Genomic DNA, 57,671 nt, shown 5'->3' with positions numbered 1-57,671 from the left:
GGCGCGGCGGGCGAGTGGTTGTCTTCTCACCGTTCGATCATCACAACATGGTGAGCATTGATGCCGGCCGCTTCTTCCGCGATGAAATCTCGGTGATCGGCACCTATTCACTCTCCTCGTATGAAATGCCGGAAGCGGTCGAAATCATCCGTAAAAATCGCATCAACGTCGATGAGATGATCACCCACTGCTATCCGCTCTCCCGGCTTGGTGAAGCCATTGAATTTGCGTCGAATCCCACTAACGACGTGCTGAAGGTCATCATGAAGATGGATGAGTAACGGACGGAATACCGGGTCTTAATGCTGACGATATTCCCCGATCCGTCAGGCGGCCTTAGCGGCGAAACCGCGCGGATTTTGTGAAGCAGATCGTTTGTGAATAGCGGGAAATCAGGTTATGTTCGGGCGATACTTGTGCATAGTCGTACATAGACGATCTTAACAACAGAGGGAATATCGCATGAATACCGTTTTGAAAGACTCTGAAGTGCCACTTTACCTTCAGGTCTCAGAGTGGATACGTGGAAACATTTATAAGGGAGACCTGAGCACCGGCGACCGCGTGCCGTCTGAAAATCAGATCATGGAGATGCTGGGAGTCAGCCGCGGTACGGTGAAAAAAGCGGTCACCATGCTGGTCAATGAAGGGCTGCTGGTGCAGGTACAGGGCAAAGGGACGTTTGTGAAAAGCGAAAACATCTCTTATGCACTCGGCGAGGGGCTGCTGTCCTTTGCGGAATCACTGGAAAGCCAGCACCTGCATTTTGAAACGGAAGTGATCACCTCCCGGCTGGACACCGCCTCAAAGCTGGTGGCCTCCAAGCTTGGTATTGAGATCGGCGCGCCGATCCTTTACCTGGAACGCGTGCGTAGCGTTGAGGGCGAAAAAGTGATGCTGATTGAAAACCGCATCAATCTTGCCTACTGCCCGGGGATCGAAGCGGTCGATTTCAACAGCAATAACCTGTTTCCCACCATCGAAAGGCTGTCAGGCAAAAAAATCAGCTTTTCGGAAAGCCGCTACGCCGCAAAAATTATCGGCGCCGAGCGCGGGCATTATCTGGAAGTGCATGAAGACGCACCGGTTCTTCACCTGGAACAGCTGGTGTTCTTCCAGCAGGGCATGCCGGTTGAGTTCGGCAATGTCTGGCTGAAATCCGACAAATATTATTTAGGTACGGTTCTTCAACGAAGAGAGAGGTAAATGTTATGCCATTAGTAAACGGTAATATTCTGCTGAACAGCATTAAAGAAAAACGCGTTCTGGCCGGCGCGTTCAACACCACCAATCTGGAAACGACGATCTCAATTCTGGACGCGATTGAGCGTTCAGGGCTGCCCAACTTTATTCAGATTGCGCCGACCAACGCTAAACTTTCCGGCTACGACTATATCTATGAAATCGTGAAAAAAAGAGCAGCGACCATGGATGTGCCGGTCAGTTTGCACCTCGACCACGGTAAAGAACTCGACGACGTGAAGCAGGCGGTTCGTGCGGGCTTCACCTCGGTGATGATTGACGGTGCCGAACTCCCTTTTGAGGAGAATATTGCCTTTACTAAAGCGGCCGTTGATTTCTGTAAATCATTCGGCGTGCCGGTTGAAGCCGAGCTGGGCGCGATTCTGGGCAAAGAGGACGATCACGTCAGCGAAGCCGACTGCAAAACCGATCCTAAACAGGTTCTGCGCTTCGTGCAGGAAACCGGCTGCAGCATGCTGGCCGTTTCCGTCGGCAACGTTCACGGCCTGGAAGACATTCCCCGTATCGATATGCCGCTGCTAAAGGAAATCGCCGAGATTTGCCCGGTACCTTTGGTTATCCACGGTGGTTCCGGCATTGATGAAGATATTATTCGCAGCTTCGTTAATCACAACGTGGTGAAAGTGAATATTGCCAGTGATTTACGTAAGGCATTTATTACTTCCGTAGGTAAGGCGTGGACTGAGAATAATAATGAAGCCAACCTGGCCCGCGTGATGAACAGTGCGAAAGCCGCCGTTGAAGCCGACGTTTATAGCAAAATTCAGATGATGAATCGTGCTTTCTGAGAGTTAAAATAACCTTTACCTGCAAGATCGGAATTTGAATCATGATCAGAGAAAATATTCGTGTTGTAAACAGCACGGGCCTCCACGCGCGCCCGGCCGCCACGCTGATTAAAACCGTCAAGAAATACGATGCCTCCGTTATACTGGTGAATAACGGCAAAGAAGTGGTGCTTAAAGGATTAATGAGCGTGCTGGGTGCCGGTGTAAAGGGTAATTCTAATATTGAGATTATCTGTGACGGTGCTGATGAACAGGACGCGATGAGCGAGATTAAAGGATTATTTGCCAGCGGGTTTGGCGAAAAAGAATAAAGCACAATCCTGACTAACGTTCTAATATGAGGCCTGGCTTCAGGGGATTTTACGTCTGGAAATTGGAGGATCTTTATGTCAAATAAACTATTTCGCCGGATTTTACTCGCCAACGATGACGGGATTGATGCGCCGGGTATTCAGATTCTGGAAAGAATAGCCGCGCATTTTGCCGAGGAAGTCTGGATCGTGGCCCCCGCGACGGACAAAAGCGGCGTTTCGAACTCAATAAGCCTGCGTGAGCCGGTGAGAGTGGAAAATCGCGGCAGCAGAAAATATGCCGTACACGGAACGCCTGCCGACTGCGTGGCGGTTGCAGTGCGACATTTGATGAAGGATTCCCTTCCGGATGTCCTGCTGTCAGGCATCAACAGCGGGTCAAACATCGGCTTTGAAACCGTTCTTTCCGGTACGGTAGGGGCGGCGATGACCGGCACACTGCTGGGCATCCCTTCCGTCGCGCTGAGCCAGGATAAGCGCCAGGAGGATCAGCCTGAATGGCATACCGCCGAAGTGCATGGCGTGCCGCTGCTGCAAAAAATCTTCGCTGCCGGGCTGCCGCCTGAATGCTGCCTCAACGTCAATTTTCCCAATCTGCCGGTCGGTGAGGTGAAGGGGATTAAGGTCACGCGGCAGGGGATCGGCAAGGTGAAAGGGATGACCATTACGCCCACCGCCGACCCGCATGGCGAAGACTATTTCTGGCTGCGCGTGGAGCATGGAATCACCGATCTGCCGCAGCACAGTGAGGTGGCTGCGGTGGCGGAGGGATACATTTCGGTCACACCGCTGACCTGGGAACGCACCTCGCTTGAGGCCTGGTCAACGTTATCCTCTCAGCTTGACTCGCTATCTTAATCACTGAACGCCGTCCGCCAGGGCGGCGTTTTTTTTAAAGGCTGAACGATGAAAGCACTGAATCTTTATGGCCGGCAGGATGTGAGATATGAAGATGTCCCACCGCCGGAAATTGAACATGATGACGATGTGATTATTCAGGTGAAAACGGCGGGAGTCTGCGGCTCTGATATTTCCCGCTTCGGCAAAATCGGCTCCTATAATCCTGGGCTGACCTGGGGACATGAGTTTGCCGGCGTGGTGGCTAAAAAAGGCCATGCGGTTTCATCACTTAATATCGGCGATCGCGTAGTGGCATGCCCCTGCTTCCCGTGTTTTCACTGTGAGTACTGTCAGCGGGCACAGTATTCAAAATGCGCCGATCTGCAGGTGCTTGGCGGCCATCGTAAAGGCGCGTTCGCCGAGTACATCAGCGTACCGGCCGCTAACGTTGTGCCCATCCCCGATGAGCTGGATTTTGATGCCGCCAGCTTTGTTGAACCCTCTGCGGTGGTGGTCCACGGGCTGGATCGGGTAACCGTTAAACCGGGAATGACGGTGGCAGTGGTCGGGTGCGGAACCATCGGCCAGCTGGCCGTGCAGTGGGCGCGGATTTACGGGGCCGGGAAAGTCTATGCCTGTGATACCGCGCAGGACAAGCTGGAGGTGGCCAGCCGGGCGGGGGCCGATAAAACCTTCAACGTGACGGACGCCGAGTTTGAACGCGAGTTTTCTGCGGCGACGGCAGGCAAGGGCGTCGATCTGGTGATTGAGTCTTCCGGCAATGCCGCCGGGATCGCCAGCTGCATGAATCTGGCGGGCAAAGGCGGCACGGTGCTGCTGCTGGGGATCCCCTACGGCGACGTAGCGTTCGACCGCACCAGCTTTGAGAAAATTATCCGCAATGAGCTGACCGTGCGCGGTTCCTGGAACTCGCTTTCCGCTCCGTTCCCTGGCCGGGAATGGCAAACCTCCTTAGACTACATGCGTAAAGGAGGGCTGGATCCTGCTCTGCTGATTACCCACCGGATAACATTAGAACAGGCGCCGGATATTTTTCCTCAGCTGTATCAGCGCCAGTTCAGCTTTATTAAAGTGCTGATTGATATCAATAAGTAGGCCGGATTGAACCAGGTTGGGTCGATGGGCGTGGTCTTTTCTGCAATGTGATATTGATTAGGGAACGATTGTTTCCTATGATGCGCTATGCAAAAAAAATCCCGATCCATCGCTTCTGGCCGCCCGCGCGAGTTCAACACCGACCTCGCGCTGGAGAGCGCCATCCAACATTTCAGCGTCCATGGCTATCATGGATCCTCAATCAGCGACCTGAACGCGGCGCTGGGGCTGACCACGGGCAGTATTTATAAAGCCTGGGGCGACAAGCACGGGCTGCTGATGGCCGCTCTGGAACGCTATATAGAACTGCGCTCGGCGGCAGTGGGGCAGCTACTGAGCGTTGCGCCCAACGGCCTGGCAAAGCTTGAGGCGCTGCTTGGGCACTATGCCGTTATCAGCAGCGGCAAATCCGGCGAGGTCGGCTGCCTGGTGGTGGAAACGGCCATGGAGTTGTCGGCCAGCGATGAGCTGATTGCCGCGCGGCTGGCCCGACAGGAAACCAGCCGTCGGGCCCAGTTTACGGCGCTGCTGCTGGAGGCGGAGCGCGACGGCTCGCTGCCAAAACAGGATGATATCGCCAGCTGCGCCGATCTGCTGATTGCCATGACCCAGGGAATGCGGGTGCTGGGTAAATCCGGCAGTTCGCGTGAGAGAATGCAGGCGATTGCCGATCAGGCGATTTCGCTGCTTCAGCACTAGTCCGATCCATTAAGCCCCGATGCAAGCCTCGGGGTTTATTTTGGCTTAATTAGGAAGTGATCATTTCCATTTGGAGGAAAACATGCAGGAACAGGACAAGCCCCGCCACGTTGGCCAGGAGTTTTTTAACCGCAGCAACTTCTGGCAGACGTTCCGCCACGGCCATATTCGCGTCGGCGAAATCAAAATGCACTATGTCGAAGGCGGCGACGGCGAGCCGATACTGCTGATCCCGGGATGGCCGCAGAGCTGGTATACGTGGCGCTACGTGATGGACGATCTGGTGAAGGCAGGGCGGCGGGTAATTGCGCTGGATCCGCGTGGAATGGGGGACAGCGATGCGCCGCTGGACGGCTACGACCTGACCACGGCGGCTGCGGATATCCACGGTTTCGTGACCGCGATGAAGCTGACCGAACGGGGGCCGATCGACGTTGCCGGTCACGATGTCGGCGCGTGGATCGGCTATGCGTATGCCGCCGACTGGCCGCAGGATATCCGTAAGATCGCGCTGCTCGATGCGCTGATCCCGGGCCTGTCGGTGCCGCGCAGCGATCTTCCCTCCGAGGAGATTGCCCTGCGGAACTGGCACTTCGCCTTTAACCGCCTGAACGATCTTCCGGAGATATTGATTTCGGGCAGGGAAGAGGCGTTCCTGACGTGGTTCTTCCGCGCCAAATCGCAAAATACGTCGGCCATCGCCGCCGAAGATATCGCCTTTTACGCCCGTCAGATGGCGGTACCGGGGATACTGCGCGCCGCAGGCTGCTACTACCGCGCGGCCTTTGGTGCCGAAGGGCTGGCGGCCAATCGTCATCGCGCTGAAACCCAACTGACGATGCCGGTCAGGGTCTTTGGTGCCGAGCGCAGCGTGGGCGCCACCATGCTGGAAGCCCTGAAGCCGCTGGGTATCGATGTTACCGGTGTGGTCGTTGAGGGGGCAGGGCACTATCTGCCCGAAGAGGCGGGGCCGAGGATTGCTCGGGAATTGGGGATGTTTTTTTAGGGGTTAATGATTAGGGGGGATTAGTTATGCCATCAATCCCCTCAAATCCCCCAAAACATAAGATTAATAGCATCCTTAATCTCGTCCGCGTAGTTGCCGAGATCTGCGATAATGTCACCAATAACCTCAACTGGAACGCTCGATAATTCAGTCGTCATCAGTCTGTAATCCCTGTCATCAATACGAATCAGTGGAAACAGTGTTTTATTCACTTTCTCAGACAGGTAATGAGATTCGATTAGTGGAATGACCATGCGACGCTTCGGCGTTTCGACAATATCACTCTGCACATCAACAAACATTTTGTAGTGGCTGGCTCTTTTATATTCATAAACAATGAATTGCATGATCACCAGTTCCTGTTTTCATCCGCAAAAGAACCATGCTGTGCGATGAAGTTAGCGACTTCCTCCATTCCTTCGCGGTTTTCCTTCTTCCACTCTTCAGCCCTGATACGGCGTGCTTCTTTGCCAATGGCATCGTTTACCAGGCCAGAAATATTGACTCCGGCAGTACTCAAAATTTGGTAATTTTCTTTGTCTACGGTGACGCTGACACGATGTTTCATAGCAGATATCCTCTTTATGAATACTGGGAGTATATACTTCAGATGGTTGCTCAGTAAATGTTCAGATTGCCAAATAACACGAAAGGATTAATGGGTTTAGGATCTGGCAGGAAACAATGAATCAGGAAAAATCAGTCGGGACGGAAGGGAAGTCTGCAAACTACAGGGAAAGGCAGGGCGATAGAGCTTCAGGTTATGGCTAAAAAATCTCACCAAACCCCAAAAAGCAAAAACCCGCCGTTAGGCGGGTTCTTTGAATGTGGTGCCCGAACCCGGAATCGAACCAGGGACACGGGGATTTTCAATCCCCTGCTCTACCGACTGAGCTATTCGGGCAACGGGGCGCATTAAACCGTAACCGGCCTGTGGCGTCAATGGCTTTATGTTGGAAATCAGACTGATTGCACTCTTTTTCATCAAACCTGGCAAAATATAACCTTTCCGGCGATTTAGCACTCAGACCCTGCGTAAAGGAGTGCTGGGTCGCAGGATTACAGAATGCAGAATGGACGAAGGTTGATGGATGCAGAGTGAAGAGTGAAGGGTAGCGCGTCATCCTGATCAGGCCAGTTTTCATTCTGCTGACCGGGCGTCTATTCCCTGGTTAACGCATGGCTATTTTTCCGCCGCTGCTTTTTACCACGTAAACCGGCCATTTTTTGCGATCGCGGATGGCTATGTGTAGTGAATGTTTCCTCACTTTTTATGCATAATTAACTGTCCGGGGCGGGTTGTACCTGCCTTTAAAAGATGCCATTATTGCGCAAATTTTGCGTTAGCCGCATCCATTTCACTTTGAGGTCGCCGCCATGAGAGGTTCACTGCTGCATATCAGCACTGCTACCCGTCATCTGATGATGCCGTGCGCCTGCCGATCTCCGCTTTGTCACACCTTGTCGATAAAATCTCTCACCATGCGGTGAGGTTTTCATACGCTTTACTTTTGGCCATCAGTAAAAACAGGTGCGATCTGATTTTACTGATGTCTGGCGGTCGAAGCGGATACCCATTCTGCTGACAGCTCTTTGACACCTTTCGCCGGGAATGCCGTGCTCTGCTCGCGTTCCTATTGTGTGCCTCTGGCACCCACTCATCCTTGCCGCCTGAGGATTTGTGTTATGACACCATTAAAAATTGCAGCCAGTACTACCGTTGCCATCCACCTCCAGACCGGACGCGAAGTCGTTACGCTGGAGAAAACCGATTTTACCGATGTGGCGGCCGTGGTCGTCTCCGTTGCCGATTCGCGCAGCGGCATGCTGGCGCTGCTGCGCCATACCGGCTTTAATTTGCCGGTGTTTATCGCGCTGGATTATCCGGAGCAGGCTGAGGAACAGGAGCTGCCGGAGGTGACCGGCATTTTGAACGGTGCCGCCGACGATGTCATCCGTCTGGAAGCCGCCGCCGCGCAGTATCAGATCGGCCTGCTGCCGCCGTTCTTTAATACGCTGACCAAGTACGTGGCGATGGATAACAGCACCTTCGCCTGTCCGGGCCATCAGGGCGGCGCGTTCTTTAAAAAGCATCCGGCGGGGCGTCAGTTCTTCGACTTCTTCGGTGAGAACGTCTTTCGTGCCGATATGTGCAACGCCGATGTGAAACTTGGCGATCTGCTGATCCACGAAGGGTCGGCCAAGCACGCGCAGAAGTTTGCCGCGAAGGTGTTTAACGCCGATAAAACCTACTTTGTGCTGAACGGCACCTCCAGCGCCAACAAGGTGGTGACCAACGCGCTGCTGACGCGCGGCGATCTGGTGCTGTTTGACCGCAACAACCATAAGTCGAATCACCACGGCGCGCTGATCCAGGCCGGCGCCACGCCGGTGTATCTGGAAACGGCGCGTAACCCGTTCGGCTTTATTGGCGGCATTGATGCGCACTGCTTTGATGAGACCTATATCCGCAATCAAATCCGAGAGATCGCGCCAGACCGCGCGCAGCAGGAGCGTCCGTTCCGTCTGGCGGTGATCCAGCTGGGCACCTACGACGGCACGGTTTATAACGCCCGTAAGGTGATCGACAGCATCGGCCATCTGTGCGACTACATCCTGTTTGACTCCGCGTGGGTCGGCTACGAGCAGTTTATTCCGGTGATGGAAGCCTGTTCGCCGCTGCTGCTCGATCTGAAACCGGAAGATCCGGGGATCTTCGTCACCCAGTCGGTGCATAAGCAGCAGGCCGGGTTCTCGCAGACTTCGCAGATCCACAAAAAAGACAACCACATCCGCGGGCAGCAGCGTTTTTGCAGCCATAAGCGGCTGAATAATGCCTTTATGCTGCATGCCTCAACCAGCCCGTTTTACCCGCTGTTTGCCGCGCTGGACGTCAATGCCAAAATGCATCAGGGCGAGGCGGGTCGCCGCCTGTGGCACGAGTGCGTCACGCTGGGGATTGATACCCGCAAGGCGATCCTCTCGCGCTGCGAAATGATCCGCCCGTTTATCCCGGATGATGTTGACGGCAAGCCGTGGCAGGATGCGCCAACCGAAACCATCGCCCGCGACCCGCGCTATTTCAGCTTTGCGCCGGGTGCGGAGTGGCACGGGTTTGACGGCTATGAGAAAGATCAGTATCTGGTCGATCCGTGTAAGCTGCTGCTGACCACGCCGGGCATCGACGCCGCCAGCGGCCAGTATGCATCGTTCGGCATTCCGGCCACCATTCTCGCCAACTACCTGCGTGAAAACGGCGTGGTGCCGGAGAAGTGCGACCTGAATTCGATCCTGTTCCTGCTGACCCCGGCAGAAAGCGTGGAGAAGATGGCGCATCTGGTGGCCAAGCTGGCGCAGTTCGAACAGCACGTGAAGGAAGATGCGCTGCTCAGTGACGTGCTGCCGACCATCTACCGTAAAAACGTCAAGCGCTACGCTGGTTACACCCTGCGTCGGCTGTGCCTTGAGATGCACCAGCTGTACGTCAGCTACGGGGTGAAGGATCTGCAGAAGGCGATGTTCCGCCAGCAGAGCCTGCCAAAAGTGGTGATGAATCCGCAGGATGCCAACATCGAATTTATTCGCGGCAACGTTGAGCTGGTGCCGATTGCCCAGGCGGAGGGGCGTATTGCCGCCGAGGGCGCGCTGCCTTATCCACCGGGCGTGCTGTGCGTGGTGCCCGGAGAAGTGTGGGGCGGCGCGGTGCAGAGCTACTTCCTGGCGCTGGAAGAGGGGCTTAACCTGCTGCCGGGCTTCTCGCCTGAACTGCAGGGCGTGTATGCCGAGGCCGATGACAACGGCGTTAAGCGCCTGTACGGCTATGTGATTACCGAGTAAACCTTAATGGCAGCCAGCCGGGATAAATGATTATCCTGGCTGGCTGCTTCACACCACCCGCGCATCTTCCCGCGCCTGGCGCACAATGGCCTTGGCGATCCACTTGCTGATGTCTTCCAGCTCGTCGTTATGGCAGCCCCAGATATCCTTCATCACCAGAAAAATCTCCGAGCCGTAAACCAGCGACAGCGAGCGGATCACCCGATCCATCAGCTCCGGCGGCAGCTCATCGTTCAGCGGTTTAATCACTTGGGCGAGGATGGCTTTGCGATTCCCGCGCACCAGCTTCTCTTTAACTGGAAAGGTATCCGTCGACTGTTCCTGCGCCCACTGGGTTAGCGACAGGTGAAGTGCTGCACGCAGCGTACCTTCATGCTGCAGCATTCGGGGGAAGGCAAAGCTAAACAGTTCATCAATGCGTCCTGCAGCATCCTGCCGGGTTGGCTGCCAGTTTTTAATCGGCCCAAGCGTCTCGGAAACAATCGCGGACACCAGCGCGCTCTGGGTGGGAAAATAGCGGTAGGCGGTTGCCCGCGACAGCTGCGCCTGATGGGCGACTTCGGTAATAGAGGGAAATGCACCGCTATCAAACAAGCGCATAGCGGTTTCAATCAGTAAGCGACGCGTTCTTGCGCGTGTAGATGTTAGTCCTAACATCCCGGCGGAATCCCTTTGCTCCACAGTGACCTCGTCTTTTAGTGTGAACCTGCCTAAATACTGGACCGGGCGGCAAACCCTGCTGCACAACGGCGTAAACAGTCTGAGGAGAGTGCCAATCCCCACGATCGTTGTGGTTTATCAATACGTTATGAAAATTTTGATTTCATTCGATTGATTTAACATTATTTTAAGGTTGGACGAAAGTGCCAATCAGCTCGCCTTTACTGTTTATCGCTATTTAAATTTTTTAGTTCATACGAATCAATCCGTTATTAATCTAAATATCATCAGGTCAGATGGAAAATGAGAAAATGACGCACGGAAAGTACATCTGATTGATGAGGGATATTAACGAAACTTGGTGATTTTATGCGGATAGTTTATGAGGGCTGTAAAACGCAGAGCCGGAAGGCGGGCAGACGTGCGGAGCACAGCAATATGCGCCCCGCAGTATAAGGCTAGTAGCGGTGATAGCTCTTCTGCGCGTTATTCACTTTATACAGATATCGACGAGACTCGGCGGAAGGGTGATTGTTGGTCAGCTGCTGATAAACGTCCGACGGCGACAGGTTGTTAATCTTGCTGAAGGCGGCGTTTTTATCGCTGGAGAACACCCGCAGCACGCTGCCCGCACCGCCGTTGTAGGCGGTGATCACCGCATAGCGGCGTGAGGTCGGGTTGCTGATGCCGGCAAGGTAGTTGCCCTGCAGCAGCGACAGATATGCCGTACCGGCATCGATGTTGTTAGCTGGATCCAGCAGGTAGCTGCGGCTCGGTTTGCCCCATTTCCCCTTCATGCGGAATACGTCAACGCCCGCGGTGTGCTGTACGACCTGCATCAGCCCCAGCGCATCGGCGTGGCTGACCGCATACGGGTTGAAGCTCGATTCGATCTGCATAATGGCCAGAATCAGCGACTGGTCAACGCCGTATTTTTCAGCGGCCTGACGCACCAGCGGCAGATATTTATGCGCACGCTTGTCGAGGTGGTTCGGCACCATCGGAATGGTTACGGACCAGATAACGTGCAGCCCCGAGGTGCGGCGCTGCAGCTTGTTCTTGAGCAGGTAGTCCGCGAAGGTACCGGCGCGGCCCTGCCAGCGGATCGGCTGCCCGGTGTTATCCAGAACCTGGCCGTAAAGCAGCGGTTCGCGGCTGATCTGAATATCGTTGGCGTCGGAATAGAGGTCGACATTCCCCGGATCTTCGCCGATCAGCAGGGTGGTAATAATCGCCTGGCGCAGGCTGGCCATCGGATCGGTACCGGCAATCGTTTCAATGGTGATGCTACCGGCGTCAAAGTTGATGTGGCTGCGGGTGTAGTATTGATCGCTGTACTTCACGTAGTCTTTTGGACCGGCGATCAGCACCTCATTCATACCCCAGATTTGTTCGATGTTGTGGGCAAACTGTCCCATCAAAATATCAAAGCCGTTGGTGTCTTTCACCCATTCTTCATGGCTGGCATTCTGCTTCTTGCCGGAACAGGAGATCAGCAGAGGCGCGATAATCAGCAAACTCAGGAGTTTTTTATTCATCTTTCAGTGTATTGCCCACAATGTAGAAGGGCCTTATGGATCAAGGCCCAACGTATGCCTGCTTCGCCAGTTCGGGTGAATCACCCGTCAGTTACTCTGCTGGCGGTGTATAACCTTCGATATGCACTTCTTTACCTTCGAACAGGAACTTAATCATCTCCTGTTCCAGCTGCTTGCGGTCTTCAGGGTTCATCATGCTGAGTTTCTTTTCATTGATCAGCATGGTCTGTTTCGTCATCCATTTTGACCAGGCTTCTTTCGAAATCTCGTTATAGATGCGCTTACCCAGATCGCCCGGGTAAAGCTGGAAATCCTGCCCATCGGCGTCACGTTGCAGGAACGTGCAAAAAATAGTTCTGCTCATTACTCTTCCTCTTCTTCTGTAGCGCGAGCACTCAGCACCATTTGTTGTGGCTGGCGCAGCTGCTGTAGCAGGCGCTCTACCGGCGCGGCCAGCCCCACGGAGGGCGGCTGCGCTAAGTTATACCAGAGACCCGGACCGTCATCCATTGCCGCACGGGGCGATGGCAGATCCAGCCACATAGGCACAATATCCAGATGGAAATGGCTGAAGGTATGACGGAAGGCGATCATCTGCCGCAGATGACCCTCGTCAATGCCGCGCTGGCGCAGCGCAGCGCGCAGTTCCTCTTCGGTGGCGAACTGTGGGAAACAGTATAGCCCGCCCCACAGGCCGACCGGCGGGCGCTGCTCCAGCCAGACGTGCTGACCCTGCTGCATCAGCAGCAGCCAGCCGGTGCGCTCCGGGATGGTCTGTTTCGGTTTCTTGCCGGGGTACTTTGCCCAGCTGCCGTGCGCGGTGGCGATGCAGCCGTTCTTCAGCGGGCAGATCTCGCATTTGGGCTTAGAGCGGGTGCACACCGTCGCCCCCAGATCCATCATTGCCTGATTAAACTGGCTGACGCCGACCGCAGGGGTCACCTCGGTGCTGACCTGCCACAGGCGCTTTTCCACGTCTTTCTTGCCCGGCCAGCCGTCAACGGCGTAGCAGCGGGCCAGCACGCGCTTCACGTTGCCGTCGAGAATTGGGAAATGCTTGCCCAGCGACAGGGAGAGGATCGCCCCGGCGGTGGATCGGCCCACGCCCGGCAGATCGGCGACTTCCTCAAAGGTTTGCGGGAAGATACCGCCGTGTTTTTCCACCACCGTTTTCGCCGCCTTGTGCAGGTTGCGTGCGCGGGCGTAGTAGCCAAGGCCGGTCCACAGATGCAGAACCTCATCCAGCGGCGCGTCGGCCAGATCGCTGACGGTGGGGAAACGCGCGATAAAGCGCTCGAAGTAGGGGATCACCGTGGCCACCTGGGTCTGCTGCAGCATCACTTCAGAGAGCCAGACGGTATAGGGGGTTTTATCAAGCTGCCACGGCAGGGTTTTGCGGCCATAGAGCTGATACCAGTCCAGTACCTGCTTTGCGAAGTGCGACGCTTGCATCATGTAAACCACGATCTCTTCTTTGAGTTAAATCAGGCAGGAATTCCAGCACAGACCACAGGGTGTGTAAACCGGATAATCACTGCATTTTATTATCTGCCAGGGGCTTTCTGCCACTTTTTTGCCGTTAAGCAACAGGGTGCACCTTCGCCGGGCGATCTCCACTGGCTGAACGGCTGGCAGCAGCTATACTGGCAGCCATTCGGGCAATCGCGTTCCGTTGGCAGGGCGATCTTTAAGTTTTCACCCGCTGAAGGCATAATGCCCGCTTTCCAAAGTGCACAGCGGCAGGCAGAACGATGAAAAATGATGTTATCTCACCGGAATTCGATGAAAATGGCCGCGCAATGCGCCGTATCCGCAGCTTTGTGCGCCGCCAGGGCCGCCTGACCAAAGGTCAGCAGCAGGCGCTGGATACGCTGTGGCCGGTTATGGGCGTGGAATATCAGCCGGAGCCGATCGATTTCACCACTCTGTTTGGTCGCGAAGCGCCGGTCGTGCTGGAAATCGGTTTCGGTATGGGCGCGTCGCTGGTCAGCATGGCGGCGAGTAATCCCCATCAGAACTTCCTCGGTATTGAAGTGCATTCTCCCGGCGTGGGCGCCTGTCTGGCGACGGCGGAAGAAGCTGGCGTGACGAACCTGCGGGTGATGTGTCACGATGCGGTGGAAGTGCTGGAAAATATGATCCCGGATAACGCCCTGCGCATGGTGCAGCTGTTTTTCCCGGATCCGTGGCATAAAGCGCGCCACAACAAGCGCCGTATCGTGCAGGTGCCGTTTGCCGAACGCGTGATGCGCAAGCTGAAGCTGGGCGGCGTGTTCCATATGGCAACCGACTGGGAAGCCTACGCCGAGCATATGCTGGAAGTGATGAGCAGCATCGACGGCTATAAAAATCTGTCGGAAACGGCTAACTGGGTGGAACGCCCGGAGTCGCGTCCGCTTACAAAATTTGAGCAGCGCGGCCAGCGTCTTGGCCACGGTGTGTGGGATCTGATGTTCGAGAGGGTTAAATAATGGCTACACAACGCAGTCGTCGTCTTCGTAAGAAAATGCACATTGATGAGTTCCAGGAGTTAGGTTTCTCCGTGGGCTTCAGCTTCGCCGAAGGCACCAGCGGAGAGAGCATCGACAGCACCGTTGATGCCCTGATCGAAGAAGTGATCGAACCTAACGGCCTGGCGTTTGACGGCAGTGGCTATCTGCAGTGGGAAGGTCTGATCTGCCTGCAGAAAATCGGTAAATGCACCGATGAGCACCGCGAACTGGTTCGTAACTGGCTGGAAGCGCGTAAGCTGAATGACGTGAAAGTCACCGAACTTTTCGACGTCTGGTGGGACTAAAAGATCAGGGTTAACCAAACGACGGGCGGATAACATCGCTCATCGAATCAAGGGCGATCGCGTTTACCGGTCGCCCTTTGTCATTTAAGGAGCAAAATTCATGCGAAAAACGCTAATTGGCGGTGCACTACTGCTGCTGGCAGCCGGTCAGGCGCAGGCGGATTATCAGTGCAGCGTTAATCCTCAGGATGATGTTGTTATCTCGCCCGCGAAGGTGCAGGTGGTGGGGGCCAGCGGAAATCTGGTGATTACGCCGCAGGGCGAGGTGCAGCGCAACGGCCAGGCGGTCAGCGTGGATAATCCGACCCGACAGAAAGCCATTGATTACCAGAACGCGCTGCGCCGCGATCTGCCGTGGATTGATAACGGTGCGAAGCAGCGTCTGGAGAAAGGCCGCGTGGCGCTGGATCGGGTGATTGTGGAAAAACTCGGGCAGAACAGCAACGTGCGTCAGCGCCTGACCACGCTGGACGGCCAGCTTAAACAGCAGATGAACCGCATTATCGAGCACCGCAGCGACGGTCTGACCTTCCACCATCAGGCCATCGAACAGGTGCGCCAGGACGGCGAGCGGCTGGTACAGAGCGCGATGGGCGGCGTAGTTCAGGACAGTCTGAATGAGATGGGTCGCAAGCAGGCCAGCGGCAACGATAATCCGCTACAGGCGATTATGGGCAACCTGGGGGGCTTACAGCAGGCGATTCAGGCCGAATGGAGCAATCAGGAGCAGGATTTCCAGAACTTCGGTCACGAAGTCTGTAATCGCGTCACCACGCTGGAAACGCAGCGTAAGTCGCTGGTGGCCGCACTGAACTAACTGCTGGAGGGCCGGGTGGGTGGTAAAACGTACCCGGCCAGTATCAGCAGGGATACCCGCAGCCCGATGCGCGGGTATCCGATCTTTCCTGAATAGACTATTCCGCCAGGAACAGCTCCAGCAGCGAGTTCAGGAACAGCCTCCCTTTCTCGGTGATCTGCCAGTATTCCGCCGTTTCCGTCAGATAGCCTTTCGCCAGCGCATCATCCAGCTGCGCGCGCACGCTACTTTCCGGCAGGCCGGTATAGCGCTGATACTCCGCGCGCGGTGCGGCTTCCAGCAGGCGAAAGCGGTTCATAAAGAACTCGAACGGCTTTTCAGCATCCGCTACCTCGTGGCGCTTATCCAGATATTTCCCGGCCATAAAACCGCGCGGATGGCGGGTTTTGGTGGTGCGGATAATGGTGCCGTCCGGCTGGGTCAGCTTGCCGTGCGCGCCGCAGCCAATCCCCAGATAGTCGCCAAAGCGCCAGTAGTTGAGGTTGTGCTCGCAGCGATAGCCGGGTTTGGCGTAGGCCGAGGTTTCATACTGCTGATAACCCGCCGCGCTGAGCAACTGGTGGCCCTGCTCGAAGATATCCCACAGGTCGTCGTCGTCCGGTAGGCGCGGGGGGCGCGAGGCGAACAGCGTGTTCGGTTCGATGGTCAGCTGATACCACGACAAATGCGGCGGATTGAGCGCAATCGCCTGGCGCAGATCGTCCAGCGCCTCTTCCAGCGACTGATCCGGCAGGCCGTGCATCAGGTCGAGGTTAAAGCTGCGCAGGCCCAGATCTTCCGCCAGCTTCGCCGCGCGTTTGGCTTCGTCCGGTCCGTGAATGCGTCCCAGCCGCTCCAGCTTCTGGGAACTGAAACTCTGCACCCCGATGGAGATGCGGTTAATCCCGGCGCGCTGGTAGCCGCTGAAACGGTCGGCTTCGACGGTGCCCGGATTCGCCTCCATGGTGATTTCCGCCGTTGGCGACAGCGGCAGGCGTGCGCGTACGCCGTCCAGCAGCATCTGCATCGCTTCGCTGCTCAGCAGGCTCGGCGTGCCGCCACCGATAAAGATGGTGCCGACCTCACGCCCGGAGGTGAGCGGCAGGTCATCATCCAGATCGTTGAGCAGGTGCTGCACGTACTCTTCGTGCGGCACTTCGCCCTTTAACGCATGGGAGTTGAAATCACAGTAGGGACACTTCTGCACGCACCACGGGATGTGAATATACAGGCTCAGCGGTGGGAGATTAGCCATTCTTCATGGCGTCCAGCAGCAGGTTCAACGCTTTTCCGCGATGAGAAACCGCTCGCTTTTCGTCCTTGCTCAGTTCCGCTGCCGTTTTACCCAGCTCCGGCACATAGAAAATCGGGTCGTAGCCGAAGCCACCCTGGCCCGCTTCGCTGTGGGCGATCTCTCCCGCCCAGCTGCCGTGAAACACCAGCGGCGTCGGATCGGCTGCGTGGCGCACGTAGACCAGCACGCAGTGGAACTGCGCCTGGCGCTGCCCGTCCGGCACGTTTTCCAGCGCAGCCAGCAGCTTGTCGAGGTTTTGCTGGTCGCTGGGGTCCAGACCGGCGTAGCGCGCGGAATAGATACCCGGTGCGCCGCCGAGGGCGTCAACCGCCAGCCCGGAGTCATCGGCAATCGCCGGAAGCCCGGTGATTTCCGCCGCGTGGCGCGCCTTAAGAATGGCGTTTTCAATAAAGGTCAGGCCGGTTTCTTCGGCTGACTCCACGCCCAGTTCCGTCTGCGCCACGATATCGAGGCCAAACTCGGCCAGCAGGTGGGCCAGCTCACGAACTTTACCGGGATTGCCGGTGGCGAGTACGACTTTTTGCATATTACATCCAGAAAAAATTAATCAGAAATCGTCAAGGCGGAGGCGCTGATGCCGCCGAAAACCCGGTAGCATCAGCGTTACGGACGCAATCAGAACTGTACCCAGCCCGGGATATATTCCAGACCGATGAAATTCAACGCATAAAGGATCAGGATCACCACCATCGCCGAGAAATCGATACCAGCCATCGGTGGGATAATGCGGCGAATCGGGGCCATTAGCGGCTCTGTCAGCTGCATCAATACCAGATCAACCGGGTTACGCCCCTGGCTGAACCAGCTCATCAGCGAGCGGATAATGATCACCCAGAATACCAGCACGCCAGCAGCCTTCACCAGAATCACCAGACCCAGATACAGGAAGATCGGGTCCGGGTAGAACAGGCGCAGCGCCAGCGGCCCCAGTAGGACGCTGATGATATAGGCAACCAGCAGCGATGCGGTGTCAATTGGTCCGATGGACGGAATAATACGCCGCAGCGGTTTAATAATCGGTTGAGTGATTTTCACCACAAACTGTGAAAACGGATTATAGAAGTCACATCGTGCCCACTGCATCCAGATGCGCAGTAACAACACTTTGATGTATATGGCAATCACGGTTGTTACCAGAAAAATCAACGCTAGCATGAGGTTCCTCAGTTGTTGTGATTAGCGGCGCTGCCATAATCGCGCGCGCCGAAGATTGCGGTGCCAATACGCACCATGGTACTGCCCGCCGCAATCGCGGCGTCCATGTCGTCACTCATTCCCAGAGAGAGCGTATCTACCTCGGGGTAATCACTTTGCAGCTCTTTCAGCGCTGCCGCCATCTGCTGGCAGACCGCCAGCTGGCGATCGTATTCCGCTTCCGGCGCGGGGATAGCCATCAGGCCGCGCAGGCGCAGGCGCGGCAATTGTGCCACTGCCTGGGCCAGCGCCGGTAATTCCGCCAGCGAGATCCCCGATTTACTGTGCTCATCGCTGATATTGACCTGAATCAGCACGTTCAGCGGCTGTGCATTTTCCGGCCGCTGTTCGTTCAGCCGGGTGGCGATGCGCAGGCGATCGACCGTATGGCACCAGTCAAAATGCTCCGCCACCAGTCGGCTCTTATTGGATTGCAGCGGACCGATAAAGTGCCACACCAGATCGGGATCGGCCAGCAGTTGGATCTTATCTACCCCTTCCTGCACGTAGTTTTCACCAAAGCAGCGCTGCCCGGCAGCGGCGGCTTCCGCGACCGCGCTCGCAGGTTTGGTTTTGCTCACTGCAAGCAGCGTAATTTCCTGTGGATCGCGGCCGCACCGGCCTGCCGCCGCTAAGATCCGCTGGCGGACTTGCTGTAAGTTGTGCTCAATCGAAGTCATAGTCAGGGAAAAAATATGGATATTGAAGAAATTGTGGCCCTTAGTGTAAAGCATAATGCAGGAGATCTGCATCTCTGTAGTGGCTATTCGCCATTCTGGCGACGACATGGGCTGCTGGAGCCGCTGAGCGACCTGCCCGAAGTCAGCAATGCGTGGTTGGAAAAATTCGCTGAAACAACCTTTTCCGCCGCACAGGCGGAGGAGTTCAGGCAGCGCGGCCAGCTGGATTTTGCCCTGACGCTGGCCGGCGTTCGTCTGCGTGCCAATCTGTTTCGCCAGCGCAGCGGACTGTCGCTGGCGCTGCGGCTGATCGCCAGCGAGTGCCCGAGCGCCGCTTCGCTGCATCTGCCTGCGGTGGTCGCCTCGCTGGAGCAGCAGAGCGAGGGGCTGATCCTGATTACCGGTGCGACGGGCAGCGGTAAATCCACTACCCTGGCGGCGCTGATTGACAGCATCAATCAGCGGCAGCAGCGGCATATTCTCACGTTGGAGGATCCGATTGAGTTTTTGCATACCAGTCGCCGTTCGCTGATCCAGCAGCGCGAGCTGGGGGCGCATTTTTCCTGCTTTGCCGACGGGCTGCGCGCCGCACTGCGTGAAGATCCGGATGTCATCCTGCTCGGTGAGCTGCGCGACAGCGAAACGATACGGCTGGCGCTGACCGCGGCTGAAACCGGCCATCTGGTGCTGGCCACGCTGCACGCACGCGGCGCAGCGCAGGCTGTCGAGCGGCTGGTGGATGTTTTTCCCGGAGAAGAGAAGAACCTGATTCGCAGCCAGCTTGCCGGCAGCCTGAAGGCGGCGATCGGCCAGCGCCTGGTCGCGGCAGAACGGGGAAGGGTGGGGCTGTTTGAGGTGTTGGTGAACTGCCCGGCTGCGGCCAATCTGATTCGTGAAGGGAAAACGCATCAGCTGCCCGCGCTGTTACAGACCGGCAGTCAGCTGGGAATGCAAACCTTCGAACAGAGCCTGGCGGAACGTCGGCGGCAGGGGCTGCTGCCGGAATGATATTCAGGCGTTATGCAGGCGGGTTAATACTGGTTTTCAAACCAGCTTTCTAAAATGATCACCGCCGACAGGGAATCTACGCTGCCCTTGCTCAATGCGCGGAAGCCACCGCGTTCAAACAGTTCAGCGCGGGCTTCCACCGTGCTGAGGCGCTCATCGTGCAGATCGACCTGCACGCCGAAACGGCCATGCAGGCGGTTGGCAAACTTGCGTGCCCTGACGGTCAGCGGCTGCTCGGTGCCGTCCATATTCAGCGGCAGGCCAACGACAACGCGGTCCGGCTGCCACTCTTTCAGCAGGGCTTCAATTTTGTTCCAGTCCGGGATGCCGTCCTGCGCCTTCAGCGCGGTCAGCGGTCGGGCCGTACCGGTCAGCTGCTGTCCGATGGCCACGCCGATGCTTTTGGTACCGAAGTCAAACGCCAGTAGCGTCATTGTACTCATCAGGCGTGTCCCGCTTCGCTGGTCATCTTGTGAATATCGATGCCAATACTTTTGGCCGCTTCGCGCCAGCGTTCGGCAATCGGCGTGCGGAACAGGATATTGCTGTTTGCCGGAGCGGTCAGCCAGGCGTTTTCCAGCAGTTCGTCTTCAAGCTGGCCTTTTTCCCACGAGCAGTAGCCGAGCGCAACGAGCACCTGCTCAGGCTGGTCCGGCGTGCCGAGGGTTTCCAGCACATCGCGCGAGGTGGTGACGATGGTGTTGTCGGAAACGCGAATGCTGGAGGCGAAAGTGGTCTGCGCCGAGTGCAGAATAAAGCCGCGATCTTCCGCCAGCGGGCCGCCGGAAAAGACCGGTTTATCCAGTTTGACCTCGGGGTCGCGCGGTGTAGGCATAATCTTTAATTTTTGCAAAATGCCATCAACTGTCAGGTTTTCCATCGGTTTATTGACGATAAGCCCCATTGCGCCGTCATCGTTGTGTTCGCAGATATAGACGACGGAACGCTTAAACAGCGGGTCCTGTAAGGCGGGCATGGCAATCAAAAAGTGATGCTGTAAGTTCATACTTTATATTCTGTTATTGGATTAACCATCCGCTGCTGCCGTCGGATGGTTAATGGGTGAGCCGTGGGGCATCCTGCCCCGGCGTGGCGGTCAGGCCAGACGCTTTTCAATGGCATCCATCAGCATTCCGGTAATCGAAATCGGGAACGCTGACTCAATTTCACGAATGCAGGTTGGGCTGGTGACGTTAATTTCGGTGAGCTTGTCGCCGATGATGTCCAGACCGACAAAAATCAGGCCTTTCTGCTTGAGGATAGGCCCGACGCGGCGGGCAATTTCCCAGTCGCTTTCCGTCAGAGGGCGTGCTTCACCGCGACCACCGGCAGCCAGGTTGCCGCGGGTTTCACCGGATTTAGGAATACGCGCCAGGCAGTAAGGCACCGGCTCGCCGTCCACCACCAGAACGCGCTTGTCGCCGTCTTTAATCGCCGGCAAATAGTTCTGCGCCATGCAGTAGAAGCTACCGTGCTCGGTCAGCGTTTCGATAATGACCGACAGGTTAGGGTCTTCTTTCTTGATGCGGAAAATCGATGCGCCGCCCATGCCGTCCAGCGGCTTGAGAATGATATCACCGTGCTGCTGCCAGAATTCGCGGATCTGGCTGGCGTTGCGGGTTACCAGCGTGTCCGGCGTCAGCTCGGCAAACCACGCGGTGAACAGTTTTTCGTTACAGTCGCGCAGGCTCTGCGGTTTGTTGACGATCAGCGTGCCTTTCTCTTCCGCACGCTCAAGGATATAGGTGGCGTAGATAAACTCGGTGTCGAACGGCGGATCTTTACGCATCAGCACCACGTTCAGATCGGCCAGCGCGATATCCTGCTCGCTGCCGAACTCGAACCATTTGTCGTAGTTCTGCTCAACGCTCAGCAGGCGGGTGCGCGCCCGGCCTTCACCGCCGCGCAGATAGAGATCGTTCATCTCCATGTAGTGAATTTCGTAACCACGGCGCTGCGCTTCCAGCAGCATCGCAAAGCTGCTGTCTTTTTTAATATTGATGGAGGTGATCGGGTCCATCACGATGCCAAGCTTAATCATTCTTCTCTCCAGTGGTAGCTAACGTGCCGTGTAAAAATCTTTTGCTCGGGGCCGATGCGTATCGCAACCGGCTCGCCAGGATACCGGGTTCGATCCCGCGGCTGTTAAGCACAACGGGCTTAGCCCAGATCGCCAAATCGAACCTGTAGCGCGGTAATCGCCGTCAGGGCGGTTGTTTCGGTGCGCAGCACGCGTGGCCCTAACAGAATATCGGTAAAGCCATAGCCTGTCGTCATGCTGATTTCATCAGCAGACAGGCCGCCTTCCGGGCCGATCAGCAGGCGTACGCGTTCAACCGGCAGCGGCAGCGTATTGATGCTGTGCTCCGCACGCGGATGAAGATTCAGCTTCAGTCCGCTGTCCTGCTCCGCGCACCAGGCTTCCAGCGTCATTGCGTTGCGTACTTCAGGCACGCTGTTGCGGCCACACTGCTCGCAGGCGGCAATAACAATTTTCTGCCACTGCTGAATTTTCTTCGCCAGCCGTTCAGCATCCAGCTTTACGCCGCAGCGCTCAGAAAACAAGGGGGTAATGGTATTTACGCCCAGCTCAACGGCTTTCTGGATGGTGAATTCCATCTTCTCGCCGCGCGACATGACCTGGCCAAGATGCAGATGCAGCGGGGATTCACGGCTGTCCGCGCGGCTGTCGGTGATTTTGACGCGCACGCTCTTTTTATCTGCATGAATAATCTCAGCAGAAAAAGTCAGATTAGTGCCATCAAAAAGCTCCACGGCCTGGCCCGGCCCCATGCGCAGCACGCGGCCAACGTGGTTCGCCGCATCTTCACAGAGGGCGACTTCGCTTCCTGCCTGTAGCGGCTCGGGGTGATAAATACGCGGTACTCGCATAGCAATCAATGATCCTGTAAAAGTGGGAGCCGCGCGATCCGGCTCCTGAAGAACGGCTGTTGTGCAGTTTAGGTCAGTGATTTTACCGCTGGCAAGCCTGCTGTACATAGGGGTTGTGATTTCCCTGAACGCGGGCGATGCGGTTGTCACGCTCGCATTCCCACGCGCTGGCCGGATAAAGCTTGCTCCAGGCGGCCATCAGCTGCGTCTGCTGCCGTGACATCTGCAACTTATAGGTGTCGCGCATGTAGAACCAGGTGCGGGCAATCGCGCCACGGGCGCGGACGGGCGGTTCAGCCAGTTTGTTTTTGAAATCGACCTTCATCGCGCACTGGCCGTACTGCGGCTCGCCGCCGTTCCACTGACTGTACATAAAGTTGCCGCGATCGCCGTTAACCTCACCGATGGCGGGCTGCAGGTTATGCAGATCGGTTTCCATCCGGCGGTATTCATCATCTTTTGCGCAGTTTTTGCGTCCGCCATCCTGCCAGCATTGGCGCTGGTGGCCAAAGCTCCAGGCGGGCACCACGTGTTCCCATTCGATGCGTTCGGCGCGGTTAGCGTTTTTTCGTACCTGGTAGCCGCAGGAGGCGAGGTCGGGAACGCCTTTTTTACCCTGCCAGTTGATTTTACAACCGCAGTAGAAAGAGCCCGGCGCATCGGCGTTGATCTGCGCCGCATAGGCTTTTGCCTGGCTGAAGTTGTTTTGATGAAAGTTATCCAGGCTCAGCGCCTGTGAAGAAAAGACGGGAAGCAGCAGTGAAAAAGCCAGCGAGGCCAAAATTTTGCGAGACATATTCCAGAAATTCTGTAATCCGTTAGAAAGCCCGGAGAGTAACAGAAGTTCCAATAATAACGAATAATATGCTTATAAATTAATCTGATGCTGCCAGGTGTTTGCTGGATTTTCGCACGTTTAAGCGCTTTTAAATTCACCGGGCTGCAAAATGTCACCGCAGTGCAGGCAACGGTATTCGCTGTCGCCGCGAACCACGCGATTATGTCGCCGGATGGTGAGCTGATGCTGCTGACAGCCGCAGCGATAGGGGAAGGCCTGACTGCGTACGGAAGCGATAGCAAACTGATGCGTGCGGCGGGCCGGAACCTCCAGCACGCTTTCCATCATCCACTTCCACTCTTTGCCGTGGGGTGCTACGCGGCCAAAGTGCTTCCAGACCAGCAAATGCGCCAGCTCATGCGGGACCACTTCATCAATAAACGCCTGCTGGTTTTCCAGCAGCAGCACCGGATTCAGGCGAATTTCCCAGTCCTGCAGCCAGGCAGTCCCTGCCGCCGTGCCGCGCTGCTGATAAACCAGCCGCGGTTCGGGATAGTTGCGTTCCAGACGTTGATTAGCGAGCCGCAGTTTTTCACGCAGCGTGCGCATAACGGACTGCTGCAGGGCGATGGGAAGTCGTTGGGATTTCATAGTGCAGAGAATACGGTGGCGGCAAGAGAGAAGCAATAAGACGGCCGGATTGCTCCGGCCGTGTGGCCATCAGTCGCGAGAACCGATATCACGCAGTTTTTTACCGCTCAGCAGATTGCGCTCGATATGTTCCAGAGAAACGCCTTTGGTTTCCGGGATCAGGCACAGCGTCAGCACGATAAAGAACAGGTTAAGCGCGGCATACACCCAGAAGGTGTTGGCGTTACCCAGCGTATTCAGCATGGTCAGGAAGGTTGCCCCAACGATCATGTTGGCGATCCAGTTGGTGGTAGTGGACACCGTGATCCCGAAATCGCGGCCTTTTAGCGGCTGAATTTCAGAACACAGTACCCAGATCAGCGGACCGGCGCTCATCGCAAAACCAACGATAAACATCAGCAGCATACCGATAGCGAAGTACTGCGCCGTCGGGGAGTTGATACCGATGTGCAGCATGGTGCCGAGAATACCCATGCCCAGCGCCATCACCATAAAACCGAGGATGAGCGTTGGCTTACGGCCCCAGCGATCTACCAGACCGATAGCGATGAACGTCGCCAGCACGTTAACCAGACCGACAATAACCGTCCCCCACATCTGCTGTGTGGTGTTGGCAAAACCGGCAATTTCAAAGATTTTCGGCGCATAGTACATGATCACGTTCATACCGGTGAACTGCTGCATCACCTGCAGCAATATGCCCAGCCAGACTGCACGACGGAAGTTGCTGTTGTCTTTAAACAGCTCCCAGCCGGACTGCTTAATCTTCAGGCTTTCGCGGATTTCATCCAGCTCGCGCTTTGCCTGCTCGCTGGTGTCGCGCAGGCGATCCAGTACGCGTTGAGCATCGCGGAAGTTACCTTTCGCCGCCAGCCAGCGTGGGCTGTTTGGCAGGAAGAATACGCCAACCAGCAGCAGCAGGGCAGGAATGGTGATCACACCCAACATCCAGCGCCATTCGCCGCTGTAGCTGAAGGCGGTATCGGACAGGTAAGCGCCCAAAATACCGATGGTAATCATTAGCTGGTACAGCGAAATCATGCTGCCGCGAATTTTTTCCGGTGCAATTTCAGACAGATATAGCGGAGCGGTATAAGACGCAACGCCAACGGCCAGGCCAAGCAGAACGCGGGCAATAATCAGCATTTCGGCGTTCGGCGCAAAGGCGGACCAGAGCGAACCGATAACAAACAGAATTGCGCCGATCATCAGACTTTTTTTACGGCCCAGATAAGACGACAGCCAACCGCTGCCGATGGCACCAATGGCGGCACCAAACATCATGGAGCTAACGATCCACTCCTGTTGGTGAGCGGTGACGTTAAAATCTTTCGAGATAAAGGGCAGGGCACCGGCGATCACGCCGATATCCAGGCCAAACAGCAGGCCGGCCAGAGCAGCAAGGAAACAGACGAACAGGGTCATGGCTTTGTTCGATGTTCTGCTGTGAGTTTTTGTTCCAGGCATGATGCCTCCATTAATGACTGCTTAGTGTTGCGGTCAATGTTAGACAACCTGCTTCCATCAGACTGTGCGGTAGGTCACATCAGTGTAATCGGTTACACTGATTGTGATTGGTTAAAGCTTCGGCATGGTGCGGAAACCGGCCTTTTAATCAGTATTTAACGATGTTTTGTCGTGTTTAGTCTCGCTGTGATTAATCGTTGCCGGATGTTTCTGAAAATATAATATTTTGTACATTTTAAGCAATCGGTTGATGTCTTAAATGTCAGAAATATAGAGTCTTTATTAGTGTAACCGGTACCAATTTAATGTGCCGCGGTAACTATAGTGTAGTGGGTTGTGCGAGTGTTGTTTTTTGGTTGCTGAATAGATCGTGAGATGTTGAGCATGCTGAAGTGCTGAAGTGCTGATGTATGTCTGTTGCTATGGCGATGACGCTGGCTGACTGGTCCACCGCCCGGATGGTCCTCACGCCACGCTTTGCGTGGTGCCTTCCCTACGTTCGTCAGCCTGTCGGACCGCCAAAGACGTGCCTTCCATGGCCCGACTTTGTCTTTCGTCCGCGTCCATGCGGCCGAATCCTGGCTTCCTCTCTTCGCTCAGCGCTGCGGATTATCCGGTCGGTGGACCCGTCAGCCTGCTGTTCTGCTTCTGCAATGCATGTCAGATGTGAAAAACAGCGAGCAGGATGTTCAAGAGGGTAAATAGTTTGCTGCCCAGGTTATGCCTGAACACCAGCAATAAACGTTCCGACGGGAATAGTTGTTTTTGAAACCGCGACTCGGAAGATAAAGGGGAACAGCCTCTGCGGTGGGTACCGGGCAATCCGCAGCGCAGAGGCGTAGGCAGCGGGCCAGGAGACGCCAGCAGGGACGCTGGCGTCAGGCGAAGCCGGGCAGGACGCCCGTCTTCGCCGGTCCGGCAGGCCGGATGCTGAAGCCGAAGGCACCACGCGAAGCGTGGCGCGAGGACCGCCCGGTACCCACCGCAGAGGCTGGGCACCCGCACAAACGATACAGCGAAGGCACCAAAAACGATTTCAGGACCGCCCGGTACCCGCGGCAGAGGCTGAGCACCCCCCCACACCGAGCAGCCAGCCTAATCCACAGACCAAAAAAAACCGCCATCTAAAAGACGGCGGCTTTATCTCACTGGAGGGCTAACCCGAAAGCACCCTCAGCGTAACGAAGACATACTTATTTCAGACCGGCAGCATCGCGCAGCACGGCAGCTTTGTCGGTTTTTTCCCATGGGAAATGCTCGCGACCAAAGTGACCGTATGCCGCGGTTTCGCGGTAAATCGGATGCAGCAGATCCAGCATCTGAATCAGACCGTACGGGCGCAGATCGAAGAATTCGCGCACCAGCAGAGTCAGCTGCTCGGTAGAGACTTTCTCAGTCCCGAACGTTTCCACCATGATGGAGGTTGGTTCTGCAACGCCGATAGCGTAGGAAACCTGAATCTCACAGCGGTCGGCCAGACCGGCTGCGACGATGTTCTTGGCTACGTAGCGCGCCGCGTATGCCGCTGAACGGTCAACTTTTGAAGGATCCTTTCCGGAGAACGCACCGCCGCCGTGACGCGCCATGCCGCCGTAGGTATCCACGATGATTTTACGACCGGTCAGACCGCAGTCACCCATTGGGCCACCGATAACGAAACGGCCGGTCGGGTTGATGTGGTATTTGGTGCTGGCGTTGATCCACTCAGCGGGCAGAACCGGCTTGATGATCTCTTCCATCACCGCTTCCTGCAGGTCTTTCTGCGAGATGTCTTCAGAATGCTGAGTAGACAGGACTACCGCGTCAATGCCGACAATTTTGCCGTCATCGTACTGGAAGGTGATCTGGCTTTTCGCATCCGGACGCAGCCACGGCAGGCTGCCGCTTTTACGCACTTCAGACTGGCGCTGCACCAGACGGTGTGCGTAAGTCACCGGTGCAGGCATCAGCACGTCGGTTTCGTTAGTGGCATAGCCGAACATCAGGCCCTGGTCACCAGCACCCTGCTCAAGCGGATCGGTACGATCAACGCCCTGGTTAATGTCAGGCGACTGTTTGCCAATTGCGCTCAGTACGGCGCAGGAGTTGGCATCAAAGCCCATATCGGAATGAACATAGCCGATATCGCGCACGGTTTGACGAGTGATCTCTTCGATATCAACCCATGCACTGGTCGTAATTTCACCACCAACCAGCACCATGCCGGTTTTTACATAGGTTTCGCAGGCCACGCGTGCTTTCGGATCCTGCTCGAGAATTGCATCGAGCACGGCATCGGAAATCTGGTCGGCGATTTTATCAGGATGTCCTTCTGATACGGACTCGGAAGTAAACAGGTGTTTAGCCATTATATTCTTTACCTTACTAATACGGGTTGAAGATCGACTGCATAGCGCAAAAACTGGAAATTAGCCTGAAATTCAGGGTATATATCTGTTCTTAGCGCCCCCCTCAGGCAAAGCCATGAGCAGTGAGTATCCTTTTAAGGGATATCGCCCCCGTAGTTACGGAGGTAAATCAAAGACGCTTAGAAGTTAACCAGTATAGATGGATTAACATCTGGATGGCTATTTTAGGTTACACGTTAAGCGGATTGCCAGCATTTTTTGCCGAGTGCCGTTTTATCATTTGTAAGAAGTGGAAAATTTTCCTGACAGATATCGCATCCGGCACATTTAGATTTTGCAATTTTAGTGACGTAGCTGTATAAAACGGCGCTGCCTTTGACCGCGTTCTGAGGCACGCAACTGACCCGCCAGCAATGAAAAATACGCGCTGGCATTCACCCGCAGTTTTTGGTTTTTCCACGCGCCGGTCGGTGTGTGTGGAGGTGACAACAGTAATGAACCACGGTGTTTCACTCGTTCAGTTACGCCAGTCCGGCGTGTTCAATTTCCCCTCATGCGGTACGACTCCCTGTACAGTTCGCCGAAGTTTTGTGCGTGTTGGTAATAATCCCGACACCAGCGCCGGCTAATCTGCTTCTGACGTTGTGACCAGGTTCTCTCAGATTTACCTGAGAGTTGTCTCTATTGGTTTTTTGACCCGTTATACGGAGTCCGCGACGTGTTTTACGATGTTATACTTCAGAAACCGATTTTAGCGGCACTTCAGTCTGCCAGACTGAACATCCCGGTAATTGATGGATTATCGTCACAGACTCATTCTGCGGCGGCTTGCTGTTTTGCATTACAACAATTTGAGGTTCGCAATGTCTGACGACATAAAGAATGTAATGGGTTCGTCAGCGGGCGAACAGGGTGTTCTCCGCTCCATGCAGGAGGTGGCTATGAGCGATCACGAAGCCAGCAAAATGCTGCGTACTTACAATATTGCCTGGTGGGGTAATAACTACTACGACGTCAACGAACTGGGCCACATCAGCGTTTGCCCGGATCCGGATGTCCCTGAAGCGCGCGTTGACCTGGCGAAGCTGGTAAAAGAACGCGAAGCCAACGGCCAGCGTTTGCCGGCGCTGTTCTGCTTCCCCCAGATCCTGCAACATCGTCTGCGTTCTATTAACGCTGCCTTCAAGCGCGCGCGTGAATCCTACGGCTACCGTGGCGACTACTTCCTGGTTTATCCGATCAAGGTCAATCAGCATAAGCGCGTTATAGAATCCCTGATCAACTCCGGCGAACCGCTGGGGCTGGAAGCCGGTTCCAAAGCCGAGCTGATGGCGGTACTGGCGCACGCCGGAATGACCCGTTCAGTTATCGTCTGTAACGGCTATAAAGACCGTGAATATATCCGCCTTGCGCTGATCGGCGAAAAGATGGGCCACAAGGTCTATCTGGTGCTGGAAAAAATGACCGAAGTCCAGCTGGTGCTGGAAGAAGCGGAGCGCCTGAACGTGGTGCCGCGCCTGGGTATCCGCGCGCGTCTGGCGTCGCAGGGTTCCGGTAAGTGGCAGTCAAGCGGCGGCGAGAAATCGAAGTTTGGTCTGTCGGCCACTCAGGTACTGAAGCTGGTTGAGATCATGCGTGAAGCGGGGCGGATGGAAAGCCTGCAGCTGCTGCACTTCCATCTGGGATCGCAGATGGCCAACATTCGTGATATCGCCACGGGCGTGCGCGAATCGGCACGTTTCTACGTTGAGCTGGCGAAGCTTGGCGTGAATATTCAGTGCTTTGACGTCGGCGGCGGTCTCGGCGTTGACTATGAAGGTACGCGTTCCCAGAGCGACTGCTCGGTGAACTACGGCCTGAACGAATATGCCAACAACGTGATCTGGGCGATCGGCGATGCTTGTGAAGAGCACAACCTGCCGCACCCGACGGTGATCACTGAGTCCGGTCGTGCGGTAACCGCGCACCATACCGTGCTGGTTTCCAATATTATCGGCGTGGAGCGCAACGAATTCAGTACCCCGCAGCCGCCGACAGAGGATTCACCGCGTCCGATCGTCAGTATGTGGGATACCTGGCTGGAGATGCACGAGCTGAACAACCGCCGCTCGCTGCGCGAATGGCTGCATGACAGCCAGATGGATCTCCACGATATCCACACCGGCTATTCGCAGGGTACCTACGATCTGACCCAGCGCGCGTGGGCCGAGCAGCTGTATCTCAACATCTGTAACTATATTCAGCAGCATCTGGATCCAAGCAACCGTGCGCACCGTCCGATTATTGACGAGCTGCAGGAGCGGATGGCGGATAAGATTTACGTCAACTTCTCACTGTTCCAGTCAATGCCGGACGCGTGGGGTATCGATCAGCTGTTCCCGGTGATGCCGCTGGAAGGGCTGAACAAGGTGCCGGAGCGCCGTGCGGTGCTGCTGGATATCACCTGCGACTCGGACGGTACCATCGATCACTACGTTGACGGTGACGGGATTGCCACCACCATGCCGATGCCGCAGTACGACGTGGATAATCCACCGATGCTGGGCTTCTTTATGGTCGGCGCGTATCAGGAAATCCTCGGCAACATGCACAACCTGTTCGGTGATACCGAAGCGGTGGACGTGTTTGCCTTCTCTGACGGCAGCGTGGAAGTGCAGCTGTCTGACGAAGGGGATACCGTGGCGGATATGCTGGAGTACGTGCAGCTGAATCCTGCCGAGCTACTGACGCATTTCCGTAACCAGATCAAAGAAAGCGATCTCGATGAAGAACTGCGCGCGCAGTTCCTGGATGAGTTCGAAGCGGGTCTGTACGGCTATACTTATTTAGAAGACGAGTAATCAGATAAAGGCCGGAGAGTGACATCTCCGGTTTTACCATCTCCCGCGCGACCCTGACCGCATCAAAGCGGATGCGGAATCGATAGGGCAGGCATCATTCATCAAATCCCTTCCTCGTCGGGCCTAACGACGCGGTGGGGATTTTTTTTCATCTGTAGCGAGCCGGTTAGCGCTGGCTACACAGTTAATTAAGGAGTCGTTATGCACAACACTTTGGGTAATCAGTACGATAACTCACTGGTTTCAAACGCATTTGGTTTTATGCGTTTCCCGGTAAACTTCCAGCCGTACGACAGCGATGCCGAGTGGGTGATCACCGGCGTACCTTTTGATGCTGCAACGTCCGGCCGCCCGGGCAGCCGTCTGGGACCGGGCGCTATCCGCCAGATCTCGACCAATCTGGCGTGGGAAGGGTGCCGCTGGCCGTGGGAATTCAATCTGCGTGAGCGTCTTAACGTCATTGACTGCGGCGATCTGGTTTACGCCTTCGGTGATTCGCAGGACCTGAGCGACAAGCTGCAGGCGCACGCGGAAAAACTGCTGGCGAACGGCAAGCGTATGCTGACCTTTGGCGGCGACCACTATATCTCGCTGCCGCTGCTGCGCGCGCACGCGAAAACCTTCGGCAAGATGGCGCTGGTGCATTTCGATGCCCATACCGATACCTACGACAACGGTCCGACGTTTGACCACGGCACCATGTTCCATACCGCGCCGAAAGAAGGGCTGATCTCACCGGAGCATTCCGTGCAGATCGGTATCCGTACCGAGTTCGATAAATCTCTGGGCTTCAACGTGCTGGATGCGGCGCAGGTTAACGACCGCAGCGTGGACGATATTCTTGCCCAGGTGAAGCAGATCGTCGGCGACCTGCCAATCTATCTGACCTTCGACATCGACTGCCTCGATCCGGCGCACGCACCGGGCACCGGCACGCCGGTTATCGGCGGGCTGACCAGCGATAAAGCGACCAAGCTGATCCGTGGCCTGCAGGGAATGAATATTGTGGGGATGGATCTGGTTGAAGTGGCTCCGGGCTACGACCAGTCGGATATCACCGCCCTGGCAGCGGCAACGCTGGCGTTAGATATGCTGCACGTTCAGGCGGCTAATAAAGGTTGAGCCTGATGACGGCTGCCGTACAATCGCGTGCGGCAGCCGTCTTTTTTCCCACGCTAAGTGCTCAGATAGCGCTGTCAGAACGCGTTAAAGGGATACTCGACGAAGGCGCGGATCTCATCACCCCCCACGTTGTAATCGCTGGCGTTGCTGGAAACCCGCAGCACGGAATAGCGCAGCCTCAGCGTCAGGTCTTTCGCCGGGCCGTTTTGTACCTGGTACTGAATCTGGTTGAACCATTCGTGTTCTTTGCCGTTACTCGTTTCAGCGGTTTTGATGTTATCCCCGCGAACGTAAGCGGTGGTCCAGCTCAGCCCCGGCAATCCCATCGCGGAAAAGTCTAACCCATAGGACGCCTGCCATGAGCGTTCGTCTTCGCCGTTAAAATCAGACCAGTAGGAGTTGGCCAGCCAGATGGTGTTACCGCCGTCGCCCGTGCCGTCCGCGTTGCGATAGCCGCCGTAATGATAACCGGTGCTGCCGCTGCTTTGCTGATAAGCCAGTTTAAAGGTATGCACATCCCAGATATAACTTGCCGCCAGGCTCCAGATGGTATTACTGCGGCCGGTATCCAGCTTGCGGGCGTAATCGGGATCCAGGCGGGAATTATAGCCGTTAAAGTCGAGAACCATTTTCTGATTGCTGCCGAACGGCTGATTAACGTTCATGCCCAGATATTGCTTGTTCAGCACGTCTTTAACATCGGAAGCATAGGCGGCACCGCTGAAGCGGTCGTTGAACTGATAGCTTGCGCCACCGAATGACAGGCTTTTTAAACCGCTGTTATGGCGGTCGTCGCTTTTACGCTGCTCGTCAGTGAAATAACCGGCATTGATCTCCAACCCGGCAATCTCATTTGAGGTCAGCATAGTGCCGGTATAGCTTTCCAGCAGCAGGCGGGAGCTGTCGGCGGTGATGATCGGTAATGCCGGGCGCTGGTTACCGTAGCTCAGAACGGTATTTGAGATGCGCATTTTGGCGGTGGCACCAAATTTGGCCAGGTTGGATTTGGCCCTGCCGCCATCATTCCCCTGCTTGAAGAAATCGATGCCACCGGCACCGCTGCGGCCCCTTCCGCCGTCAAGACGAACGGCATATTGTGCAATGCCATCAATGCCAAAGCCAACCGGACCTTCGGTATAGCCGGACTGGAATGTTGCCACGGCGCCCTGGCCCCATTCGGCTTTATCCTGCATGCCGTTGTGATAATCACGGTTAATATAGGCGTTGCGGAAAAACAGGTTTAAATGGCTGTCGTCAATAAGCCCTTTACTGTCGGACTGCTGGTTGGCAACGGCAGGGATTGCTGAGAATAGACTTAAAATAATTAAAGGAAGTTCTTTTTTCACGGGAGTTTGATTCTCTGGCTAAATTATATAAATACGCATGACTGAGAGAGCAATACTTACCGCATTATTTATTGATTGCAATGATTATGTGAACATAAGTTACAGGTTGTGCGGTTCTGGAAAACCGTCGGGGATAAAAGATGTGGTATTTTTTTTGCGGTAGCGGGCTGGTGGTGGGCTCGGGAGAGGGCAGTGAAAGTTGATGCTGAGTTTTAAATAACGAATCGAATTGTCTGGTAAGAGACTTTCATGTCGGGTAATTTAATTAAATAATTAACCCGTCGTGCGGTTTAATTATCAATTTATGCTTTTTTATAATTGAATTAATAACTTTATAATAAATATTGTGCGTTAATTGCATCGCGCTTTACCGCGTTGCTGAGCGGGCGTTGCGCGATATCTTCCTCTGTTTTCGCCCACCTCCCTGTGGGCGCATGCTGGCTTTCATACCGTTCATCGCTGTGGGTGCCCCGCGCAGGAGATCGCCCACGCGAGGGAAAACGGTCAGCTTGCCCTGGCTTACTTTATTCCGTCTGCCGCCATACGCTCGCGGATATGCTGCGCACGTGCTTCTGAAGCCGGGTGATCGTCGAACATTGAGCTTTGACGACCGGCTTCCAGCTTCGCCAGCTTTTCAAAGCTGGTGGCTAAGCCTGCCGGATTGATGTTGCGCTTGCGCAGCAAATCGTAAGAATAATCATCCGCTTCCGACTCCTGGCGCTGGGAGAACTGCGAATTGACCAGCTTCTCGCCAATATCACCCAGCTGAGACTGGGAAAGTGAAGCGGCAATACCACCGGCAGAGGCCGCGGCGGTGCGTGCAGCGGTCGTCGCGTAGGCCACCTGCATGGCTTTGCGCGAGTGGCCTAAGGCGACGTGCCCCATTTCGTGGCCGAGAACCGCCTCAACTTCATTGTCGGTCATCATGTCCATCAGACCGCTGTATACGCGGATGCAGCCGTTAGCCATCGCCCATGCATTGACGTCCTTGGTGACGTAGACCTTGTAGTTCGCCGGCGTGCCGTTGATGTTATCACCCAGCGCGGCAGATATTTTGCTCAGCCGTTTCGCATAGGTGCTGCTGGCATCGGCGATCTGCGTGCTGCTGTCCATCTGCTGGCAGGATTTATCACTCAGCTCTTTCACCTGCGCATCGCTCAGCGTGGCGGCCTGAAACGCCTGCGCGCCGGACTGCATCAGTCCATTGCTGTCGAAGTTTTGACAGCCAGAAATAAGGGTTGCCAGCGCCAGAGCGGCAAAAGAAATACGTTTCTTCATTCCGGTTCATCCATTGTTAGTAACAAGGTAAATAAATCATAATGTTAGCGGGTGGAAGGGTGATGAATAACCCGCCAGATAGTTGAGTTATAGTCCCTGCAGCTGTCTTTGCCTAGTCGGGAGATTCCCAAAGTGCAACTTATGTGATTATTTTTACATCCTGCGCCATGTACATGTTACCCATATTTCATGTACATTGATGGGCGACTTTCCTTCGGCTTTGCCTGATAACTCATTAATTACAATAGGTTAAGTACGGCGAAGCGTTAAATCCGACCTGGAGTAGAAAATGTCTTCTCGTAAAGAGCTTGCCAACGCCATTCGCGCATTAAGTATGGATGCGGTGCAGAAAGCCAAATCCGGCCACCCGGGTGCCCCAATGGGTATGGCTGATATCGCTGAAGTGCTGTGGCGCGACTTCCTGAACCACAACCCGTCAAACCCACTGTGGGCCGATCGTGACCGCTTCGTGCTGTCCAACGGTCACGGCTCCATGCTGATTTACAGCCTGCTGCACCTCACAGGCTACGATCTGCCAATCGGCGAACTGGCTAACTTCCGTCAGCTGCATTCCAAAACCCCAGGTCACCCAGAGTACGGTTACACCGCAGGCGTAGAAACCACCACCGGTCCGCTGGGCCAGGGTATCGCTAACGCCGTTGGTTTTGCGATTGCCGAGCGCACGCTGGCCGCACAGTTCAACCGTCCGGGCCACGATGTTGTTGACCATAACACCTACGTGTTCATGGGCGACGGCTGCATGATGGAAGGCATCTCACACGAAGTCTGTTCACTGGCGGGTACGCTGAAGCTGGGCAAACTGGTCGCGTTCTATGATGACAACGGCATCTCTATCGATGGTCACATTGAAGGCTGGTTCACCGACGACACCGCGAAGCGCTTTGAGTCTTACGGCTGGCACGTGGTGCGCGGCATCGATGGCCACGACGCTGAAGCGATTAAAAAGGCAGTAGAAGAAGCGAAAGCGGTTTCCGACAAGCCTTCACTGCTGATGTGCAAAACCATCATCGGCTTCGGTTCACCGAACAAAGCCGGTACTCACGATTCCCACGGCGCGCCGCTGGGCGATGCTGAAATCGAACTGACCCGTAAGCAGCTGGGCTGGACCCACGCACCGTTCGAAATTCCACAGGACATTTATGCCCAGTGGGATGCGAAAGAAGCGGGCCAGGCGAAGGAATCCGCATGGGATGAGAAGTTTGCTGCCTACGCGAAAGCCTTCCCTGAGCTGGCGACCGAATTCAAACGTCGCGTAAGCAACGACCTGCCGGCTAACTGGGCAGAAGAGTCGCAGAAATTTGTTGAGCAGCTGCAGGCTAATCCGGCGAAAATCGCCAGCCGTAAAGCGTCTCAGAATGCGATCGAAGCGTTCGGTAAACTGCTGCCGGAATACCTGGGCGGCTCCGCTGACCTGGCGCCAAGCAACCTGACCATGTGGTCCGGTTCTAAGCCAATCAACGAAGATGCAGCGGGTAACTACATCCATTACGGCGTGCGCGAATTCGGTATGACCGCGATCGCTAACGGTATCACCCTGCACGGTGGTTTCCTGCCTTACACCGCGACCTTCCTGATGTTTGTGGAATACGCGCGTAACGCAGTGCGTATGGCTGCACTGATGAAAATTCGTCAGGTGCTGGTTTACACCCACGACTCTATCGGTCTGGGCGAAGATGGCCCAACTCACCAGCCGGTTGAGCAGTTGGCCAGCCTGCGCGTTACACCAAACGTCAGCGCATGGCGTCCATGTGACCAGGTTGAATCCGCAGTGGCCTGGAAGTACGGTATCGAGCGTCACGACGGTCCTACCGCACTGATCCTGTCCCGTCAGAACCTGGCACAGCAGGAGCGTACCCCTGAGCAGCTGGCTAACATCGCTCGCGGCGGTTACGTGCTGAAAGACAGCGCGGGCACCCCTGATGTGATCCTGATTGCGACCGGTTCAGAAGTTGAGCTGGCGGTTGGCGCATTCGACAAACTGACTGCGGAAGGCCACAAGGTTCGCGTTGTGTCTATGCCGTCTACCGACGCCTTCGACAAGCAGGATGCTGCCTACCGTGAGTCCGTGCTGCCGAAAGCGGTTAGCGCTCGCGTAGCGATTGAAGCGGGTATCGCGGACTACTGGTTCAAATACACCGGTCTGAACGGCGCTATCGTGGGTATGACCAGCTTCGGTGAGTCTGCACCGGCTGAGCAGTTGTTCGATCTGTTTGGCTTCACCGTGGATAACGTGGTTGCTAAAGCGAAAGGTCTGCTGTAATCCTTCGCAACCGGCCCTTTGTGGGACGGTTTACCAATAAAGCACCGCCTGGCGGTGCTTTTTTTTGTTTGTCGGTCGGCAACAATGGAGTTCGATTTCATCAAGCTCCCGTCCCGGCTCCTTTCAGCAATTCGCTACGTAAAATTCCAGCTTTATCTGAATCCCGATCCGGCATGGCAATTACCCCGCTGACGATAAGGTTATCAGGGTGTGGGATCTCAGGCTGAACGGCTAATCCGTAGGGGGGAATCCGCCAGCGTATTCGTATAAATTTCCACCACCACTGGCGACCGTCAGGTGAAACTTACGCCAGAATGTGCCATTTTTTGCGTAATTTTGTGACGCAGATCGAAAGTTAAGCCCCGCAATTGATCCCAGTCATTCCTATTATTCCTCACTTCTATTATTCTAGCTGAAGCGTTTCAGTTTGATTGTCGTCACAGATGCAGCCTCTGGCTTGCCGCCGTGGTGACGCAAGAATTTCCTGTACAAATCGCGGCGTCTGGCTCAGGCTAATCGTCCGATTTCATAGAGAATTCTGATGCAGGAGTAATATGACGGTTCGCATTGCCATTAACGGATTCGGTCGCATCGGGCGCAACGTTTTGCGTGCGCTGTACGAAACCGGACGTCGTGCTGAAATTACGGTGGTGGCCATTAACGAGCTGGCGGATGCCGCCGGGATGGCTCATCTGTTGAAATACGACACCAGCCATGGTCGCTTTGCCTGGGATGTACGTCAGGAGCGCGATCTGCTGTCGGTTGGCGATGATACGATCCGCCTGCTGCATCATGCCGATATTGGCTCGCTGCCGTGGCGCGAGCTGAATGTGGATATCGTGCTGGACTGTACCGGCGTCTATGGCAGCCGTGCCGACGGTGAAGCGCATCTGCAGTCAGGTGCGAAGAAGGTGCTGTTCTCCCATCCGGGAGGCAATGACCTGGATGCCACGGTCGTTTTCGGCGTGAATGAGCAAGAGCTGCTGCCGGAGCATCTGTTAGTGTCGAATGCTTCCTGCACCACAAACTGCATTATTCCGATTATCAAACTGCTGGATGATGCGTGGGGGATTGAGTCGGGTACGGTCACCACCATCCACTCCGCGATGCACGATCAGCAGGTGATTGATGCATACCATCCCGATCTGCGACGGACCCGCGCGGCCAGCCAGTCGATTATTCCGGTTGATACGCGCCTGGCCGCGGGCATCACCCGCATTTTTCCGAAATTTAATGACCGTTTTGAAGCGATTGCCGTGCGTGTGCCAACGATTAACGTGACGGCGATTGACCTCAGCGTCAGCGTGCGGGATGCGGTCAAGGCCAGCGAGGTCAACGCCCTGCTGCAAAGTGCGTCAGAAGGGGCTTTTAGTGGTATAGTTGACTACACGGAATTACCGTTAGTCTCTATTGATTTTAATCACGACCCGCACAGTGCCATCGTTGACGGCACGCAGACGCGGGTCAGTGGTCAGCACCTGATTAAGACCTTGGTCTGGTGTGATAACGAATGGGGCTTTGCTAACAGAATGCTGGATACCACGTTAGCGATGGCCGATATCGGTTTCAGTCCGGACGCGGATGCGTCTGTAAAACTTTGAGAATCAACGAGAGGGTTCACCATGTCTGTAATTAAGATGACCGATCTGGATCTTGCTGGTAAGCGTGTTCTGATCCGTGCCGATCTGAATGTGCCGGTAAAAGAAGGGAAAGTGACGTCAGATGCACGTATCCGTGCTTCTCTGCCGACCATCGAAGCCGCTCTGAAGCAGGGCGCGAAAGTGATGGTTACCTCGCATCTGGGTCGTCCGGTTGAAGGTGAATACAACGAAGAGTTTTCTCTGCTGCCGGTCGTTAACTACCTGAAAGACAAGCTGGGCGCAGAAAATGTTTCCCTGGCAAAAGACTACCTGGACGGCGTTGAGCTGACCGCAGGTAAGCTGGTGGTACTGGAAAACGTTCGCTTTAACAAAGGCGAGAAGAAAGACGACGAAGCCCTCTCTAAAAAATACGCTGCGCTGTGCGACATCTTCGTGATGGATGCCTTCGGTACCGCGCACCGCGCTCAGGCCTCTACCCACGGCGTAGGCAAGTTTGCACCGGTTGCCTGTGCTGGCCCGCTGCTGTCAGCCGAGCTGGAAGCATTGGGTAAAGCGCTGTCTAACCCGGCGCGCCCAATGGTTGCCGTTGTCGGTGGTTCTAAAGTTTCCACTAAATTCGACGTGCTGAACTCGCTGGTGAACATTGCCGATACCGTGATCGTTGGCGGCGGCATCGCGAACACCTTCGTGGCTATCGACAACAACGTCGGCAAATCGCTGTATGAGCCAGATTTCGTTGAAGCCGCGAAAAAACTGCGCGACGAGTTCAAAATCCCGGTTCCTACCGATTCACGCGTGGGCACCGAGTTCTCTGAAACCGCGCCTTCAACCGTGAAGAAAGTCAGCGAAGTTCAGGACAACGAAGAGATCATGGACTTCGGCGACGAAACCGCGCTGGCGATGGCTAAGCTGCTGAAAGAAGCCAAAACCATTCTGTGGAACGGCCCGGTTGGCGTGTTTGAGTTCCCGAACTTCCGTAAAGGGACTGAAATCGTGGCGAAAGCGATTGCAGACAGCGACGCATTCTCCATCGCGGGCGGCGGTGATACGCTGGCCGCTATCGACCTGTTCGGTATCGAAGATAAAATTTCCTATATCTCTACCGGCGGCGGTGCTTTCCTGGAATTCGTGGAAGGCAAAACTCTGCCAGCAGTCGCCATGCTGCAAGAACGTGCTAAGCAGTAATTAAACCTCGGAGCGGAGCCGCGTAAGGCTCCGCGTGCGAACAGAATCCTTTAATACGACCGAAGAAACAGGACAAGCTAACATGTCTAAAATTTTTGATTTCGTAAAACCAGGCGTTGTCACCGGCGATGACGTGCAGAAGATCTTCAAAGTAGCGAAAGAGAACAAATTCGCTCTGCCAGCGGTTAACTGCGTCGGTACCGACTCAATTAACGCCGTGCTGGAAGCTGCTGCAAAAGTAAAATCTCCGGTTATCGTTCAGTTCTCTAACGGCGGTGCTGCTTTTATCGCGGGTAAAGGCCTGAAATCTGACAAGCCACAGGCTGCTGCAATCCTGGGTGCGATCGCAGGTGCTCATCACGTGCATCTGATGGCAGAGCACTACGGCGTGCCGGTTATCCTGCACACCGACCACTGCGCGAAGAAACTGCTGCCGTGGATCGACGGTCTGCTGGACGCGGGTGAAGCTCACTTTGCTAAAACCGGTAAGCCACTGTTCTCTTCTCACATGATCGACCTGTCTGAAGAGTCTCTGGAAGAGAACATTGAGATCTCCAGCAAATATCTGGCGCGCATGGCGAAACTCGACATGACTCTGGAAATTGAACTGGGCTGCACCGGCGGTGAAGAAGATGGCGTGGATAACAGCCATATGGACGCATCTGCACTGTACACTCAGCCAGAAGACGTTGATTACGCGTACACTGAGCTGAGCAAAATCAGCCCGCGTTTCACCATCGCTGCCTCTTTCGGTAACGTACACGGCGTGTACAAGCCGGGCAACGTGAAGCTGACCCCAACTATCCTGCGCGACTCTCAGGATTATGTCAGCAAGAAACACAACCTGCCGCATAACTCCCTGGACTTCGTGTTCCACGGCGGTTCCGGTTCTTCAGCTGCTGAAATCGAAGAATCAATCGGCTACGGCGTGATCAAAATGAACATCGATACCGATACCCAGTGGGCAACATGGGACGGTATTCTGCAGTTCTACAAAAAGAACGAAGACTATCTGCAGGGCCAGCTGGGTAACCCAAATGGCGTAGACAGCCCGAACAAGAAATACTACGACCCGCGCGTGTGGCTGCGTTCAGCTCAGGCGTCCATGGTTGTTCGTCTGGAGCAGGCTTTCAAAGAACTGAACGCGATCGACGTTCTGTAATTTGTTCGCTGTGCAAAAAAGGCCCGAAAGGGCCTTTTTTTATGCAACTTTCCCATAAATTCCAGCTGATTACGCCAGAAACCTGGCAGATTCGCGCGTGGTTGCTTACCCTTAGTGTTCAGGCTGCCGCCGGGCGGCAGAGTTTTGAACGCCTCTTTTGGGCAAACAACAGGATGGGAAAATGGAAGATTTAAACGTGGTCGGTGGTATCAGCAATGCGGGGAACTGGCTGGTGCGCAACCAGGCCCTGCTGCTGAGCTACGCGGTAAATATTGTGGCAGCGATAGCGATCATTATTATCGGGATGCTCGTTGCGCGTATTGTTTCCAATACTATCAATCGCCTGATGCGTGCCCGTCATCTTGATGCGACGGTAGCTGATTTCCTTTCTGCGCTGGTGCGTTACGGCATTATCGCCTTCACGCTGATTGCCGCGCTGGGACGCGTGGGTGTGCAGACCGCCTCGGTGATTGCCGTACTCGGTGCCGCCGGTCTGGCAATTGGCCTGGCGCTGCAGGGCTCGCTTTCTAACCTGGCGGCCGGTGTGCTGCTGGTGACCTTCCGCCCGTTCCGCACCGGTGAATTTATTGATATCGGCGTGATGGGAACGGTGCAGAACGTGCAGATTTTCTCTACCACCTTAAAAACCGCCGACGGCAAAATCGTCGTGGTGCCGAATGGTAAAATCATTGCCGGGAATATCACTAACTTCTCCCGCGAGCCGGAGCGCCGCAATGAGTTCATTATTGGCGTAGCCTACGATGCTGACGTTGAGGAAGTGATTACTCTGCTGCGCGGCATTGTTGAGGCTGAACCGCGTGTGCTGCAGGAGCGCGGCGTGCAGATTGGCCTGAACGAAATGGCGCCTTCCTCACTGAACTTCGTCGTGCGCTGCTGGAGCAAGGCTGGAGATCTCCAGCAGGTTTACTGGGATCTGATGAAGGAGTTTAAAAACGCCCTGGATGCGAAAGAAATCGGCATCCCTTATCCGCAGATGGATGTTCACCTGCATCAGACCAAAGCGCCTGAAGTCGATCTGACTAAACCGGCGTAATTATTTTCATATCAAGCCCCCGCCAGTCGCTGGTCGGGGCTTTTTTTTGCAGCATGATAGCCGACGGCCCCTTACAACGTGATGACCGCGACGGCGACCTTTCACCTTCACGCCGTGTTGCCTCCGCCATTACTGACTATTAGCTAAAGTGATGGTGCATTAAATTATAAAATTTCCCCTAATGATGTGGCCGCTATACACTTGCCGAAAATCTGGTGTAGATGAGGTCTTTTTATTATGTTATCCGTTTATTTTCAGGGTGTTGCGATGGGCGCGGCGTTGATCCTGCCGCTGGGGCCGCAGAATGCGTTTGTGATGAACCAGGGCGTGCGCCGCCAGTATCATCTGATGACCGCCGCGCTCTGCACGCTCAGCGATATTCTGTTGATCTGCGGCGGTATTTTTGGCGGTAGCGCGCTGCTCAGCCAGTCGGTTCTGCTGCTGAATCTGGTGACCTGGGCGGGCGTCGCATTCCTGCTGTGGTACGGCTGGGGGGCGCTACGCACTGCCTTCAGCGGTGATGTACAGCTGGCTGCCGCCGGGGCGATGAAGCAGAGCCGCTGGCGGATTATTGTCACCATGATCGCCGTGACCTGGCTCAATCCCCATGTGTATATCGATACTTTTGTCCTGCTGGGGAGCCTGGGAGGGCAGCTACCGGAAGAGGCGCGTCGCTGGTTTGCGTTTGGTTCAATAACGACGTCGATTGTCTGGTTCTTCGGCCTGGCAATATTAGCCGCCTGGCTGGCGCCGGTTCTGAATACTCCGCGCGCGCAGCGCATCATCAATCTGCTGGTGGGCGGCGTGATGTGGGTGATTGCGTTGAAGCTGGCAATGCAGGCGCTGGATTTTTACTAATCTGAACTCACTTCCAGAATTCAGGTCATAGCGTGACGGGATTCGGGGCTCTACACTGTACCGTGAAGAATAGACGGAACATTACGCTGCCGCAGCACCCGGCTCCGGCAGCGCCCGAACAGATGCATATGACACCCCATGGAGGACGCAGTGAAGCTTACTAAACTGGCTCTGGCCGCAATGATTGTACTGGGTAGTTTACCGCTGGTGACACAAGCTGATGAACTGCCTGCCGGCCCGCACGTGGTCACGTCAGGTCAGTCCAGCGTGGACGCCGCGCCGGATATTGCTACCCTGGCGATTGAAGTTAACATCACCGCGAAAGATGCGGCTGAAGCAAAAAAACAGGCCGATACTCGCGTTCAGCAGTATTTTGATTTTCTGAATAAAAGCGGCATTGAGAAGAAAGATATCAACGCCGCCAATCTGCGTACCCAGCCGGAGTATGATTATCTGAAAGACGGCAAGTCGGTGCTGAAGGGCTACCGCGCCGTGCGCCAGGTACAGGTTACGCTGCGCCAGCTGGATAAGCTCAACGAACTGCTGGACGGCGCGCTGAAAAACGGCCTGAACGAAATTCGCTCCGTCGAGCTGGGCGTGGCCGATCCTGAACAGTATCGCCAGAAGGCGCGTAAAGCCGCGATTGATGACGCGATTAAGCAAGCGGGAGAGCTGGCTCAGGGCTTTGGCAGCAAGCTTGGACCGGTCTACAGCGTGCGCTATCACGTTGCCAACTACCAGCCGATGCCAATGGCGCGGATGTATAAAGCGGCAGATGCGGCACCGATGACCTCTGCGGCACAAACCTACGAACAGCAGAGCATTCACTTCGACGATCAGGTTGATGTGGTCTTTGAACTGCAGCGTAACCCTTAAGTCATAACGTACTGCGGGCGGGCCCAAATATCAGACCCGCCCGCAGTTAACTCACAACCTTTCCTTCCTAAACAGTATCCTGACGCAGAACGCGATGACCGTGCGCCAGCAGCGCATCGGTGACTTTGCGCATCAGACGGCTTTCCGGCGCAAAGCGGTGCCAGTAAAGCATACGGCGCTGCAGTAGACCCGGCGTCAGATCGATCAGCTCACCTTCCGCCAGCTCGCGCTCAATCTGTAGATGCGGGATCATACAGCAGGTGGTGCCCTGACGCGCCAACTGCACAAAGGCCTCCGACGAGTTCACGATATGGCAGGGTACGCTGCCCGGTGACAGGTCGAAGTTCTGCTGCAGGAAGGCCTGATGCATATCATCCAGATGATCAAACGCCACCGCCGGTGCTTTCAGCAGCGCGGATCGGGTGACGCCGTTCGGGAAGTAGCGCGCGGCAAACTCTTTTGAACCGACAAACAGATAGTCCAGCGCACCCAACTGATCGACCAGGCAGCTCGGCAGCGGCTGCGGCTGAATACTGATGGCGCCCACCACCTCACCGCGACGCAGGCGTTCCTGAGTTCGGGTTTCATCTTCTACCTGAATATTTAACCGCACCGGAGAGTCGGTCAGCACGGTTTTCAGTGCCGGTAACAGCCAGGTTGCCAGACTGTCGGCGTTGACCGCCAGCGACAGTAAAAGTGGCGTTGTGCCGCCGCTGTCATCACCGAGCCACTCTTCTTCCAGCAGCTCAACCTGGTGTAACAGCGCCAGCAGTTTTTGCCCCTGTTCGGTCGGGCGGGGTGGAACGGTTCGCACCAGCAGCGGCTGGCCAAACATATTTTCCAGCTGCTTGATACGCTGCGAAACAGCGGACTGGGTAATACAGAGCTTTTGTGCGGCGCGTTCAAAGCCGCGTTCACGAATCACTGCATCCAGCGCCTGAAGCGTTCGATAATCGGGACGTTTCATTAATCGTTATACTCTTCTCAGGTGTGGTTTAAGCACTATGCCACAGTTTTTATCTTTTGCGCGGGCAAACGTCACTTTGTGAATCAACCACTTTGTGGGCCAGCTTCCATTCCTGCTCATCCGTCACTCTCATGGGCGATTATTTTTGCAGTCATTGCTTTATACTACGCGCACACAGTGACTCACAGGTTTAAACATATCATGACGCAGGATGAACTGAAAAAAGCCGTTGGCTGGGCAGCGCTCGACTACGTGACTCCCGGCACCATTGTTGGCGTAGGGACCGGCTCTACCGCCGCGCATTTTATTGATGCACTGGGATCGATTAAACACCAGATTGAGGGCGCGGTTTCCAGCTCTGAAGCGTCCACCGCTAAACTCAAAGAGTTAGGCATTCACGTTTTCAATCTTAACGAAGTTGACTCGCTGGCAGTCTATGTTGATGGCGCCGACGAGATCAACGGCCAGATGCAGATGATCAAAGGCGGCGGTGCCGCGCTGACCCGCGAGAAAATCGTTGCCGCAGTGGCTGAACGTTTTATCTGTATTGCCGATGCCACCAAGCAGGTTGACGTGCTGGGTAAATTCCCACTGCCGGTTGAAGTGATCCCGATGGCGCGCTCCTACGTTGCGCGCGAGCTGGTGAAGCTGGGCGGCCTGCCAGAGTATCGTCAGGACGTGGTCACCGACAACGGCAATATCATTCTCGATGTCTACAACCTCAAAATCCTTGACCCGATCGCGCTGGAAGTGGCCATCAACGCGCTGCCTGGCGTGGTGACCGTCGGCCTGTTTGCTGCCCGGGGCGCCGACGTGGCGTTAATCGGCACCGCCGACGGCGTGAAGACTATTACCAAATGATCTGTCAGGCACCCGTGCGGTGCCTGTTATTTCGATATAAAAAACATCTTTTCTTTTACGGTCAAAATTTAGTGACTTATGTCACAGTAGCTGACTCAGCCGCGCGATCCTCCTGAAGCGATGCAGCCCATCATGATTTTCTATCGGTTTGTTCTGAAGGAAAGCACCGGCGTGCTGTGGGGCAGGCAATCGTTTGTATTGCTGCCAGCGTAAATTTTGTTATTTTGACAGAAGGCAATCTTATATCCCCGCCATCTTTCATCTCGCTGCGCGATGCCGCGGTGGCAAAATGAACGGTAAAAGGGATTCAGCCACATCTGAAGTCTGCTAATTAAAGGTCGGGAAATGGCAAAAGTATCACTGGAGAAAGACAAGATTAAGTTCTTGCTGGTGGAAGGCGTACATCAGAGTGCGGTCGATAATCTCCGCGCTGCAGGTTACACCAACATTGAATTTCACAAAGGTGCACTGGATAGCGAGGCTCTGAAAGAGTCCATTCGCGATGCACACTTTATCGGGCTGCGTTCCCGTACTCAGCTTACCGAAGAGATCTTCGCCGCCGCTGAAAAGCTGGTCGCCGTAGGCTGTTTCTGTATCGGGACCAATCAGGTTGACCTGCATGCCGCTGCAATTCGCGGTATCCCGGTGTTTAATGCACCTTTCTCCAATACCCGATCCGTAGCTGAACTGGTTATCGGCGAGCTGCTGCTGATGCTGCGCGGCGTGCCGGCGGCCAACGCCAAGGCACACCGTGGCGTGTGGCACAAACTGGCGGTGGGTTCGTTTGAAGCGCGCGGTAAAAAGCTCGGCATCATCGGCTATGGCCACATTGGTATGCAGCTGGGCGTGCTGGCCGAGAGCCTGGGTATGCACGTGTTCTTCTACGATATTGAAAGCAAGCTGCCGTTGGGCAATGCGACCCAGGTCCAGCATCTTTCAGACCTGCTGAACATGAGCGATGTGGTGAGCCTGCACGTGCCTGAAACGCAGTCCACGCAGAACATGATGGGTGCGGAAGAGCTGGCGCTGATGAAGCCGGGCTCACTGCTGATCAACGCCTCGCGCGGGACCGTCGTGGACATCCCTGCACTGTGCAAAGTGCTGGCCGATAAACACCTGGCGGGTGCGGCCATTGACGTCTTCCCGGAAGAGCCGGCGACCAACAGCGATCCGTTTAACTCACCGCTGTGCGAGTTCGACAACGTGATCCTGACCCCGCACATCGGTGGCTCGACTCAGGAAGCGCAGGAAAACATCGGTATTGAAGTGGCCGGTAAGCTGGCGAAATACTCTGACAACGGTTCAACGCTGTCTGCGGTTAACTTCCCGGAAGCCTCGCTGCCGATGCACGGCGCCAGCGTCAGCCGTCTGCTGCATATCCACGAAAACCGCCCTGGCGTGTTGACCGCCATCAACCTGATCTTTGCCGATCAGGGCATCAACATTTCAGCCCAGTATCTGCAAACGACGCCGCTGATGGGTTATGTGGTGATCGACGTTGACGCCACGCAGGAAGTGGCGGACAAAGCGCTGCAGCTGATGAAGGCGATTCCTGGTACTATCCGCGCGCGTCTGCTGTACTAATCCCGCTGGCGTGCCGCAGGGTTCGCCGTAGATTGATGCAGTAAACGACATTAAGGGCGACTTTCGGGTCGCCCTTTTTTTATCTACCACTGCCAGATTTTCGATGGCGTAATCAGCGCGGGCAGCGGGATATCCCACGCGGCCGTCGGGACTTTTTCTACCTGCTGACAGTCGTGTGCCAGCCCCACCGGTAAGAAACCATGCTGCTGCCAGTTTTGCAGCGTACGATCGTAGAATCCGCCGCCCATACCCAGGCGCTGACCCTGCGCATCAAACGCCACCAGCGGTACCAGTAGAACGTCCAGCTCGCTTAGCGGCAGCAGATGACGGATATCCAGCGGCGGCTCCGGGATGCGCAGACGGTTTTTTTTCAGTTCGGTCTGTTCGTCATAGCGGATGAACAGCAGGTTTCCGGGAGAGAAGGGGTGCAGTACGGGGAGGTAAACCCGCTGCTTGCGCTGCCACAGTTTGGCAATCAGCGGCCGGGTATTCAGTTCACCGTCAACGGAAAGGAACAGCGCAATATTTTTAGCTCGTTCCAGCGGCGCGAAGCTGAGTGCGTGTTCCGCAGCCTGTACCGCAGCCAACTGCTGCTGCTCATCACTGAGTGCCCGACGTAGATGACGTACGTGAGTGCGGATATCCTGACGATCGAGAAGATTGAGGCTCATCGCGTTGGCTTACTCCGTTAAACGATGCGGAAGATGCCGATAGCGTAGAAAAGAAACCGTACAGAATGAAGAGTAATGCAGAAAAAAGTGGGAATCTCCGAGATGCCGCCGCAGGCTGTAACCCTTGAACCCTTGGTTCAAGGTGAGTATGCCGTCGTAACCATCAGGCTTCCCGGACGAGCCGGGCATGCACACAGGTTACAGAGCGCCACACTCTGTTTGGTATGAAATATCGGCTCAGGGGACTGGCCCGCTTGCAAACATCTCAGAGAAATTTTGTACTTCACCGTCACTCTATCACAGGTAACGCCAAAGTGTTATTCGAACTTCGCACCAGTACGTTCAGTAATGCGACCTTGCTCAAGTAATGCCTGTTCAATGGTCTGCTGCAGCATGCGAATACGCTGCTCCATGTTTGACGCATAGTCGCGTGTTTTGACTTTTTCCTGCGCCAGTTCATGGCAAATATTCAGTGCCGCAATAAATACCAGCTGCTCTGTATTTGTGACTCTAGTGCGAACTTTTAAGTCTTGCAACCGCTGATTGAGGTCTTCGGCAGCCAGATTCAGCGCATCCTGCTGTTCGGGCGGACAATTTACTCGTAATGAACGGCCAAAAATTTGAAGATCTACCGGTTGTGCAGACATGCCACCTTCCTGACTGAAAACTGCGCCCGCAAACACCCTTACCACGCAATGGGCCGGGAGGGGCGACACTATAAACTACCCCTGAGAGAAGAAACAACCCCTTTAATGGAATCCTTGAGGTACCTGGTGGTAGCATAACACGAACTTATTCAGCCAACGATGACGAAAACGAATGTCACTATCTAACGTAATGCCGGGATACAACACTCTGGCTTCAGCACTGACACAGCAGGGCGTGGGGATGACCCCCGCTGAAATGCACGGTTTGATCAGCGGACTGCTCTGCGGGGGCAACCAGGACAGTAGCTGGCAGGCGCTGGTTCATGACCTGACCAATGAAGGCATGGCTTTCTCCCAGTCGCTGTCGCTGCCGCTGCAGGAGCTGCATCAGGCGATCGGTGATTCTCTTGAAGAGGACGGTTTCCTGTTCCAGCTTTACCTGCCTGACGATGAAGACATCACCGTCTTCGATCGCGCCGACGCGCTGGCGGGATGGGTGAACCATTTCCTGCTGGGCCTGGGTGTGACCCAGCCGAAGCTCGATAAAGTGAAGGGTGAAACTGGCGAAGCCATTGACGATCTGCGTACTATCGCCCAGTTGGGCTACGACGAAGATGAAGATCAGGACGAGCTGGAGCAATCGCTGGAAGAGGTTATCGAGTACGTGCGCGTTGCCGCGCTGCTGTGCCACGATACCTTCACTCGCTCGATGCCAACCAACGTGGTCGTGCAAAAGCCTACCCTGCACTAAGCATAAGCGTGTACTGAAGGCTTGCATGCGGTGGATCCGTAACTTCCGTAACTAAGGAGAGCAAATGACCCAGCAGGAATTTTTACGCCGTCGCCAGGCGCTGTTAGCGAAAATGGCCCCCGGCAGTGCGGCACTGATTTTTGCCGCGCCGGAAGTGACGCGCAGTAACGACAGCGAATATCCCTATCGGCAAAACAGTGATTTCTGGTACTTCACCGGATTTAACGAGCCGGAAGCGGTATTGATCCTGATTAAAAGTAACGAGAGCCATAACCACAGCGTGCTGTTTAATCGCGTACGCGATCTCACCGCTGAGATCTGGTTTGGTCGTCGGCTGGGTCAGGATGCGGCGCCGCAGGCGCTGTCTGTGGATCGTGCGCTGCCGTGGGGCGAGATCGGCGAGCAGCTTCACCTGCTGCTTAACGGGCTGGACGTGGTGTATCACGCGCAGGGTCAGTACGCGCAGATGGACGAGATTGTCTTCAGCGCCCTGGACAAGCTGCGTCGCGGTTCTCGACAGAATCTTTCCGCCCCGGCCACGTTGACCGACTGGCGGCCCTGGGTACATGAAATGCGCCTGATTAAATCGTCAGAAGAACAGGCGGTGCTGCGCGAGGCCGGTCGTATCAGCGCACTGGCACATACGCGGGCAATGCAGCAATCGCGCCCTGGCATGTTCGAATATCAGCTGGAAGGCGAAATTCATCATGAGTTTAATCGCCACGGAGCACGTTTCCCGTCCTACAACACTATTGTTGGTGCCGGGGAAAACGGCTGCATCCTGCACTACACCGAAAACGAAAGTCAGATGCGTGAAGGTCAGCTGGTGCTGATCGATGCCGGCTGCGAGTATCAGGGCTACGCCGGTGATATCACACGTACCTTCCCGGTTGGCGGCAAATTCACCGCACCGCAGCGCGATATCTACGACATCGTTCTGGCATCGTTGTACAAGGCGCTGGAACTGTATCGTCCCGGCACCAGCATTCGTGAAGTCACGGCGGAAGTGGTGACGATTATGGTCAGCGGTCTGGTGGACCTGGGCATTCTGCACGGTGATGTTGATACGCTGATTGCCGAACAGGCGCACCGCCCGTTCTTTATGCATGGCCTGAGCCACTGGCTGGGTCTGGACGTGCATGATGTTGGCCACTACGGCGTGGACCGCGATCGTCTTCTCGAACCGGGGATGGTGCTGACCATCGAACCGGGTCTGTATATCGCACCGGATGCCGATGTTCCCGCTCAGTATCGCGGAATCGGCATTCGTATTGAGGATGACATCATTATCACTACGGACGGCAACGAAAATCTGACCGATACGGTGGTAAAAGATGCCGATGAAATCGAAGCACTGATGGCGGCAGCGAAGCAGCAATGAGCATAATAATCGCAGGGGGAGGAATGGCTGGCGCAACGCTGGCTCTGGCGATCTCCCATCTGACACAGGGACAGCTGGCGGTCACGCTGGTTGAAGCCAGGGAACCTGAAAGCCGGGCACATCCCGGTTTTGACGGGCGGGCGATTGCACTGGCGGAAGGCACCAGCCAGCAGCTGGCGGCAATCGATTTATGGTCGGCGCTGGCGTCCTGCGCCACCCCGATTACCCACGTTCACGTCAGCGATCGCGGCCATGCCACTTTCGTTTCTCTCGATGCCGCCGATTATGGCGTTCCGGCGCTGGGCCACGTGGTGGAACTGCACGACGTCGGGCAGCGGCTGTTTGCCCGACTGAAGCAGGCACCGGGCATCACGCTGCGCTGCCCGAACACCGTGGCGGACGTCGCGCGTACACAGCAGCAGGTCAGCGTGACGCTGGACAGCGGGGATGTGCTGGATGCCGATTTACTGGTTGCGGCAGACGGGACGCGTTCAAAGGTTGCGGCAGCCTGCGGGATGCAGTGGAGCAGCGATAATTATCAGCAGGTGGCGGTGATCGCCAATGTCTCCACCCAATTGCCGCACGGCGGGCAGGCGTTCGAACGTTTTACTGAGCACGGGCCGCTGGCGCTGCTGCCGATGTCCGGCGGGCGAAGTTCGCTGGTGTGGTGCCATCCGCTGGCGCAGAAAAGCGCGGTTGACGGCTGGAGCGACGATCGCTTTCTCAGCGAGCTTCAGCGTGCCTTCGGCTGGCGTCTTGGGCGATTCACTCAGGTCGGTCAGCGCCACAGCTATCCGCTTCAGCTGCAAACGGCCGCGCAGCATATTTCTCACCGCCTTGCGCTGGTGGGCAACGCCGCGCAGACGCTGCATCCGATTGCCGGACAGGGATTCAACCTGGGGATCCGCGACGTCATGTCGCTGGCCGAAACGGTGGCCGCCGCCTGGCGCAGCGGGCAGAGCGTGGGCGATTACGCCACGCTGCATCACTATCAGCAGCGCCGCCAGCCGGATGTTGAGGCCACCATCAGCGTGACCGATGGGCTGGTGCGGCTGTTTGCCAACCGTTATCTACCGCTGACGCTAGGGCGCAACCTGGGGCTGCTGGCGATGGATCATCTGCCGCCGTTACGTAATTTGCTGGCCGAGCGCACATTGGGCTGGGTTAAGCGTTGAGGAGAAAGCAGTAATGCAAACATTTGATGTCATCGTTGCCGGTGGCGGTATGGTCGGCCTTGCGGTGGCCTGTGGCCTGCAGGGGAGCGGCCTGCGCGTGGCGGTGCTGGAGCGCGAAGCGCCGGTTGCCGCTGCCGCTGATGCGCCACATGCGCTGCGCGTGTCGGCGATCAACGCCGCCAGCGAGCGCCTGTTACAGCATCTTGGCGTCTGGAGCACCATCCTGGCTACCCGTGCCAGTGCCTATCACGGCATGGAAGTGTGGGATCGCGACAGCTTTGGTCATATCGCCTTTGACGATGAGCAGCAGGGCCTGTCGCATCTTGGGCACATTATTGAAAACCGGGTGATCCACCAGGCACTGTGGCAGCGGGCAGAAAGCCTGAGCGATATCACCCTGATTTCGCCTGCTGAACTGCAGCAGGTTGCTTTTGGCGACAACGAAGCGTTTGTGACACTGAAAGACGGCAGCATGATGACCGCTCGCCTGCTGGTGGCCGCCGACGGTGCGAACTCGTGGCTGCGGAATAAAGCAGATATCCCGCTCACCTTCTGGGATTATCAGCACCATGCGCTGGTGGCCAACATCCGCACCGAGAAACCGCACGATGCGGTGGCCCGGCAGGTGTTCCACGGTGAAGGTATTCTGGCCTTCCTGCCGCTGAGCGATCCGCATCTGTGTTCTATTGTCTGGTCTTTACCCCCGCAGGAAGCCACGCGTTTGCAGTCGATGCCGGAAGAAGTGTTCAACCAGCAGCTGTCGGTGCATTTTGATCTACGTCTTGGGCTGTGCGAGCTGGAAAGCGATCGTCAGGTCTTCCCGCTGATGGGGCGCTTTGCGCGCAGTTTTGCCGCTCATCGTCTGGCGCTGGTGGGCGACGCTGCCCACACCATTCATCCGCTGGCGGGCCAGGGAGTGAATCTTGGCTTTATGGATGCGGCGGAGCTGATCGGTGAGATCCGCCGCCTGCATCAGCAGGGCAGGGATATCGGTGAGCATCTGTATCTGCGTCGCTATGAGCGCAGCCGCAAGCACAGTGCGGCGTTGATGCTGGCCAGCATGCAGGGGTTCCGCGAGCTGTTTAACGGTGATAATCCGGCGAAGAAGCTGTTGCGTGATGTCGGGCTGGCGCTGGCGGATAAGCTGCCGGGCGTGAAGCCTAAATTGCTGAAGCAGGCGATGGGGCTGCATGATTTGCCCGAGTGGTTGCGCTAATTCAGGTGTTTTCTTGATGCGGTGAGCACGCTAACCGGCGGCTCCCTCGCCCTGGCGTCCTCGCGCCGCGCTTTGCGCGATGCCTTCACTTCATTCGTCAGCCTTCGTACCGGTGCAGACGGGGCGTCCTGCCCCGGCTGCCCCTTTCGCCCGCGTCCTGCTGGCTTATACGAGCTTCCTCGCTCCGTTCAGCGCTGTGGATTGCCCAGGCGAGGGAGCCGCCGGTTTGCTTAGTCACTTCTGCGTCGCCTGAAAAAGTCCGGTGTTCTCGTATAACGAATCGGGGCTTTGCTTGTTCTGAAGTGGGCTGTGAGCCTGATGCTGCCAGGATGCTGTAATCACGTTGTTTTCTGAGTGCGGTGAGCACGCTAACCGGCGGCTCCCTCGGGCGTGCGTCCTCGCGTCGCGCTTTGCGCGATGCCTTCACTTCATTCGTCAGCCTTCGTACCGGAGCAGACGGGGCGTCCTGCCCCGGCTGCCCCTTTCGCCAGCGTCCTGCTGGCTCATACGAGCTTCCTCACTCCGTTCAGCGCTGTGGATTGCCCGGGCGAGGGAGCCGCCGATTCGCTTAGTCACTTCTGCGTCGCCTTAAAAGTCCGGTGTTCTCGTATAACGGGTTAAGACTTTGGTTAGTTCCAGCGGGGTAACTTTGTTTAATTCCTGATTAAAAAAGCCAGCACATAGCCTGAAAGATGACTCGCCGCTGCGCCAGACGGGCAATCCGCAGCGCTGAGGTGGAGGCATTCGGCCAGGAGACGCCAGCAAGGAGGCTGGCGTCAGGCGGGGTCGGTACATGGATGTATCGTCTCCGCCGGTCCGGCAGGCCGGATGCCGTAGCCGAAGGCACCGCAAAGCGGCGCGAGGACCGCCCGGCAGGCGCAGCGGCGGGTCAGCGAACGCCGAATTCCCTGTTTTTTATCCCCCTTGCACCAATGGTGCACCCGCCTCCCCATCATTGTGCATCGTTTGAATTATTCTAATTTAACGCACTCATTCGCATTATTTTTAGTAATGCGATAAGAAAATTCCCGGAGTCGTTTTTTATACATCGAGTGCGGAATCTTTGTGATTCATCTGCGGTAAGGGCCATTTATTGTTGTTTTTGTGTGCGTTATTTCAATTAAGTAGCGATAGATACTGGCAGTGAGTTCAGGGGCTTTATTGCTGAACTGTGATTTCGACCCCGTTTAACTTATGGTTAATTGCCATTTTCGGTGGTAACTTCAAAGCCAAGATAACGTTTGCGTCAGGCCGCTAACGGGCGGTAAACGGGCGCGTCAATCACCCTGCATCCACAAGGATGGCGGACAGACAGCACAGGAAGACTATGACTCAGCAAACTCCGTTGTTCGAACAGCATCAAGCCTGCGGTGCGCGCATGGTGGACTTTCACGGCTGGATGATGCCGCTGCACTACGGTTCGCAGATTGATGAGCACCACGCGGTGCGTACCGATGCCGGAATGTTCGATGTTTCGCATATGACCATTGTCGATCTGCACGGTGCCCGCACGCGGGAATTCCTGCGCTATCTGCTGGCGAACGATGTGGCCAAGCTGACTCAGCCGGGCAAAGCGCTTTACACCGGCATGCTGAACGCCTCCGCTGGCGTGATTGACGATCTGATTGTTTACTTTATGAGCGAAGACTTTTTCCGTCTGGTGGTGAACTCCGCCACGCGCGAGAAAGATCTGGCATGGATTACCGAACACGCGACAGCTTACGGCATTGAAATCCGCGAGCGTGATGATTTAGCGCTGGTGGCGGTGCAGGGCCCGAATGCCCAGCAGAAAGCGCAAACGCTTTTTGATGACGCACAGCGTGCGGCGGTCAGCGGCATGAAACCGTTCTTCGGCGTGCAGGCGGGTGACCTGTTTATCGCCACCACCGGCTACACCGGCGAAGCGGGTTATGAAATTGCTCTGCCGTCCGAGCAGGTGGTGTCGTTCTGGCAGCAGCTGCTGGCGGCTGGCGTCAAGCCCGCAGGCCTTGGCGCGCGCGACACGCTGAGACTGGAAGCCGGTATGAATCTGTACGGTCAGGAGATGGATGAGGGTGTCTCTCCACTGGCGGCCAATATGGGCTGGACCATCGCCTGGGAACCGGCCGACCGCGAATTTATTGGCCGTGAAGCCCTGGAATCCCAGCGTAAAACCGGCACCGAGCAACTAGTGGGTCTGGTGATGACCGAGAAAGGCGTGCTGCGCAATGAACTGCCGGTGCGCTTCACCGACGCCGACGGCAACGCGCGTGAAGGGATTATCACCAGCGGATCGTTCTCTCCGACACTGGGCTACAGTATTGCGCTGGCGCGGATTCCTGCCGGGATCGGTGAACAGGCCATCGTCCAGATTCGCAACCGCGAAGTGCCGGTGCAGGTCACCAAACCTGTTTTTGTCCGTGCCGGTAAACCGGTAACTAAATAAATCTGAATCTACCCGTCCAGTCCGTGCCGGACAGGGGCTGTAAACGCACCGGCGGCATGAACGTTTAACGGAATCATCTTTTTTGGAGAGCGTCGATGAGCAATGTACCAACCGATCTGAAATACCGTGACAGCCATGAATGGGTGCGTAAAGAAGCCGATGGTAGCTATACCGTAGGGATTACCGAGCATGCCCAGGAGTTGCTGGGTGACATGGTCTTTGTCGACCTGCCGGAAGTGGGGAATACCTACGCCCAGGGCGACGACTGCGCGGTTGCGGAGTCCGTCAAGGCGGCGTCCGACATCTATGCGCCACTGAGTGGCGAAATCATCGCCGTAAACAGCGAGCTGGAATCTTCGCCGGAGCTGGTGAACAGCGACCCCTACAGCGATGGCTGGCTGTTCAAAATCAAAGCCAGCAATGCGTCCGAACTGGATGACTTGCTCAGCGCCGCCGACTATCAGGCGTCGATCGAAGAGTAATGCCTTAACCGGTCGCGGCGAAGACGGCGTCATTTCTGCCTTCGCCGCTGACGACGCCGGTGAACCATCACCGGTAACCCATTTGTCGCAACATGCCCGAAGCAGGATTTACCGCTCATGACCCAGACTCTCAGCCAGCTTGAACATCACGGCGCGTTTATTGAACGCCATATCGGACCGTCGCCAGAGCAGCAGGCCGCCATGCTGAATGCCGTCGGCGCAGATTCACTGACCGACCTGATTTCGTCGATTGTTCCCGCAGATATTCAGCTTCCCAGCCCGCCGCCGATTGGCGATGCGCTGACTGAACATCAGGCTCTGGCCGAGCTGAAGGCGATTGCCGCGCAGAACCAGCGTTATAAATCTTACATCGGCATGGGCTACACCCCGGTTCTGACGCCGCCGGTGATCCTGCGTAATATGTTGGAAAACCCGGGCTGGTACACCGCCTACACCCCTTACCAGCCGGAAGTTTCTCAGGGCCGCCTTGAAGCGCTGCTCAACTTCCAGCAGCTCACGCTGGATCTGACCGGGCTGGATATTGCTTCCGCTTCACTGCTGGATGAAGCCACCGCCGCTGCGGAAGCGATGGCGATGGCGAAACGCGTCAGCAAGCTGAAAAATGCCAATCGCTTCTTCGTGGCCGATGATGTGCATCCGCAGACGCTGGACGTGGTGCGTACCCGCGCGGAAACCTTTGGTTTTGAGGTGCTGGTCGATAAAGCGGAAAAAGTGCTTGAGCTGCAGGATGTCTTCGGCGTGCTGCTACAGCAGGTGGGCACCGGCGGTGAAGTGCATGACTATGGCAGCCTGATTAGCGAACTGAAAAGCAAAAAGATCGTGGTCAGCGTGGCCGCTGACTTTATGACCCTGGTGCTGCTACAGGCACCGGGCAAACAGGGGGCGGATATCGTCTTCGGCTCGGCTCAGCGCTTTGGCGTGCCGATGGGCTACGGCGGTCCACACGCGGCTTTCTTTGCCGCTCGTGACGAACACAAGCGTTCAATGCCTGGCCGTATCATCGGTGTTTCCCGCGATGCCGCCGGGAACACCGCGTTGCGTATGGCGATGCAGACCCGCGAGCAGCATATCCGCCGCGAGAAAGCGAACTCCAATATCTGCACCTCGCAGGTGCTGTTGGCCAATATCGCCAGCCTGTACGCCGTGTTCCACGGCCCGGCCGGCCTGAAGCGTATCGCCGGGCGCATTCATCGCCTTACCGATATTCTGGCCGCCGGACTGCAAAAAGGCGGTCTGACCCTGCGCCACACCAGCTGGTTCGATACGTTGACGGTCGAAGTGGCCGATAAAGCGGCGGTGCTGGAGCGTGCTTTGAGCTTCGGCGTCAACCTGCGCACCGATATTCTGCACGCGGTCGGAATCACGCTGGATGAAACCACGCGTCGCGAAGAGGTTGCCGCGCTGTTCTCTATCCTACTGGGTGAAGAACACGGGCTGGACATCGATGCGCTGGATGTTCAGGTTAGTGCCGACAGCCATTCCGTTGCGCCAGCGATGCTGCGTGAAGATGCGATTCTGACCCATCCGGTATTTAACCGTCATCACAGCGAAACTGAGATGATGCGCTATATGCACAGCCTGGAGCGGAAAGATCTGGCGCTGAATCAGGCGATGATCCCACTGGGCTCGTGCACCATGAAGCTGAACGCGGCCGCAGAGATGATCCCGATTACCTGGCCGGAGTTCGCCGAGCTGCACCCGTTCTGCCCGGCTGAGCAGGCCACCGGCTATCTGCAGATGATCGGCCAGCTTTCTCAGTGGCTGGTACAGCTGACCGGCTACGATGCGCTGTGCATGCAGCCTAACTCGGGCGCACAGGGCGAATATGCGGGACTGCTGGCCATTCGTCGCTACCATGAAAGCCGTAACGAAGGCGGCCGCAATATCTGCCTGATCCCCAGCT

The 57,671-nt window shown here is 55.9% G+C and carries 54 protein-coding genes, 1 tRNA gene and 1 other RNA gene (2 of these 56 cut by a window edge); 31 read left to right on the top strand and 25 right to left on the bottom strand.

Annotated features, from left to right (window positions below):
• The 8 genes from EC836_RS06185 to EC836_RS06150 form a co-directional block, all read left to right on the top strand.
• Positions 1–281 carry the 3' end of a zinc-dependent dehydrogenase gene (locus tag EC836_RS06185; protein WP_123331192.1) on the top strand. Its footprint begins 754 nt before the window's first position, so only the last 281 of its 1,035 coding nucleotides appear in the window; its start codon lies beyond the left edge, outside the window; its stop codon occupies positions 279–281.
• 181 nt (positions 282–462) lie between these two features.
• The gene (locus EC836_RS06180; RefSeq protein WP_123331189.1) at positions 463–1,206 is read left to right on the top strand and encodes a GntR family transcriptional regulator; all 744 of its coding nucleotides are present in this window, start codon (positions 463–465) and stop codon (positions 1,204–1,206) included.
• Positions 1,207–1,211: 5 nt separating this feature from the next.
• Positions 1,212–2,051 (top strand): class II aldolase, encoded by an 840-nt coding sequence (locus tag EC836_RS06175; protein WP_123331187.1) that lies wholly within the window; start codon positions 1,212–1,214, stop codon positions 2,049–2,051.
• Between the two features lie 41 nt (positions 2,052–2,092).
• Positions 2,093–2,362, top strand: a complete 270-nt coding sequence (locus tag EC836_RS06170; RefSeq protein ID WP_123331185.1) for an HPr family phosphocarrier protein — start codon at positions 2,093–2,095, stop codon at positions 2,360–2,362.
• A 75-nt stretch (positions 2,363–2,437) separates the two neighbouring features.
• The gene (surE, locus tag EC836_RS06165) at positions 2,438–3,220 is read left to right on the top strand and encodes a 5'/3'-nucleotidase SurE (RefSeq protein WP_123331183.1); all 783 of its coding nucleotides are present in this window, start codon (positions 2,438–2,440) and stop codon (positions 3,218–3,220) included.
• Positions 3,221–3,268: 48 nt separating this feature from the next.
• Positions 3,269–4,318, top strand: coding sequence for a galactitol-1-phosphate 5-dehydrogenase (locus tag EC836_RS06160; RefSeq protein WP_123331181.1), 1,050 nt, complete (start codon positions 3,269–3,271; stop codon positions 4,316–4,318).
• An 87-nt stretch (positions 4,319–4,405) separates the two neighbouring features.
• Positions 4,406–5,017, top strand: a complete 612-nt coding sequence (locus EC836_RS06155) for a TetR/AcrR family transcriptional regulator (protein WP_123331179.1) — start codon at positions 4,406–4,408, stop codon at positions 5,015–5,017.
• Positions 5,018–5,099: 82 nt separating this feature from the next.
• On the top strand, positions 5,100–6,023 hold the full coding sequence (locus EC836_RS06150) for an alpha/beta fold hydrolase (protein ID WP_123331178.1): 924 nt from the start codon (positions 5,100–5,102) through the stop codon (positions 6,021–6,023).
• Positions 6,024–6,064: 41 nt separating this feature from the next.
• Here EC836_RS06150 and ccdB read toward each other — a convergent pair whose 3' ends face one another.
• The 3 genes from ccdB to EC836_RS06135 form a co-directional block, all read right to left on the bottom strand.
• Entirely contained in the window at positions 6,065–6,370 is a 306-nt protein-coding gene (gene ccdB, locus EC836_RS06145; RefSeq protein ID WP_123331176.1) for a type II toxin-antitoxin system toxin CcdB, read from the bottom strand.
• Positions 6,371–6,372: 2 nt separating this feature from the next.
• A complete protein-coding gene (gene ccdA, locus EC836_RS06140) occupies positions 6,373–6,591 on the bottom strand; it encodes a type II toxin-antitoxin system antitoxin CcdA (RefSeq protein ID WP_123331174.1) in 219 nt (72 codons plus the stop codon).
• A 260-nt stretch (positions 6,592–6,851) separates the two neighbouring features.
• Positions 6,852–6,927, bottom strand: a tRNA-Phe gene (locus EC836_RS06135).
• A gap of 782 nt (positions 6,928–7,709) precedes the next feature.
• Between EC836_RS06135 and EC836_RS06130 the strand changes: the two genes are divergently transcribed.
• A complete protein-coding gene (locus EC836_RS06130) occupies positions 7,710–9,860 on the top strand; it encodes an ornithine decarboxylase (RefSeq protein WP_123331172.1) in 2,151 nt (716 codons plus the stop codon).
• 48 nt (positions 9,861–9,908) lie between these two features.
• Here the strand turns inward: EC836_RS06130 and EC836_RS06125 are convergent, their stop codons facing one another.
• The 4 genes from EC836_RS06125 to mutY form a co-directional block, all read right to left on the bottom strand.
• Positions 9,909–10,517, bottom strand: coding sequence for a TetR/AcrR family transcriptional regulator (locus tag EC836_RS06125; RefSeq protein ID WP_123331170.1), 609 nt, complete (start codon positions 10,515–10,517; stop codon positions 9,909–9,911).
• Between the two features lie 461 nt (positions 10,518–10,978).
• Complete coding sequence (mltC, locus tag EC836_RS06120; RefSeq protein ID WP_123331168.1) at positions 10,979–12,058, bottom strand: membrane-bound lytic murein transglycosylase MltC; 1,080 nt, start codon at positions 12,056–12,058, stop codon at positions 10,979–10,981.
• Positions 12,059–12,149: 91 nt separating this feature from the next.
• Positions 12,150–12,422, bottom strand: coding sequence for an oxidative damage protection protein (locus tag EC836_RS06115; RefSeq protein ID WP_123331166.1), 273 nt, complete (start codon positions 12,420–12,422; stop codon positions 12,150–12,152).
• Complete coding sequence (gene mutY / locus EC836_RS06110; protein ID WP_199735090.1) at positions 12,422–13,510, bottom strand: A/G-specific adenine glycosylase; 1,089 nt, start codon at positions 13,508–13,510, stop codon at positions 12,422–12,424. Before mutY ends, EC836_RS06115 begins: the two co-directional genes overlap by 1 nt.
• A 299-nt stretch (positions 13,511–13,809) precedes the next feature.
• Between mutY and trmB the strand changes: the two genes are divergently transcribed.
• The 3 genes from trmB to EC836_RS06095 all read left to right on the top strand — a co-directional run bounded on the left by trmB (position 13,810) and on the right by EC836_RS06095 (position 15,672).
• A complete protein-coding gene (gene trmB / locus EC836_RS06105; protein WP_123331163.1) occupies positions 13,810–14,529 on the top strand; it encodes a tRNA (guanosine(46)-N7)-methyltransferase TrmB in 720 nt (239 codons plus the stop codon).
• Positions 14,529–14,855 (top strand): YggL family protein, encoded by a 327-nt coding sequence (locus tag EC836_RS06100; RefSeq protein WP_105592385.1) that lies wholly within the window; start codon positions 14,529–14,531, stop codon positions 14,853–14,855. Before trmB ends, EC836_RS06100 begins: the two co-directional genes overlap by 1 nt.
• A 100-nt stretch (positions 14,856–14,955) precedes the next feature.
• Positions 14,956–15,672 (top strand): DUF2884 domain-containing protein, encoded by a 717-nt coding sequence (locus EC836_RS06095; protein WP_123331161.1) that lies wholly within the window; start codon positions 14,956–14,958, stop codon positions 15,670–15,672.
• Between the two features lie 97 nt (positions 15,673–15,769).
• On the opposite strand, the gene hemW is transcribed toward EC836_RS06095, so the two are convergent.
• The 4 genes from hemW to EC836_RS06075 form a co-directional block, all read right to left on the bottom strand.
• Entirely contained in the window at positions 15,770–16,906 is a 1,137-nt protein-coding gene (gene hemW, locus EC836_RS06090) for a radical SAM family heme chaperone HemW (RefSeq protein WP_123331159.1), read from the bottom strand.
• Entirely contained in the window at positions 16,899–17,492 is a 594-nt protein-coding gene (locus EC836_RS06085) for an XTP/dITP diphosphatase (protein ID WP_123331157.1), read from the bottom strand. Before EC836_RS06085 ends, hemW begins: the two co-directional genes overlap by 8 nt.
• A gap of 89 nt (positions 17,493–17,581) precedes the next feature.
• Complete coding sequence (locus EC836_RS06080; protein ID WP_123331155.1) at positions 17,582–18,121, bottom strand: YggT family protein; 540 nt, start codon at positions 18,119–18,121, stop codon at positions 17,582–17,584.
• Between the two features lie 8 nt (positions 18,122–18,129).
• Positions 18,130–18,840: a YggS family pyridoxal phosphate-dependent enzyme gene (locus tag EC836_RS06075; RefSeq protein ID WP_123332124.1), complete on the bottom strand. Its 711-nt coding sequence runs from the start codon at positions 18,838–18,840 to the stop codon at positions 18,130–18,132.
• Positions 18,841–18,855: 15 nt separating this feature from the next.
• Between EC836_RS06075 and EC836_RS06070 the strand changes: the two genes are divergently transcribed.
• On the top strand, positions 18,856–19,848 hold the full coding sequence (locus EC836_RS06070) for a type IV pilus twitching motility protein PilT (RefSeq protein ID WP_123331153.1): 993 nt from the start codon (positions 18,856–18,858) through the stop codon (positions 19,846–19,848).
• A gap of 23 nt (positions 19,849–19,871) precedes the next feature.
• Here the strand turns inward: EC836_RS06070 and ruvX are convergent, their stop codons facing one another.
• The 8 genes from ruvX to metK form a co-directional block, all read right to left on the bottom strand.
• The gene (gene ruvX, locus EC836_RS06065; RefSeq protein ID WP_123331151.1) at positions 19,872–20,291 is read right to left on the bottom strand and encodes a Holliday junction resolvase RuvX; all 420 of its coding nucleotides are present in this window, start codon (positions 20,289–20,291) and stop codon (positions 19,872–19,874) included.
• Positions 20,291–20,854, bottom strand: coding sequence for a YqgE/AlgH family protein (locus EC836_RS06060; protein WP_105592378.1), 564 nt, complete (start codon positions 20,852–20,854; stop codon positions 20,291–20,293). Before EC836_RS06060 ends, ruvX begins: the two co-directional genes overlap by 1 nt.
• Before the next feature lie 90 nt (positions 20,855–20,944).
• Positions 20,945–21,889, bottom strand: a complete 945-nt coding sequence (gshB, locus tag EC836_RS06055; protein ID WP_123331149.1) for a glutathione synthase — start codon at positions 21,887–21,889, stop codon at positions 20,945–20,947.
• A gap of 119 nt (positions 21,890–22,008) precedes the next feature.
• On the bottom strand, positions 22,009–22,740 hold the full coding sequence (rsmE, locus tag EC836_RS06050; protein WP_123331147.1) for a 16S rRNA (uracil(1498)-N(3))-methyltransferase: 732 nt from the start codon (positions 22,738–22,740) through the stop codon (positions 22,009–22,011).
• A gap of 82 nt (positions 22,741–22,822) precedes the next feature.
• On the bottom strand, positions 22,823–23,536 hold the full coding sequence (endA, locus tag EC836_RS06045; protein ID WP_123331145.1) for a deoxyribonuclease I: 714 nt from the start codon (positions 23,534–23,536) through the stop codon (positions 22,823–22,825).
• A gap of 120 nt (positions 23,537–23,656) precedes the next feature.
• A complete protein-coding gene (locus EC836_RS06040; protein WP_123331143.1) occupies positions 23,657–24,169 on the bottom strand; it encodes a SprT family zinc-dependent metalloprotease in 513 nt (170 codons plus the stop codon).
• 69 nt (positions 24,170–24,238) lie between these two features.
• A complete protein-coding gene (locus tag EC836_RS06035) occupies positions 24,239–25,636 on the bottom strand; it encodes a sugar porter family MFS transporter (RefSeq protein ID WP_123331141.1) in 1,398 nt (465 codons plus the stop codon).
• A 1,193-nt stretch (positions 25,637–26,829) separates the two neighbouring features.
• Positions 26,830–27,984: a methionine adenosyltransferase gene (gene metK, locus EC836_RS06030; protein WP_123331139.1), complete on the bottom strand. Its 1,155-nt coding sequence runs from the start codon at positions 27,982–27,984 to the stop codon at positions 26,830–26,832.
• An 863-nt stretch (positions 27,985–28,847) separates the two neighbouring features.
• On the opposite strand from metK, the gene speA reads away from it, so the two are divergent.
• A complete protein-coding gene (gene speA, locus EC836_RS06020; protein ID WP_123331135.1) occupies positions 28,848–30,824 on the top strand; it encodes a biosynthetic arginine decarboxylase in 1,977 nt (658 codons plus the stop codon).
• Positions 30,825–31,025: 201 nt separating this feature from the next.
• A complete protein-coding gene (speB, locus tag EC836_RS06015) occupies positions 31,026–31,946 on the top strand; it encodes an agmatinase (protein ID WP_123331133.1) in 921 nt (306 codons plus the stop codon).
• A 74-nt stretch (positions 31,947–32,020) separates the two neighbouring features.
• On the opposite strand, the gene EC836_RS06010 is transcribed toward speB, so the two are convergent.
• Together EC836_RS06010 and EC836_RS06005 are read right to left on the bottom strand one after the other, a co-directional pair.
• A complete protein-coding gene (locus EC836_RS06010) occupies positions 32,021–33,292 on the bottom strand; it encodes an OprD family outer membrane porin (RefSeq protein ID WP_123331131.1) in 1,272 nt (423 codons plus the stop codon).
• Between the two features lie 519 nt (positions 33,293–33,811).
• Positions 33,812–34,570, bottom strand: coding sequence for a M48 family metallopeptidase (locus tag EC836_RS06005; protein ID WP_123331129.1), 759 nt, complete (start codon positions 34,568–34,570; stop codon positions 33,812–33,814).
• A gap of 289 nt (positions 34,571–34,859) precedes the next feature.
• Here EC836_RS06005 and tkt point away from each other — a divergent pair, with 289 nt between their 5' ends.
• The 7 genes from tkt (at position 34,860) to EC836_RS05970 (ending at position 43,587) form a co-directional block, all read left to right on the top strand.
• A complete protein-coding gene (gene tkt, locus EC836_RS06000) occupies positions 34,860–36,851 on the top strand; it encodes a transketolase (protein WP_123331127.1) in 1,992 nt (663 codons plus the stop codon).
• Positions 36,852–37,405: 554 nt separating this feature from the next.
• On the top strand, positions 37,406–38,452 hold the full coding sequence (gene epd / locus EC836_RS05995; RefSeq protein ID WP_123331126.1) for an erythrose-4-phosphate dehydrogenase: 1,047 nt from the start codon (positions 37,406–37,408) through the stop codon (positions 38,450–38,452).
• 21 nt (positions 38,453–38,473) lie between these two features.
• Positions 38,474–39,637, top strand: coding sequence for a phosphoglycerate kinase (gene pgk, locus EC836_RS05990; protein ID WP_123331124.1), 1,164 nt, complete (start codon positions 38,474–38,476; stop codon positions 39,635–39,637).
• A gap of 82 nt (positions 39,638–39,719) precedes the next feature.
• On the top strand, positions 39,720–40,799 hold the full coding sequence (fbaA, locus tag EC836_RS05985) for a class II fructose-bisphosphate aldolase (protein WP_123331122.1): 1,080 nt from the start codon (positions 39,720–39,722) through the stop codon (positions 40,797–40,799).
• A 181-nt stretch (positions 40,800–40,980) separates the two neighbouring features.
• On the top strand, positions 40,981–41,853 hold the full coding sequence (gene mscS, locus EC836_RS05980) for a small-conductance mechanosensitive channel MscS (protein ID WP_123331120.1): 873 nt from the start codon (positions 40,981–40,983) through the stop codon (positions 41,851–41,853).
• Between the two features lie 237 nt (positions 41,854–42,090).
• Positions 42,091–42,711, top strand: a complete 621-nt coding sequence (gene argO / locus EC836_RS05975; RefSeq protein WP_123331118.1) for an arginine exporter ArgO — start codon at positions 42,091–42,093, stop codon at positions 42,709–42,711.
• 150 nt (positions 42,712–42,861) lie between these two features.
• Positions 42,862–43,587 (top strand): oxidative stress defense protein, encoded by a 726-nt coding sequence (locus EC836_RS05970; RefSeq protein WP_199735040.1) that lies wholly within the window; start codon positions 42,862–42,864, stop codon positions 43,585–43,587.
• Positions 43,588–43,654: 67 nt separating this feature from the next.
• Here EC836_RS05970 and EC836_RS05965 read toward each other — a convergent pair whose 3' ends face one another.
• Positions 43,655–44,554: a LysR family transcriptional regulator ArgP gene (locus EC836_RS05965; protein ID WP_105592355.1), complete on the bottom strand. Its 900-nt coding sequence runs from the start codon at positions 44,552–44,554 to the stop codon at positions 43,655–43,657.
• Positions 44,555–44,755: 201 nt separating this feature from the next.
• Here EC836_RS05965 and rpiA point away from each other — a divergent pair, with 201 nt between their 5' ends.
• Together rpiA and serA are read left to right on the top strand one after the other, a co-directional pair.
• A complete protein-coding gene (rpiA, locus tag EC836_RS05960) occupies positions 44,756–45,415 on the top strand; it encodes a ribose-5-phosphate isomerase RpiA (protein ID WP_123331113.1) in 660 nt (219 codons plus the stop codon).
• 345 nt (positions 45,416–45,760) lie between these two features.
• Entirely contained in the window at positions 45,761–46,999 is a 1,239-nt protein-coding gene (gene serA, locus EC836_RS05955; RefSeq protein WP_123331111.1) for a phosphoglycerate dehydrogenase, read from the top strand.
• Between the two features lie 83 nt (positions 47,000–47,082).
• Here the strand turns inward: serA and EC836_RS05950 are convergent, their stop codons facing one another.
• The 3 genes from EC836_RS05950 to zapA form a co-directional block, all read right to left on the bottom strand.
• A complete protein-coding gene (locus EC836_RS05950) occupies positions 47,083–47,670 on the bottom strand; it encodes a 5-formyltetrahydrofolate cyclo-ligase (protein WP_123331109.1) in 588 nt (195 codons plus the stop codon).
• A gap of 90 nt (positions 47,671–47,760) precedes the next feature.
• A non-coding RNA gene (gene ssrS, locus EC836_RS05945) (6S RNA) lies at positions 47,761–47,945 on the bottom strand.
• Between the two features lie 42 nt (positions 47,946–47,987).
• Positions 47,988–48,317, bottom strand: a complete 330-nt coding sequence (gene zapA / locus EC836_RS05940) for a cell division protein ZapA (protein ID WP_105592351.1) — start codon at positions 48,315–48,317, stop codon at positions 47,988–47,990.
• A 172-nt stretch (positions 48,318–48,489) separates the two neighbouring features.
• On the opposite strand from zapA, the gene EC836_RS05935 reads away from it, so the two are divergent.
• The 7 genes from EC836_RS05935 to gcvP form a co-directional block, all read left to right on the top strand.
• Positions 48,490–49,068 (top strand): YecA family protein, encoded by a 579-nt coding sequence (locus EC836_RS05935; RefSeq protein ID WP_123331107.1) that lies wholly within the window; start codon positions 48,490–48,492, stop codon positions 49,066–49,068.
• Positions 49,069–49,132: 64 nt separating this feature from the next.
• Positions 49,133–50,449, top strand: a complete 1,317-nt coding sequence (pepP, locus tag EC836_RS05930; protein WP_123331105.1) for a Xaa-Pro aminopeptidase — start codon at positions 49,133–49,135, stop codon at positions 50,447–50,449.
• Positions 50,446–51,624, top strand: a complete 1,179-nt coding sequence (gene ubiH, locus EC836_RS05925; protein WP_123331103.1) for a 2-octaprenyl-6-methoxyphenyl hydroxylase — start codon at positions 50,446–50,448, stop codon at positions 51,622–51,624. Before pepP ends, ubiH begins: the two co-directional genes overlap by 4 nt.
• 13 nt (positions 51,625–51,637) lie before the next feature.
• Positions 51,638–52,840: an FAD-dependent 2-octaprenylphenol hydroxylase gene (gene ubiI / locus EC836_RS05920; protein WP_123331101.1), complete on the top strand. Its 1,203-nt coding sequence runs from the start codon at positions 51,638–51,640 to the stop codon at positions 52,838–52,840.
• Between the two features lie 1,327 nt (positions 52,841–54,167).
• Positions 54,168–55,265 carry a glycine cleavage system aminomethyltransferase GcvT gene (gcvT, locus tag EC836_RS05915; RefSeq protein ID WP_123331099.1) on the top strand — a complete coding sequence of 366 codons (1,098 nt, stop codon included), beginning with the start codon at positions 54,168–54,170 and terminating at the stop codon, positions 55,263–55,265.
• A gap of 95 nt (positions 55,266–55,360) precedes the next feature.
• Complete coding sequence (gene gcvH, locus EC836_RS05910) at positions 55,361–55,747, top strand: glycine cleavage system protein GcvH (RefSeq protein WP_123331097.1); 387 nt, start codon at positions 55,361–55,363, stop codon at positions 55,745–55,747.
• A 117-nt stretch (positions 55,748–55,864) separates the two neighbouring features.
• Positions 55,865–57,671, top strand: the 5' portion of a protein-coding gene (gcvP, locus tag EC836_RS05905; protein WP_123331096.1) for an aminomethyl-transferring glycine dehydrogenase. Its footprint extends 1,067 nt past the window's final position; 1,807 of the gene's 2,874 nt are visible here — the first part of the coding sequence; its start codon is at positions 55,865–55,867; the stop codon falls past the right edge of the window.

The organism is Erwinia sp. JUb26 (assembly GCF_003751505.1).
Classification (GTDB): domain Bacteria; phylum Pseudomonadota; class Gammaproteobacteria; order Enterobacterales; family Enterobacteriaceae; genus Erwinia.
The sequence above is the reverse complement of the archived record's forward strand: the minus strand, read 5'-3'. Positions and strand labels throughout refer to the sequence as shown.

Coding starts and splice junctions, on each gene's coding strand:
- gcvH (WP_123331097.1), top strand. CDS start 55,361: ATGAGCAATGTACCAACCGATCTGAAATACCGTGACAGCCATGAATGG.
- EC836_RS06150 (WP_123331178.1), top strand. CDS start 5,100: ATGCAGGAACAGGACAAGCCCCGCCACGTTGGCCAGGAGTTTTTTAAC.
- endA (WP_123331145.1), bottom strand. CDS start 23,536: ATGTCTCGCAAAATTTTGGCCTCGCTGGCTTTTTCACTGCTGCTTCCC.
- ubiI (WP_123331101.1), top strand. CDS start 51,638: ATGCAAACATTTGATGTCATCGTTGCCGGTGGCGGTATGGTCGGCCTT.
- fbaA (WP_123331122.1), top strand. CDS start 39,720: ATGTCTAAAATTTTTGATTTCGTAAAACCAGGCGTTGTCACCGGCGAT.
- mutY (WP_199735090.1), bottom strand. CDS start 13,510: ATGCAAGCGTCGCACTTCGCAAAGCAGGTACTGGACTGGTATCAGCTC.
- EC836_RS06125 (WP_123331170.1), bottom strand. CDS start 10,517: ATGTTAGGACTAACATCTACACGCGCAAGAACGCGTCGCTTACTGATT.
- rsmE (WP_123331147.1), bottom strand. CDS start 22,740: ATGCGAGTACCGCGTATTTATCACCCCGAGCCGCTACAGGCAGGAAGC.
- EC836_RS06170 (WP_123331185.1), top strand. CDS start 2,093: ATGATCAGAGAAAATATTCGTGTTGTAAACAGCACGGGCCTCCACGCG.
- EC836_RS06060 (WP_105592378.1), bottom strand. CDS start 20,854: ATGAACTTACAGCATCACTTTTTGATTGCCATGCCCGCCTTACAGGAC.
- mscS (WP_123331120.1), top strand. CDS start 40,981: ATGGAAGATTTAAACGTGGTCGGTGGTATCAGCAATGCGGGGAACTGG.
- trmB (WP_123331163.1), top strand. CDS start 13,810: ATGAAAAATGATGTTATCTCACCGGAATTCGATGAAAATGGCCGCGCA.
- metK (WP_123331139.1), bottom strand. CDS start 27,984: ATGGCTAAACACCTGTTTACTTCCGAGTCCGTATCAGAAGGACATCCT.
- EC836_RS06115 (WP_123331166.1), bottom strand. CDS start 12,422: ATGAGCAGAACTATTTTTTGCACGTTCCTGCAACGTGACGCCGATGGG.
- surE (WP_123331183.1), top strand. CDS start 2,438: ATGTCAAATAAACTATTTCGCCGGATTTTACTCGCCAACGATGACGGG.
- EC836_RS06075 (WP_123332124.1), bottom strand. CDS start 18,840: ATGACTTCGATTGAGCACAACTTACAGCAAGTCCGCCAGCGGATCTTA.
- rpiA (WP_123331113.1), top strand. CDS start 44,756: ATGACGCAGGATGAACTGAAAAAAGCCGTTGGCTGGGCAGCGCTCGAC.
- serA (WP_123331111.1), top strand. CDS start 45,761: ATGGCAAAAGTATCACTGGAGAAAGACAAGATTAAGTTCTTGCTGGTG.
- ruvX (WP_123331151.1), bottom strand. CDS start 20,291: ATGAGTACAATGACGCTACTGGCGTTTGACTTCGGTACCAAAAGCATC.
- EC836_RS06160 (WP_123331181.1), top strand. CDS start 3,269: ATGAAAGCACTGAATCTTTATGGCCGGCAGGATGTGAGATATGAAGAT.
- pgk (WP_123331124.1), top strand. CDS start 38,474: ATGTCTGTAATTAAGATGACCGATCTGGATCTTGCTGGTAAGCGTGTT.
- pepP (WP_123331105.1), top strand. CDS start 49,133: ATGACCCAGCAGGAATTTTTACGCCGTCGCCAGGCGCTGTTAGCGAAA.
- gcvT (WP_123331099.1), top strand. CDS start 54,168: ATGACTCAGCAAACTCCGTTGTTCGAACAGCATCAAGCCTGCGGTGCG.
- EC836_RS06085 (WP_123331157.1), bottom strand. CDS start 17,492: ATGCAAAAAGTCGTACTCGCCACCGGCAATCCCGGTAAAGTTCGTGAG.
- zapA (WP_105592351.1), bottom strand. CDS start 48,317: ATGTCTGCACAACCGGTAGATCTTCAAATTTTTGGCCGTTCATTACGA.
- EC836_RS06070 (WP_123331153.1), top strand. CDS start 18,856: ATGGATATTGAAGAAATTGTGGCCCTTAGTGTAAAGCATAATGCAGGA.
- ccdB (WP_123331176.1), bottom strand. CDS start 6,370: ATGCAATTCATTGTTTATGAATATAAAAGAGCCAGCCACTACAAAATG.
- gshB (WP_123331149.1), bottom strand. CDS start 21,889: ATGATTAAGCTTGGCATCGTGATGGACCCGATCACCTCCATCAATATT.
- EC836_RS06100 (WP_105592385.1), top strand. CDS start 14,529: ATGGCTACACAACGCAGTCGTCGTCTTCGTAAGAAAATGCACATTGAT.
- EC836_RS06175 (WP_123331187.1), top strand. CDS start 1,212: ATGCCATTAGTAAACGGTAATATTCTGCTGAACAGCATTAAAGAAAAA.
- EC836_RS06005 (WP_123331129.1), bottom strand. CDS start 34,570: ATGAAGAAACGTATTTCTTTTGCCGCTCTGGCGCTGGCAACCCTTATT.
- argO (WP_123331118.1), top strand. CDS start 42,091: ATGTTATCCGTTTATTTTCAGGGTGTTGCGATGGGCGCGGCGTTGATC.
- EC836_RS05965 (WP_105592355.1), bottom strand. CDS start 44,554: ATGAAACGTCCCGATTATCGAACGCTTCAGGCGCTGGATGCAGTGATT.
- speB (WP_123331133.1), top strand. CDS start 31,026: ATGCACAACACTTTGGGTAATCAGTACGATAACTCACTGGTTTCAAAC.
- EC836_RS05935 (WP_123331107.1), top strand. CDS start 48,490: ATGTCACTATCTAACGTAATGCCGGGATACAACACTCTGGCTTCAGCA.
- mltC (WP_123331168.1), bottom strand. CDS start 12,058: ATGAATAAAAAACTCCTGAGTTTGCTGATTATCGCGCCTCTGCTGATC.
- EC836_RS06155 (WP_123331179.1), top strand. CDS start 4,406: ATGCAAAAAAAATCCCGATCCATCGCTTCTGGCCGCCCGCGCGAGTTC.
- EC836_RS06035 (WP_123331141.1), bottom strand. CDS start 25,636: ATGCCTGGAACAAAAACTCACAGCAGAACATCGAACAAAGCCATGACC.
- EC836_RS06130 (WP_123331172.1), top strand. CDS start 7,710: ATGACACCATTAAAAATTGCAGCCAGTACTACCGTTGCCATCCACCTC.
- ccdA (WP_123331174.1), bottom strand. CDS start 6,591: ATGAAACATCGTGTCAGCGTCACCGTAGACAAAGAAAATTACCAAATT.
- EC836_RS06040 (WP_123331143.1), bottom strand. CDS start 24,169: ATGAAATCCCAACGACTTCCCATCGCCCTGCAGCAGTCCGTTATGCGC.
- speA (WP_123331135.1), top strand. CDS start 28,848: ATGTCTGACGACATAAAGAATGTAATGGGTTCGTCAGCGGGCGAACAG.
- EC836_RS06095 (WP_123331161.1), top strand. CDS start 14,956: ATGCGAAAAACGCTAATTGGCGGTGCACTACTGCTGCTGGCAGCCGGT.
- epd (WP_123331126.1), top strand. CDS start 37,406: ATGACGGTTCGCATTGCCATTAACGGATTCGGTCGCATCGGGCGCAAC.
- tkt (WP_123331127.1), top strand. CDS start 34,860: ATGTCTTCTCGTAAAGAGCTTGCCAACGCCATTCGCGCATTAAGTATG.
- ubiH (WP_123331103.1), top strand. CDS start 50,446: ATGAGCATAATAATCGCAGGGGGAGGAATGGCTGGCGCAACGCTGGCT.
- hemW (WP_123331159.1), bottom strand. CDS start 16,906: ATGGCTAATCTCCCACCGCTGAGCCTGTATATTCACATCCCGTGGTGC.
- EC836_RS06180 (WP_123331189.1), top strand. CDS start 463: ATGAATACCGTTTTGAAAGACTCTGAAGTGCCACTTTACCTTCAGGTC.
- EC836_RS05950 (WP_123331109.1), bottom strand. CDS start 47,670: ATGAGCCTCAATCTTCTCGATCGTCAGGATATCCGCACTCACGTACGT.
- EC836_RS06080 (WP_123331155.1), bottom strand. CDS start 18,121: ATGCTAGCGTTGATTTTTCTGGTAACAACCGTGATTGCCATATACATC.